General features: G+C 66.9%; 49 protein-coding genes. 29 read left to right on the plus strand and 20 right to left on the minus strand.

Annotated features, from left to right (window positions below; translation table 11 throughout):
- Together ACH13J_RS12590 and ACH13J_RS12595 are read left to right on the plus strand one after the other, a co-directional pair.
- A partial coding sequence (locus tag ACH13J_RS12590; RefSeq protein ID WP_397543689.1) for an HvfC/BufC family peptide modification chaperone occupies nucleotides 1–795 on the plus strand: 795 nt, incomplete at its 5' end.
- On the plus strand, nucleotides 792–1,376 hold the full coding sequence (locus tag ACH13J_RS12595) for a DoxX family membrane protein (RefSeq protein WP_397543690.1): 585 nt from the start codon (nucleotides 792–794) through the stop codon (nucleotides 1,374–1,376). The genes ACH13J_RS12590 and ACH13J_RS12595, both read left to right, overlap by 4 nt.
- Here ACH13J_RS12595 and ACH13J_RS12600 read toward each other — a convergent pair.
- A complete protein-coding gene (locus ACH13J_RS12600) occupies nucleotides 1,365–1,733 on the minus strand; it encodes a hypothetical protein (RefSeq protein ID WP_397543691.1) in 369 nt (122 codons plus the stop codon). The genes ACH13J_RS12595 and ACH13J_RS12600 overlap by 12 nt on opposite strands.
- A 45-nt stretch (nucleotides 1,734–1,778) precedes the next feature.
- Complete coding sequence (locus ACH13J_RS12605; protein ID WP_397543734.1) at nucleotides 1,779–2,093, minus strand: arsenate reductase family protein; 315 nt, start codon at nucleotides 2,091–2,093, stop codon at nucleotides 1,779–1,781.
- Between the two features lie 211 nt (nucleotides 2,094–2,304).
- Here ACH13J_RS12605 and ACH13J_RS12610 point away from each other — a divergent pair, with 211 nt between their 5' ends.
- On the plus strand, nucleotides 2,305–2,511 hold the full coding sequence (locus tag ACH13J_RS12610) for a cold-shock protein (RefSeq protein WP_300894002.1): 207 nt from the start codon (nucleotides 2,305–2,307) through the stop codon (nucleotides 2,509–2,511).
- A gap of 31 nt (nucleotides 2,512–2,542) precedes the next feature.
- Here the strand turns inward: ACH13J_RS12610 and ACH13J_RS12615 are convergent, their stop codons facing one another.
- The 4 genes from ACH13J_RS12615 to ACH13J_RS12630 form a co-directional block, all read right to left on the minus strand.
- Nucleotides 2,543–2,833, minus strand: a complete 291-nt coding sequence (locus ACH13J_RS12615) for a hypothetical protein (protein ID WP_397543692.1) — start codon at nucleotides 2,831–2,833, stop codon at nucleotides 2,543–2,545.
- 126 nt (nucleotides 2,834–2,959) lie between these two features.
- Complete coding sequence (locus tag ACH13J_RS12620) at nucleotides 2,960–3,223, minus strand: hypothetical protein (protein ID WP_397543693.1); 264 nt, start codon at nucleotides 3,221–3,223, stop codon at nucleotides 2,960–2,962.
- 136 nt (nucleotides 3,224–3,359) lie between these two features.
- A complete protein-coding gene (locus tag ACH13J_RS12625) occupies nucleotides 3,360–3,839 on the minus strand; it encodes a dihydrofolate reductase (protein WP_397543694.1) in 480 nt (159 codons plus the stop codon).
- Entirely contained in the window at nucleotides 3,839–4,633 is a 795-nt protein-coding gene (locus ACH13J_RS12630) for a thymidylate synthase (protein ID WP_397543695.1), read from the minus strand. The genes ACH13J_RS12625 and ACH13J_RS12630 overlap by 1 nt, the downstream gene beginning before the upstream one ends.
- A gap of 191 nt (nucleotides 4,634–4,824) precedes the next feature.
- On the opposite strand from ACH13J_RS12630, the gene ACH13J_RS12635 reads away from it, so the two are divergent.
- The 5 genes from ACH13J_RS12635 to ACH13J_RS12655 all read left to right on the plus strand — a co-directional run bounded on the left by ACH13J_RS12635 (nucleotide 4,825) and on the right by ACH13J_RS12655 (nucleotide 8,914).
- Nucleotides 4,825–5,253 (plus strand): VOC family protein, encoded by a 429-nt coding sequence (locus tag ACH13J_RS12635; protein WP_397543696.1) that lies wholly within the window; start codon nucleotides 4,825–4,827, stop codon nucleotides 5,251–5,253.
- Entirely contained in the window at nucleotides 5,220–6,293 is a 1,074-nt protein-coding gene (locus ACH13J_RS12640; protein ID WP_397543697.1) for a DUF1194 domain-containing protein, read from the plus strand. Before ACH13J_RS12635 ends, ACH13J_RS12640 begins: the two co-directional genes overlap by 34 nt.
- A gap of 33 nt (nucleotides 6,294–6,326) precedes the next feature.
- On the plus strand, nucleotides 6,327–6,977 hold the full coding sequence (locus tag ACH13J_RS12645) for an FCD domain-containing protein (protein WP_397543698.1): 651 nt from the start codon (nucleotides 6,327–6,329) through the stop codon (nucleotides 6,975–6,977).
- On the plus strand, nucleotides 6,977–8,176 hold the full coding sequence (locus tag ACH13J_RS12650; RefSeq protein ID WP_397543699.1) for a cation:proton antiporter domain-containing protein: 1,200 nt from the start codon (nucleotides 6,977–6,979) through the stop codon (nucleotides 8,174–8,176). Before ACH13J_RS12645 ends, ACH13J_RS12650 begins: the two co-directional genes overlap by 1 nt.
- A 72-nt stretch (nucleotides 8,177–8,248) precedes the next feature.
- Nucleotides 8,249–8,914 (plus strand): DUF4396 domain-containing protein, encoded by a 666-nt coding sequence (locus ACH13J_RS12655; RefSeq protein ID WP_397543700.1) that lies wholly within the window; start codon nucleotides 8,249–8,251, stop codon nucleotides 8,912–8,914.
- Nucleotides 8,915–8,931: 17 nt separating this feature from the next.
- Here ACH13J_RS12655 and ACH13J_RS12660 read toward each other — a convergent pair whose 3' ends face one another.
- Both ACH13J_RS12660 and ACH13J_RS12665 read right to left on the minus strand, forming a co-directional pair.
- Nucleotides 8,932–9,894, minus strand: coding sequence for an acetyl-CoA carboxylase carboxyltransferase subunit alpha (locus ACH13J_RS12660; protein ID WP_397543701.1), 963 nt, complete (start codon nucleotides 9,892–9,894; stop codon nucleotides 8,932–8,934).
- A 212-nt stretch (nucleotides 9,895–10,106) separates the two neighbouring features.
- On the minus strand, nucleotides 10,107–10,709 hold the full coding sequence (locus ACH13J_RS12665; RefSeq protein ID WP_397543702.1) for a LysE family transporter: 603 nt from the start codon (nucleotides 10,707–10,709) through the stop codon (nucleotides 10,107–10,109).
- A gap of 82 nt (nucleotides 10,710–10,791) precedes the next feature.
- Here ACH13J_RS12665 and ACH13J_RS12670 point away from each other — a divergent pair, with 82 nt between their 5' ends.
- Entirely contained in the window at nucleotides 10,792–11,235 is a 444-nt protein-coding gene (locus ACH13J_RS12670) for an Lrp/AsnC ligand binding domain-containing protein (protein ID WP_397543703.1), read from the plus strand.
- Nucleotides 11,236–11,604: 369 nt separating this feature from the next.
- Nucleotides 11,605–12,993, plus strand: coding sequence for an aminotransferase class III-fold pyridoxal phosphate-dependent enzyme (locus ACH13J_RS12675; protein WP_397543704.1), 1,389 nt, complete (start codon nucleotides 11,605–11,607; stop codon nucleotides 12,991–12,993).
- Between the two features lie 87 nt (nucleotides 12,994–13,080).
- On the opposite strand, the gene ACH13J_RS12680 is transcribed toward ACH13J_RS12675, so the two are convergent.
- Nucleotides 13,081–13,743 (minus strand): OmpA family protein, encoded by a 663-nt coding sequence (locus tag ACH13J_RS12680; RefSeq protein ID WP_397543705.1) that lies wholly within the window; start codon nucleotides 13,741–13,743, stop codon nucleotides 13,081–13,083.
- Nucleotides 13,744–13,879: 136 nt separating this feature from the next.
- Nucleotides 13,880–14,728 carry a methylated-DNA--[protein]-cysteine S-methyltransferase gene (locus ACH13J_RS12685; protein ID WP_397543706.1) on the minus strand — a complete coding sequence of 283 codons (849 nt, stop codon included), beginning with the start codon at nucleotides 14,726–14,728 and terminating at the stop codon, nucleotides 13,880–13,882.
- Between the two features lie 96 nt (nucleotides 14,729–14,824).
- Between ACH13J_RS12685 and nth the strand changes: the two genes are divergently transcribed.
- Nucleotides 14,825–15,469 carry an endonuclease III gene (gene nth / locus ACH13J_RS12690; RefSeq protein ID WP_397543707.1) on the plus strand — a complete coding sequence of 215 codons (645 nt, stop codon included), beginning with the start codon at nucleotides 14,825–14,827 and terminating at the stop codon, nucleotides 15,467–15,469.
- Nucleotides 15,466–16,452: an adenosine kinase gene (locus tag ACH13J_RS12695; RefSeq protein ID WP_397543708.1), complete on the plus strand. Its 987-nt coding sequence runs from the start codon at nucleotides 15,466–15,468 to the stop codon at nucleotides 16,450–16,452. Before nth ends, ACH13J_RS12695 begins: the two co-directional genes overlap by 4 nt.
- A gap of 289 nt (nucleotides 16,453–16,741) precedes the next feature.
- On the opposite strand, the gene ACH13J_RS12700 is transcribed toward ACH13J_RS12695, so the two are convergent.
- Nucleotides 16,742–17,560 (minus strand): sulfotransferase family 2 domain-containing protein, encoded by an 819-nt coding sequence (locus ACH13J_RS12700; protein WP_397543709.1) that lies wholly within the window; start codon nucleotides 17,558–17,560, stop codon nucleotides 16,742–16,744.
- A 145-nt stretch (nucleotides 17,561–17,705) separates the two neighbouring features.
- On the opposite strand from ACH13J_RS12700, the gene ACH13J_RS12705 reads away from it, so the two are divergent.
- The 3 genes from ACH13J_RS12705 (at nucleotide 17,706) to ACH13J_RS12715 (ending at nucleotide 20,559) form a co-directional block, all read left to right on the plus strand.
- Complete coding sequence (locus ACH13J_RS12705; protein ID WP_397543710.1) at nucleotides 17,706–19,283, plus strand: DUF5928 domain-containing protein; 1,578 nt, start codon at nucleotides 17,706–17,708, stop codon at nucleotides 19,281–19,283.
- A gap of 11 nt (nucleotides 19,284–19,294) precedes the next feature.
- On the plus strand, nucleotides 19,295–19,675 hold the full coding sequence (locus ACH13J_RS12710; protein ID WP_397543711.1) for an HIT domain-containing protein: 381 nt from the start codon (nucleotides 19,295–19,297) through the stop codon (nucleotides 19,673–19,675).
- Nucleotides 19,676–19,782: 107 nt separating this feature from the next.
- Nucleotides 19,783–20,559, plus strand: a complete 777-nt coding sequence (locus ACH13J_RS12715; protein ID WP_397543712.1) for an ion transporter — start codon at nucleotides 19,783–19,785, stop codon at nucleotides 20,557–20,559.
- A 22-nt stretch (nucleotides 20,560–20,581) separates the two neighbouring features.
- Here the strand turns inward: ACH13J_RS12715 and ACH13J_RS12720 are convergent, their stop codons facing one another.
- Complete coding sequence (locus ACH13J_RS12720) at nucleotides 20,582–21,511, minus strand: ATP-binding cassette domain-containing protein (protein WP_397543735.1); 930 nt, start codon at nucleotides 21,509–21,511, stop codon at nucleotides 20,582–20,584.
- 75 nt (nucleotides 21,512–21,586) lie between these two features.
- On the opposite strand from ACH13J_RS12720, the gene ACH13J_RS12725 reads away from it, so the two are divergent.
- The 3 genes from ACH13J_RS12725 (at nucleotide 21,587) to polA (ending at nucleotide 25,208) form a co-directional block, all read left to right on the plus strand.
- Complete coding sequence (locus ACH13J_RS12725) at nucleotides 21,587–21,766, plus strand: zinc-finger domain-containing protein (protein WP_397543713.1); 180 nt, start codon at nucleotides 21,587–21,589, stop codon at nucleotides 21,764–21,766.
- Between the two features lie 189 nt (nucleotides 21,767–21,955).
- The gene (locus ACH13J_RS12730) at nucleotides 21,956–22,330 is read left to right on the plus strand and encodes a diacylglycerol kinase (RefSeq protein WP_397543714.1); all 375 of its coding nucleotides are present in this window, start codon (nucleotides 21,956–21,958) and stop codon (nucleotides 22,328–22,330) included.
- Between the two features lie 82 nt (nucleotides 22,331–22,412).
- The gene (polA, locus tag ACH13J_RS12735; protein ID WP_397543715.1) at nucleotides 22,413–25,208 is read left to right on the plus strand and encodes a DNA polymerase I; all 2,796 of its coding nucleotides are present in this window, start codon (nucleotides 22,413–22,415) and stop codon (nucleotides 25,206–25,208) included.
- 67 nt (nucleotides 25,209–25,275) lie between these two features.
- Here polA and ACH13J_RS12740 read toward each other — a convergent pair whose 3' ends face one another.
- The gene (locus ACH13J_RS12740; RefSeq protein ID WP_397543716.1) at nucleotides 25,276–25,857 is read right to left on the minus strand and encodes an EF-hand domain-containing protein; all 582 of its coding nucleotides are present in this window, start codon (nucleotides 25,855–25,857) and stop codon (nucleotides 25,276–25,278) included.
- Nucleotides 25,858–26,130: 273 nt separating this feature from the next.
- Here ACH13J_RS12740 and ACH13J_RS12745 point away from each other — a divergent pair, with 273 nt between their 5' ends.
- Nucleotides 26,131–26,544, plus strand: a complete 414-nt coding sequence (locus ACH13J_RS12745; protein ID WP_397543717.1) for a universal stress protein — start codon at nucleotides 26,131–26,133, stop codon at nucleotides 26,542–26,544.
- A 33-nt stretch (nucleotides 26,545–26,577) separates the two neighbouring features.
- Here the strand turns inward: ACH13J_RS12745 and ACH13J_RS12750 are convergent, their stop codons facing one another.
- Both ACH13J_RS12750 and ACH13J_RS12755 read right to left on the minus strand, forming a co-directional pair.
- Entirely contained in the window at nucleotides 26,578–27,273 is a 696-nt protein-coding gene (locus tag ACH13J_RS12750) for an SDR family NAD(P)-dependent oxidoreductase (RefSeq protein WP_397543718.1), read from the minus strand.
- Between the two features lie 3 nt (nucleotides 27,274–27,276).
- Nucleotides 27,277–27,858 carry a DUF1285 domain-containing protein gene (locus tag ACH13J_RS12755; protein WP_397543719.1) on the minus strand — a complete coding sequence of 194 codons (582 nt, stop codon included), beginning with the start codon at nucleotides 27,856–27,858 and terminating at the stop codon, nucleotides 27,277–27,279.
- A 67-nt stretch (nucleotides 27,859–27,925) separates the two neighbouring features.
- On the opposite strand from ACH13J_RS12755, the gene ACH13J_RS12760 reads away from it, so the two are divergent.
- The 4 genes from ACH13J_RS12760 to ACH13J_RS12775 are packed head-to-tail and all read left to right on the plus strand — an operon-like array spanning nucleotide 27,926 to nucleotide 34,600.
- Nucleotides 27,926–28,933, plus strand: coding sequence for an AAA family ATPase (locus ACH13J_RS12760; protein ID WP_397543720.1), 1,008 nt, complete (start codon nucleotides 27,926–27,928; stop codon nucleotides 28,931–28,933).
- Nucleotides 28,930–29,808 (plus strand): DUF58 domain-containing protein, encoded by an 879-nt coding sequence (locus tag ACH13J_RS12765; RefSeq protein WP_397543721.1) that lies wholly within the window; start codon nucleotides 28,930–28,932, stop codon nucleotides 29,806–29,808. The genes ACH13J_RS12760 and ACH13J_RS12765 overlap by 4 nt, the downstream gene beginning before the upstream one ends.
- Complete coding sequence (locus tag ACH13J_RS12770; RefSeq protein ID WP_397543722.1) at nucleotides 29,805–32,555, plus strand: DUF4159 domain-containing protein; 2,751 nt, start codon at nucleotides 29,805–29,807, stop codon at nucleotides 32,553–32,555. Before ACH13J_RS12765 ends, ACH13J_RS12770 begins: the two co-directional genes overlap by 4 nt.
- Nucleotides 32,552–34,600, plus strand: coding sequence for a hypothetical protein (locus tag ACH13J_RS12775; protein WP_397543723.1), 2,049 nt, complete (start codon nucleotides 32,552–32,554; stop codon nucleotides 34,598–34,600). The genes ACH13J_RS12770 and ACH13J_RS12775 overlap by 4 nt, the downstream gene beginning before the upstream one ends.
- Here ACH13J_RS12775 and ACH13J_RS12780 read toward each other — a convergent pair.
- Nucleotides 34,597–34,959, minus strand: coding sequence for a hypothetical protein (locus ACH13J_RS12780; RefSeq protein WP_397543724.1), 363 nt, complete (start codon nucleotides 34,957–34,959; stop codon nucleotides 34,597–34,599). The genes ACH13J_RS12775 and ACH13J_RS12780 overlap by 4 nt on opposite strands.
- A 35-nt stretch (nucleotides 34,960–34,994) precedes the next feature.
- Nucleotides 34,995–35,702 carry a DUF599 domain-containing protein gene (locus tag ACH13J_RS12785; protein ID WP_397543725.1) on the minus strand — a complete coding sequence of 236 codons (708 nt, stop codon included), beginning with the start codon at nucleotides 35,700–35,702 and terminating at the stop codon, nucleotides 34,995–34,997.
- A gap of 83 nt (nucleotides 35,703–35,785) precedes the next feature.
- Between ACH13J_RS12785 and ACH13J_RS12790 the strand changes: the two genes are divergently transcribed.
- The 5 genes from ACH13J_RS12790 (at nucleotide 35,786) to ACH13J_RS12810 (ending at nucleotide 41,212) form a co-directional block, all read left to right on the plus strand.
- Complete coding sequence (locus ACH13J_RS12790) at nucleotides 35,786–37,225, plus strand: FAD-linked oxidase C-terminal domain-containing protein (protein WP_397543726.1); 1,440 nt, start codon at nucleotides 35,786–35,788, stop codon at nucleotides 37,223–37,225.
- A gap of 52 nt (nucleotides 37,226–37,277) precedes the next feature.
- Entirely contained in the window at nucleotides 37,278–38,432 is a 1,155-nt protein-coding gene (gene glcE / locus ACH13J_RS12795; RefSeq protein WP_397543727.1) for a glycolate oxidase subunit GlcE, read from the plus strand.
- Nucleotides 38,429–39,751, plus strand: coding sequence for a glycolate oxidase subunit GlcF (glcF, locus tag ACH13J_RS12800; RefSeq protein WP_397543728.1), 1,323 nt, complete (start codon nucleotides 38,429–38,431; stop codon nucleotides 39,749–39,751). Before glcE ends, glcF begins: the two co-directional genes overlap by 4 nt.
- Nucleotides 39,752–39,822: 71 nt before the next feature.
- The gene (locus tag ACH13J_RS12805; protein WP_397543736.1) at nucleotides 39,823–40,614 is read left to right on the plus strand and encodes a trypsin-like peptidase domain-containing protein; all 792 of its coding nucleotides are present in this window, start codon (nucleotides 39,823–39,825) and stop codon (nucleotides 40,612–40,614) included.
- A 118-nt stretch (nucleotides 40,615–40,732) separates the two neighbouring features.
- Entirely contained in the window at nucleotides 40,733–41,212 is a 480-nt protein-coding gene (locus ACH13J_RS12810; protein WP_397543729.1) for an Hsp20 family protein, read from the plus strand.
- Nucleotides 41,213–41,420: 208 nt separating this feature from the next.
- Here the strand turns inward: ACH13J_RS12810 and ACH13J_RS12815 are convergent, their stop codons facing one another.
- The 3 genes from ACH13J_RS12815 to ACH13J_RS12825 form a co-directional block, all read right to left on the minus strand.
- Entirely contained in the window at nucleotides 41,421–42,899 is a 1,479-nt protein-coding gene (locus ACH13J_RS12815; RefSeq protein WP_397543730.1) for an NAD-dependent succinate-semialdehyde dehydrogenase, read from the minus strand.
- A 130-nt stretch (nucleotides 42,900–43,029) separates the two neighbouring features.
- Nucleotides 43,030–43,731, minus strand: a complete 702-nt coding sequence (locus tag ACH13J_RS12820; protein WP_397543731.1) for a response regulator — start codon at nucleotides 43,729–43,731, stop codon at nucleotides 43,030–43,032.
- Nucleotides 43,728–44,225, minus strand: coding sequence for a MarR family transcriptional regulator (locus ACH13J_RS12825; RefSeq protein ID WP_397543732.1), 498 nt, complete (start codon nucleotides 44,223–44,225; stop codon nucleotides 43,728–43,730). Before ACH13J_RS12825 ends, ACH13J_RS12820 begins: the two co-directional genes overlap by 4 nt.
- 170 nt (nucleotides 44,226–44,395) lie before the next feature.
- On the opposite strand from ACH13J_RS12825, the gene ACH13J_RS12830 reads away from it, so the two are divergent.
- On the plus strand, nucleotides 44,396–45,262 hold the full coding sequence (locus ACH13J_RS12830) for a branched-chain amino acid aminotransferase (protein WP_397543733.1): 867 nt from the start codon (nucleotides 44,396–44,398) through the stop codon (nucleotides 45,260–45,262).
- Nucleotides 45,263–45,328 lie beyond the last annotated feature (66 nt).

A 45,328-nucleotide genomic window follows, 5' to 3' on the forward strand; every position in this document is an offset into this window, starting at 1 on the left:
GGCGGCGCTGGCCGGCTGCGCGCAGGTGGCCGCATGACCGTGACGCAGGGGCAGTTCCACGACGCGCTGCTCGACAGCGCGCGCGACGCGCCCGAGGGTCTGACCGACGGGCAGGGCCGGCCGGCGGGACGCCGTTTCGACATCTACCGCAACAACGTCGCCACCGGCCTGACCGAGGCGCTTGAGGTCAGCTTTCCGGCCATCGTCAAGCTGATCGGGACCGGGAATTTCCGCAAGGTGGCCGGTCTCTTTTTGCGGCAAAGCCCTCCCGACATTCCGATGATGATGGCCTATGGGGCCGCCTTCCCGGGTTTCCTCGCCGGCTTCGCGCCGCTGGCGCAGTATGGCTACCTGCCCGACGTCGCCCGGCTGGAACAGGCCCTGCGCGAGGCCTACCACGCCGCCGACGCCGAGCCTGCCGATGCGGCCGTACTCGAAACGCTGCCGCCCGACATGTTGGCGGACACGCGCCTGCAGCTTGCCCCGGCGCCGCGGCTGGTGCGGTCCGAATGGCCGGTGCACGCCATCTGGGCCTACAACATGGAGGACGGCCCCAAGCCCCGCGGCGGCGCGCAGACGGTGCTGATCACCCGGCCCGGCTATGACCCGCAAATGACCGTCGTGGACACCGGCACCGCCGCATTCGTGGATGCGCTGGCCGGGGGTGCGACGCTCGGCATCGCCCATGACCACGCGGCGCAAGCGGCGGAAACCTTCGATCTTTCCGCGGCGCTCGGGCTGCTGCTGCGGGAGCGTGCCATTTCACGAATAACGACCGGAGACACACACCCATGACACCGCTGGTTTCCCTCCACACCGCGCTGTTCGCCCGCCTCGAGCGCGCGGACTGGATCCTGCCCACGCTCGCCCGGTTTCTCTTCGCCGCGATTCTGCTGTCGTATTACTGGGCGTCGGGACTGACCAAGCTGGGCGACGGCCTGCTTGGGGTATTCCGGCCCTCGATGGGCGCCTACGCCCAGATATTCCCCCGCGCGATGGAGGCGGCAGGATACGACACCAGCCAGCTGACGGTCTTTCACTGGGCGGTGGTGACCGCCGGGACGTGGGCGGAATTCCTGTTGCCGTTGCTCATCGTCACGGGGCTGCTGACACGGCTGGCCGCGCTCGGCATGACCGGCTTCGTCGTCGTGCAGTCGCTGACCGATCTCTACGGCCACGGCGCAATCGAGGAGGCCGCAACGCTGGGGTCGTGGTTCGACAAGGCCCCCGACGCGGCGATCCTCGACCAGCGCGCGCTGTGGGTTTTCCTGTTGCTGGTGCTCGTGGTCAAGGGCGCGGGGCCGCTCTCGCTCGACCGGCTGCTGGCGGCGCGGCGCCCCGCGTTTCTGGCACGGGCGCGGGCCTCAGAAATGTGACTTGGGCTCGTCGGGCTTGCCCGCGGCGATGGCCAGCAATCCGCCAAGCGCCGTCATCCCGATGGGGAACATGGTGAACACGCCGAAGTCGAAGGCATAGAGCATCATCCCCGCCGAGGCGAGCATCAGGATACCGCCCCAAAGCGCGCGGATGCGGGCCATACCGCCCCCCGCGATGGCCAGTAGCGGCGCGAGAAAGCTGACCGTGCGTATCAGGCCCACCCGGTCCACCTGGTGGGCCAGCCCGTCGATCTCGCCGAACTCGGCAATGAACTCGGTATAGCCATAGCTGAAGAACCCGACGATCAGGGCCAGGATGCCGCCGATCACGCCGAGGATAAGGGCCGCGTTACGCATGGTGTCCTCCGTTGCCGTACCGCCCCAGATAAGCAGCCCGCGCGCTCATCCAAGGAGCGCGGCCTGCACGTCCCGGCCCCAGCCGAGATGCATCTGCGCCCCGTCCACGATCAGCGGCCGCTTCATCAACGCGGGGTTCTCGACCAACAGCTCGCGCGCCGGGCGGGCGCGCGTCGCCGCATCCAGGCCACGCCATGTTGCGGACCGGACATTGACCAGCTCCGCGCCGAATCTGTCAAGGGCCGTATCCAGCACGGTATCGGGCACACCGTCGGCGCGAACGTCCCTGAATTCCGCATCTGGAAGCGATTTGCGTGCCTTGCGGCAGGTATCACAGGTTTTCAGACCGTAGATCACCATGGTGTGCATGCCTCATTTTTCTCCGCGTTCCCTGTCGCCCTGCCCCGTCCATGCCGGTTTTGCTTGCTTTTTACATTCCCGGTGCAATCATCGGGGCGTGACGTCGAAAGCTCGCTCCGTCTTCGGTTCCCGTCGCACGATCAGCCGAGTCTCGGGCGTGACATGGCCCGGCATCTAACCGGGGAAGTGACGACATGGAAGGAGATACGGCATGCCGACCGGCACCGTAAAATGGTTCAATACCACCAAGGGCTATGGATTCATCGCGCCGGACGAGGGCGGCAAGGACGTGTTCGTGCACATCTCGGCCGTCGAACGCTCCGGCCTGACCGGGCTCGCCGACAACCAGAAGGTGGGCTACGAGCTGCAGGACGGGCGCGACGGGCGCCAGATGGCTGGCGACCTGAAACTGCTCTGACACCACCGCATCCCCGACATCACGGACGATGTCAGGCCGGACTCTGCGGGCGATGGCTTGACCAGTTTTCGCCCATGGCCACGATGCAGGACGTGCCGCTCGCGTAGGACACGACGAGCGTCCAGTCGCCAGACCGGTCGGCCCAGACCTGCATGACCTGTTCGGGACCGCGCGTGCCCCATGCGCGCGGCGCACTGCCGAATTGCCGCGACAGCTTTTCGGTCATGGCGCTGGTCGGCTCGCAAACCACCTCGGCAATTGGCGTGGTGGCGGATGCCGGCCCGCCGGCAGCGATCAGCATGGCAAGCGCAATGGGGCGCATCAGGGCTTCCTCTACTTGGCTGTTCTGCGCCCCATTGTAACAGATTCATGACAGACTTGTATATACCCTGAATATACAAGAGGCGCGGGACGGCGCCCGCGCCTCTTTCATGCCGGGCCGCGTGGGTCAGCAGCCCTTCTGCCCCGCCACGCAGTTGTCGCGCGCCGTATACCGCGCGCGCTGCACCGGGTGGCGCTTGACCTCGTGCCAGGTCATGCTCGTGGTGGGCTGACCGCAACAGATCACCCCGCCCATCACGACCGGCTGCAAGCCGGAGGGGCAGTAGTTTTCCTTGGCCGGATAGCTGTAGAGCGTCGGACCACCCGCGCTGGCGGGCAACGCCACGAAACCGGCGAGGGCGACGGCGGCGAGAGAGGGAAGACTACGCATGAAAAACCTCTTGAGCATTGTGAAACGGACTTGGAGGGTCTGCTGCAAAGCCTACCCGTTGCGCCACGGCTGTCAAAGATTTTCAGGGCAAGGATGCGTTTCGGCCCGCCTGCCAGACGGGGTGACGGGCCGCCCGCTAACGCCGCAACAACTCCCGCAGCACGCAGCGCGGTGCCCCATCGCGCAGGATTATGCGCGAGATTTCTTCCCACCCTGTCTCCGCGAAGGGGGGCAGGAAAGTATCGGCATCCGGCACGTCCACCTCAACCTCGGTCACCAGCAGGCGGTGCGCGAGGGGCATCATCTCGGCATAGAGCTGCGCGCCACCGATGCCGTAAACCCGTGTCTGCCCGGCCTCCGCACAGGTCGCCAGCGCCTCTGCAACGCTCCCGCGGACAAGGTCCGCCCCCTCGGCCGCGCCGCGCGTCACCACGCAGTTCAGCCGCCGCGGCAGGGGCTTGCGGGGCAGGCTCTCCCATGTCCGCCGCCCCATAACCAGCGCCCCGCCCAGCGTCTCGCGCTGGAAAAAGCGCAAATCCTCGGGCGCGGTCCACGGTATACCCCCCGCCCGGCCGATGGCGCCGTCGCGGGCGCGCGCCACAACCAGCGACAGCATCAGACCGCCACCGGCGCCTTGATCGCGGGGTGCGGATCATACCCCTCGAAGGCGAAGTCGTCGAAGACAAAGTCGAAGATCGACGGCACCTGCCGCGCGATACGCAGGGTGGGCAGCGGGCGCGGCGTGCGCGAAAGCTGGGTTTTCACCTGTTCCATGTGGTTGGAATAGATGTGTGCATCCCCGATGGAATGGACGAACTCGCCGGGTTCGTAGCCGGTCACATGCGCCAGCATCGCCAGAAGCAGCGCATAGGAGGCGATGTTGAATGGCACGCCCAGGAACATGTCGGCCGAGCGTTGGTAGAGCTGCAGGTGCATCGTGCCGTCGAGGATGCGCACCTGCCACAGCGTGTGGCACGGCGGCAGGGCCATCTCCTCCACCTCGGCGGGGTTCCATGCCGACACCACCAGCCGCCGGCTGTCGGGCGTTGCGCGGATGGCGCGGACAAGCTCGGCGATCTGGTCCACCTCGCCCCCGCCCGGCCGCGGGAAGTGACGCCACTGGTGGCCGTAGACGGGACCGAGCTCGCCCGACCCGTCGGCCCATTCGTCCCAGATGCTCACGCCGTTCTTGTTGAGGTAGCCGATATTGGTGTCCCCAGACAGGAACCACAGCAACTCGTGGATAATGGAGCGCAGATGAAGTTTCTTGGTCGTCACCAGCGGAAACCCCTCGCGCAGGTCGTAGCGGCATTGCAGGCCGAAATAGGACAGCGTGCCGGTGCCGGTCCGGTCGCTCGACGGCGTCCCGTGCTCCAGCACCGTCCTCAGCGCATCGTGATACTGTTTCACAGCGGGCTCCTTGCTGACCGTTGCCCGCGAATCGCGCCGCAATCCGGCCGGGCACCACAAGATGTAGCGTGATCGCGCGGGGCGGGCAAAACGGTTTGCCATGCCCGTCCACGCCCCGCCGCGCGCAGCCCCTCGACACCGGCGCCAAGGCGTCTATCCTTGTTCCGGATGATCAATCAAAGGAGGCGAGCATGCGCGTGCGCTACCTGCACACCATGGTCCGGGTCAAGGACCTGGAGGTATCGAAACGGTTTTACGAATTGCTGGGGCTCAGGGAAACGCGGCGCATGGACGTCGAGGCGGGGCGTTTCACGCTGGTTTTCATGGCGCCCGAGGGACAAGAGGAATGCCCCGTCGAACTGACCTACAACTGGGACGGCGACGATGCCCTGCCCGACGACAGCCGTCATTTCGGCCACCTCGCCTACTCGGTGGAGAATATCTACGACATGTGCCAGCACCTCATGGATAACGGCGTGACCATCAACCGTCCGCCGCGCGATGGCCGCATGGCCTTTGTCCGCAGCCCCGACAACATCTCGGTCGAGCTGCTGCAGGAGGGCGACGCGCTGGAGCCCACGGAACCGTGGGCCAGCATGGAGAACACCGGCCATTGGTAGGACGCGCCGCGATATGCGCCGCCGCCCTGCTGTGGGCGGCGGCGGCCGCGGCGCAGGATACCGCCCCCTGCCGGCTCGCGCTCGTCCTTGCGCTCGATGTGTCCTCGTCCGTCGACACCGCGGAATACGACCTCCAGCGCAAGGGGCTGGCGGCGGCGCTGGATGCGCCGGATGTCCGGCACGCCATACTCAACGGGGCCCCGGGGCCCGTCGCGCTGGCGGTCTACGAATGGAGCGGGGCCGACAAGCAGAAGCTGCAACTGGACTGGACCATGCTGCGGGACGGCGCGGCGATCGACGCGGCGGTTGCCACGCTCGGCGCGATGGCCCGCAGCAACGCTGAATTCCCCACCTCGCTCGGGCCCGCGCTCGGCTATGGCGCGCAACTCTTGCAACGCGGTCCGCGCTGTGCGCGGCGGGTGATCGATGTCTCCGGCGACGGCGTCAACAACTACCGTTTCGGCCCGCGCGAAGCGTACCGGCACTTCCCGCTGGACGGTGTGACGGTGAACGGCCTCGTGGTTCTGGGCGGCGATGCCAGCGTGCTGGCCTATTACGGCGACGAGGTACTTCACGGCGCCGGCGCGTTTCTCGTCGTGGCCAACGGGTTCGAGGAATTCCGCGAGGCCATGACCCGCAAGCTCTACCGCGAGATAAATGACATCGTGCTGGGCCGCGCCGCGCCGGCGCGGCTGCGGGCTTGGCTGAGAACACGGGCGCGCGAGCGCCTGGCAGATGCGTCCGACCGCCACGCCGCGCGGCTTGGCATGCCCTACCGGCGGCTGACACTGCGCGACACGCGCTCGCGCTGGGGGTCGTGCTCGGCGCAGGGGGGACTGATGTACTCTTGGCGGCTCGTCATGGCACCCGGCGACGTGCTCGACTACGTCGCCGCGCACGAGGTCGCCCACCTGGCCGAGATGAACCATTCGCCGGCCTTCTGGAACACCGTCGCGCGGCTCAAGCCGGGCTACGAGACGCCACGGCGCTGGCTGCGAGAGAACGGGGCGGCGCTGCACCGCTACCGCTTCGGCGATTGACCTGCACGGCGCCATGTGATCACAAGTAGCCTCATGTTGATCACATCCCGCCCGGAACCCGGCCCCAGCTCTGCCCACGACCGCGTATATCGTGGGCTCCGGGGCCGGATCATGCACGGCGAACTGACGCCGGGACAGCCGCTGACCTTGCGGGGCCTCGCGGGCGAATACGACGTGTCGATGACCCCCGCGCGCGAGGCAATCCGCCGGCTTTCGGCCGAGGGGGCGCTGACGGTGTCCAGCTCGGGCCGCGTCACCACGCCGGAACTGGGCAACGAGCGCATCGAGGAGCTGGCCGCGCTGCGCGCCCTGCTCGAGGTCGAGCTGGCCAGCCGCGCCCTGCCGCGCGCGCACATCGCGCTGATCGACAGGCTGCAGTCCATCAACGGCAAGATCGCCGAGGACATCGCCCGGCACGACGCGGTCGGCTATATCCGCCGCAACCTGGAGTTCCACCGCACGCTCTACCTGCGGGCGCAGGCGCCCGCGATGCTGGCCATGGCCGAGACCGTCTGGCTCCAGCTCGGGCCGACAATGCGCGCGCTCTACGGCCGTCTCGCGCGCAAGGAGCCGCCGCATTACCACAGGCTGATCATCGCCGCGCTCAAGGCGGGCGATGAACCTGGCCTGCGCCTTGCCGTCCGGTCGGACGTGACGCAAGGCCTCAAGATGCTGCTGGCGTGATGGCCGGGCTGCCCGAACTCCTGATCGCGCTAGGGCTGCTGTTCCTCGCGGGGTTGGCGGCGGATTGGATCGGGGCGCGCACCCGCCTGCCCCGCGTGACCCTGCTCTTGGCATGCGGGCTGGTCGTGGGGGCGCCGGGGCTTGACCTGCTGCCGCCGGCCGCGACGGTCCTTTACGAATTCCTTTCTGTCACGGCGCTTACGATGGTGGCCTTCATCCTCGGCAGCGCGCTGACACGCGAAAACCTGCGCAAGCATGGCCGCGCCATCCTGTCGGTCTCCGCGATGATCGTGCTGGCAACGGTCGGGCTGGTCGCGCTTGGGCTCTGGCTGATCGGCGTGCCCGCGCCGGCGGCGCTGCTTCTGGGCGCCATCGCCACCGCCACGGACCCGGCCGCCACGCAGGACGCGATCCGCCAATCCGGGCATGAGGGGCCGTTTGCCGACCTGATCCGCGGTATCGTGGCCATCGACGACGCGTGGGGCCTGCTGACCTTTTCGCTCGTGGCGGTGGCCGCGCACGGCATGAACGGCGGGCTCGAACTGGCGCATCTGGCAAGGGCAGGGTGGGAAATCGGCGGCGCGCTGGTGCTCGGCGGGGCCATCGGCCTGCCGGCATCCTACCTGACCGGGCGGCTGACACCGGGCGAACCACTCCTGACCGAGGCGCTTGGCATCGTTTTCCTGACCGCCGGGCTGGCCATCTGGGCCGAGGTTTCTTTCCTGCTTGCGGGCATGGCTTCGGGCGTGGTGGTGGCGAACCTTGCCCGCCACCATGACCGCGCCTTTCACGAGGTGGAATACATCCAGTGGCCGTTTCTGCTGCTGTTCTTCATCCTTGCCGGCGCGTCGCTTGACACCGGCCAGCTGGCGGGGGCCGGCCTTGTGGGGCTGGTCTACATCATCCTGCGCATCGGCGCCCGCTGCGCCGGGGGCTGGCTGGGCGGCCGCATGGCAGCCACGCCCCAGGCCCACCGCCGGTGGTACGGGATCGCGCTGATGCCTCAGGCGGGTGTCGCGGTGGGCATGGCGCTGGTCGCGTCGCAGGCATTTCCCGAACATGCGGGGCTGCTACTGACGGTGACGGTGGGCACGACCATCATCTTCGAACTGCTGGGCCCGGCGGGCACGCTTCTGGCTGTCCGAAAGGCTGGGCAGGGGGACGACCCCGATGACCGGCCCCCGTCGCCGGAGCGATGAACACGGCGGAGTATCCGGCGCCTGGTCCCCCGGGTATTGTCATGACGCGGCATCAAGGCCACGTGAGGGGTCATGGAAACCGTCGTGACAATGCTCTCGTCTCCTGCCGCGCTCGTGATCTGGGGTGCCGTCGTTGCCGCCTGTGAAATCGTTCTGCTGCGGGATCTGCGCCGCAACAACGCGCATCTGATGGGACTGATGAAGGTGGTCTGGGCGCTGACCGTCCTCTATTCCGGTCCGCTCGGCCTGCTGATCTACTGGACCAGCGGGCGCAAGGAAATACGCCGGGACAACCTGCCGCGGCGCGCGTTCCGCTCGGTGGCGCATTGCTACTCCGGCTGCGGCATGGGCGAGGCCGCGGGTCTTCTCATCGCCGTTGGGGTGTTCCAGCTCTCGACCCCCTTTGTCGCGGGCATCACCTTCGCGTTGGCCTACCTGTCGGGATTTGCCCTGACGGTGGGGCCGCTGATGCAGGAGGGCGTGGCGCCGCGCGCGGCGGTGTGGGATGCCGTTCTGTCCGAAACCCCCAGCATCACCGTGATGGAGGTCGTGGCGATCACGGTCGATCTCTATCTTGCCGGCGGCGCCGGTCCGGGGCAGCCGCTGTTCTGGTCATCGCTGGCCGTGTCGCTGACCTGCGGCCTCGTCGCCGCGTGGCCGGTCAACCTCCTGCTGATCCGGTATGGCGTCAAGGAGGGCATGATGGACCCCCGCCAGACCCACCATCACGCAGCCTGACGCGGGCGCGGCCCGGTTCACGCCGCCAGCCCCTTCCGGCCCATCTCGAGGAACTTGTCGCGCCGGGCCTTGACCAGCGCCTTGCGGTCCTTCTTGGAAAGCTCCTCCAGCATCTGCGCAACGGCCTCACCGACCGAATCGATCGTGCCGGCCCGATCGCGATGTGCGCCGCCCAGCGGCTCGGGAATGACCCGGTCGGTCACGCCGAGCTTCAGCAGGTCCTGCGCCGTCAGCCGCAGCGCCTCGGCCGCCTCGCGCATCTTCTCGGCGTCCTTCCACAGGATCGAGGCACAGCCCTCGGGGCTGATCACCGAGTAGACGGAATGCTCCAGCATCGCCACGCGGTTGGCGCTGGCAAAGGCCACCGCGCCCCCGGACCCGCCCTCGCCGATGATCACGCTCACCAGCGGCACGCTGATCGTCAGGCAGGCCTCCGTCGCCCGTGCGATAGCCTCTGACTGTCCGCGCTCCTCGGCCCCCTTGCCGGGATAGGCGCCGGGCGTGTCCACCAGCGTGACCACCGGCAGGTTGAACCGGTCGGCCATCTGCATCAACCGTATGGCCTTGCGATAGCCCTCGGGACGGGCCATGCCGAAATTGCGTTCGATCCGGCTCTTGGTGTCGTTTCCCTTCTCGTGGCCGATCACCATAACCGGCCGGTCCCTCAGACGTGCAAGCCCGCCCATCACCGCCTGGTCGTCGGCAAAGTTCCGGTCGCCCGCAAGCGGCGTGTATTCGGTGAAAAGGGTCTCGATGTAATCCTTGCAATGGGGCCGCTCGGGATGGCGCGCGACCTGGCATTTGCGCCAAGGGCTGAGGTCCTTGTAAAGATCCTGCAGCATCGCCGCCGCCTTCTTGTCGAGCGCGCCGGCCTCCTCTTCCACGTCCATTTCCTGATTGGCGCGGGCCATGGCCCGCAGCTCCTCGGCCTTGCCTTCGATCTCGGCAAGCGGCTTTTCGAAATCGAGGTAGTTGGTCATGCGCGCTCCTGCCACTGGCGCCGCGATATATGCCCCTCAGCGGCGCGATTTGCAATCGGAACCGGGCGCGATCCGATTAGACGGCGTGCGCCGGCGCCAGGCCGTCACCGTCCATAACACGGGTCCCGCGCCGCCGCCATCGCCGGCCTGTTTCCTTCATCTTGCCCGAAATACTCTCGCCGAAGGCATCCGGCGGCCGCGCCAAGGCCGACCTAGGCCGCGCCGTTCCACAGCACGGGGAGGAGCGTGGCCACCAGAAGACCGGCCATCACCCAGTTGAAGGCCCGCAGCCGCGCACGGCTCTTGAGCAGGCGGCTGAGCTGCTGGCCCAGCACCGTCCAGCTGGTCGTGCTGACGGCCGACACGGCGACGTAGACGCCCGCGACCCACAGCACCGCGGCCATGTCGCGGCTGGCGGCATAAAGCGTGATTGCCGACAGCGCCATGCTCCATGCCTTGGGGTTGACCCACTGGAATGCCGCTGATTGCAGGAAGGTGAGCGGCCGTCCGCCCGCGGCGGTCTGTTCCGGCGGGGCGGCATTGGCGATCTTCCACGCGAGGTAGAGCAGGTAGGCCACGCTGACCACCTTCAGCAGCATGTAACTGGCGGGCCACATGTCGAACAACTGCATCACCCCCACGCCGACGAGAAAGACCATCGAGGGAAATCCCAACCCGATCCCCATCATGTGCGGCACCGTCCGGCGAAAGCCGAAATTGGCGCCCGATGCCATGAGCATCAGGTTGTTGGGCCCCGGCGTGATGACCGTCACGAAGGCAAAGGTGACAAGCGCGGTGAACAGATCGAGCGTCATGATCGCAACCCTATTCCACGCAGGACGCATTTGAATTGCTTTGTTTTGCGAATTGGCGTGCAATTTGCAATTATCCGGCTCAATGGACAGGATCAACGACCATATATTGCAAGAACTTGGCCGCGACGGCCGGATCAGCAACCTCGACCTGGCCGAGCGGGTCGGCCTGTCACCCTCTGCCTGCCTGCGCCGGGTGCAGGATCTCGAACGGCGTGGCGTCATCCGCGGCTATCGCGCGATGCTCGACCGGGCGCAGATGGGCGTCGGCTTTGTGGCCTATGCCGCGGTGGGCCTCAATTCCCATACCAAGGCCAGCCAGGAGGCGTTCGAGCGCGCGATGGACATTGCCCCCGAGGTGGTGGAATGCCACAACGTCACCGGCTCCGTGGAGTACCTGCTGCGCATCGAGGTGGCCGACCTGCCCGCCTACAAGGCCTTCCATACCGACGTAATGGGCACCCTGCCGCAGGTGAACGCGATCACCACCTTCGTCGTCATGGGCTCGCCCAAGGATGAACGGGCCTGATCCGGCCCGCGGACCGGTGCGACCAGCGTGATGCGGTGCTTCCGCGTTCCACCACCGGGCCGCGTGCCGGGCGCGATGCGCGACCAGAGGCTCGCCTTCACCGAAGCGCCTCTTTCCGTGGCCGAGGTCGCTGCTGCAACCCGCTTCGGCTCTCGCATGGGGGTCAGCCACGGCGCCCGCGCGGCCCTCGGGCACACACCGTTCCGCCTCCGCGCGGCGGCACGGTGTGGTGCGGCCGGCAATCTGGCCCCATAACGTTTGACTCACTGGCCCTAACAGAGTCATGCAGGTTCGGGCTCAAATATCCTTGAACGGGCTGTTGGCCCGCCCCCGGCGTCAGCGCCGGGCCCAACGTGATGGAGGCACGCAATGGACGGCAAACCACTGGACAACGATCTGACCGGCGTGATCGAGGCCGACCGCGCCCATGTCTGGCACCATCTTGTGCAGCACAAGCCGTTCGAAACGGTCGCTCCCAAGATCATCGTCGAGGGCAAGGGGATGCGGGTCTGGGACCAGGACGGCAAGGAACACATCGACGCCGTGTCGGGCGGCGTCTGGACGGTCAATGTCGGTTATGGCCGCGAGCGTATCGCCAACGCCGTGCGCGACCAGCTGATCAAGCTGAACTACTTCGCGGGCTCGGCAGGCTCCATCCCCGGCGCGATGTTCGCCGAGAAGCTCACCTCGAAGATGCCCGGCATGACCCGCGTCTACCAGACCAACTCGGGCACCGAGGCCAACGAGAAGGCGTTCAAGATGGTCCGCCAGATCGCGCACAAGCGTTACGGCGGGAAAAAGCACAAGATCCTTTACCGCGACCGCGACTATCACGGCTCGTCGATCGGGGCGATGTCGGCGGGCGGCCAGGAGGAGCGCAACGCCCAGTACGGCCCGTTTGCCCCCGGTTTCGTCAGGGTTCCGCACTGTCTCGAATACCGCGCGCAATGGGATTTGGAGGGCGAGGAATACGGCCAGCGGGCCGCCGACGCGATCGAGGAGGTGATCCTCGCCGAGGGGCCGGACACCGTCGGGGCGCTGTGCCTCGAACCGGTCACGGCGGGGGGCGGCGTCATCCCGCCGCCGGCCGGGTACTGGCAGCGGGTACAGGAAATCTGCCGCAAGTACGACATACTGCTGCACATCGACGAGGTCGTCTGCGGCGTGGGGCGCACGGGCACCGAATGGTTCGGCTACCAGCACTACGGGGTCGAGCCGGATTTCGTGACCATGGCCAAGGGCGTTGCGTCGGGCTATGCCGCGATTGCCTGCTGCGTGACCAACGAGAAGGTGTTCGAGCTTTTCAAGGACGACGATACCGATCCGCTGAACTACTTCCGCGATATCTCGACCTTCGGCGGCTGCACCGCCGGGCCGGCCGCCGCGCTGGAGAACATGGCGATCATCGAGGAGGAGGGCCTGCTGGAAAACACCACCGCCATGGGCGACTACATGCTTGACCAGCTGCACGCGCTCAAGGACCGGCACGCGGTGGTCGGCGACGTGCGCGGCAAGGGCCTGTTCCTCGGGGCGGAGCTGGTGGCCGATCGCGACAGCAAGGAACCGGTGCCCGAGAAGCAGGCGCAGGCCGTCGTCAAGGACTGCATGGCGCAAGGGGTCATCATCGGGGTCACCAACCGCTCGATCCCCGGCTACAACAACACGCTGTGCTATTCGCCCGCGCTGATCGCGACCAAGGATGATATCGACCAGATCATCGCGGCCACGGATTCCGCCCTGACGCGCATATTCGGCTGAACGCGGCTGGTTCCGCGGGATCGGCAACGCATCACCCGGCGCATCACCTGCGCCGGGTGATGCGCTGGCCCATGCGGCCGGCATCGCTTACGCGGTCGGCAGGATCACGATCTCGACACGGCGGTTCTGCGCCCGGCCTTCCTCGGTCAGGTTCGACGCCACCGGCTCGTCCTCGCCGCGGCCGAAGGTGTCGATCCGGTCAAAGGCGACGCCGCCCTCCATCAGAACATCGGCAACAGCGTTCGCCCGGCGCTCCGACAGGCGCTGGTTATACTCGGCACTGCCGGTATTGTCGGTGTGACCCTCCACCTGTACGCGCGACTGCGGATAGTCCTTCAGGCTGTCGGCCACGGTCAGCAGATCGCGGCGAAGTGCGGAATTCACGGTCGAGCTGTCGACATCGAACAGGATGTCCTGCGGCATGGTCACGATCAGCCGGTCGCCGGTGTTGCGGATGCCGATGCGGTCGTTCTGCAGATCGCGGCGCAGCTCGGCCTCCTGCTTGTCGAGGAAGCTGCCCGCCACGGCCCCGGTGGCCGCCCCGGCGACGCCACCCACAACGGCGCCCTTGGCCTTGTCATCCGACACGATGGCGCCCAGCCCGGCGCCGAGGATACCGCCCAGCAACGCCCCCTGCTTGGTGTTCCTGTTGGGGTCCTCGCCGCTCAGCTGTGCCGGATCGGTACAGGCCGTCACCGCCAGAAGCGAGGTGCCGGCAAGGAGAAGAATTGAATCGCGCGCTCGGGTCATGTCTTGGCCTCGTGTTGTTTGCTTGTTCGCCCAGTGCAGCTGGCGTTCACCGATAATAGGCAAGATGCCGCCGGACCCCAAGGGCGCACCGCCGTCCCGTCGGCACCGATCCGCGCATCGGCACCGTTAAGGCGCCTCATGCCCCGCTGCGCGCCGCCTCCCGTGCCAGCATGGCGCGCTTGAGTGGCAGCCCCCAGTGATACCCGCCCAGCCCGCCGGATTTGCGCAACGCACGGTGACACGGGATCAGCAGGCCCACCGGGTTGCGTCCCACGGCACTGCCCACGGCACGCACGGCGCGCGGCTGCCCGATGGCGCGGGCGATCTCGGAATAGGTGGTCACGTGGCCCGGCGGCACGGCCAGCAGCGCCTCCCAGACCTTGATCTGGAACGGCGCGCCGATCAGGTGCAGCGGAACCGAACGGCAATCCGTCGCCGCCATGCCCAGCGCCTCCGTGGCCCACGGCCGCAGCCGCTCGGGATCCTCGGTGAACGCCGCTTCGGGCCAGCGCGCGGTCATGTCGTCCAGCGCCGCCGCCCCGCCCAGCTCGTCGGCAAACGCAACGCCGCAGATGCCCCTGTCCGTGCCCATCACCAGCGCCCGCCCGAACGGGCTGTCGAACCAGCCGAAGGAGATGGCAAGCCCCGCGCCCCGGCGGGCATAGTCGCCGGGGCGCATCGCCTCCCACCGCAGGAAAAGGTCATGCAGCCGCCCCGACCCGGACAGGCCCAGCTCATGCGCGGCCTCCAGCGTGGTGAACCGTTCCGCCAGCAGCCGGCGTGCATGACCGATCACGAGGTATTGCTGGTACCGCTTGGGCGAAACACCCGCCCACTGCGTGAAGATCCGCTGGAAATGCGCCGGGCTCATCCGCATCCGCGCGGCCAGCTCCGCCAGTGTAAGCTTGCCCTCCGCCGCGTCGATCACCTCGATCGCCCGGCGGATCACGTGGTAATGATAGCCCTGCTGCGTCGCGGCGGTCATCACGGTCTCCCTGCTGCCACGCACGACCCTATAGCCCGGCCGGCGGCCCCGCGACCCGAATGTTGCGCATTGCCGGGATTGCGGGCATGAGGGGGCATGGCCAAGCAGCTCGACTATCACACTATCCGCGAGATATTCACCCGCTTCCGCGCAGCCGAGCCGGAACCGCGCGGTGAACTCGACCACGTGAACGCGTTCACCCTGCTCGTGGCCGTGGCCCTGTCGGCGCAGGCCACCGACACCGGCGTCAACAAGGCCACGAAAGAGCTCTTCAAGGTCGCCGATACGCCCGCGAAGATGCTTGAGCTGGGCGAGGAGGGGCTTATCGGCCATATCCGCACGATCGGCCTCTACCGCAACAAGGCGCGCAACGTGATGAAGCTCAGCCGCATGCTGGTCGATGAATATGGCGGCGAGGTGCCCTGCTCCCGCGCGGCGCTGCAATCCCTGCCCGGCGTGGGGCGCAAGACGGCCAACGTGGTGCTGAACATGTGGTGGCGCCACCCCGCGCAGGCGGTCGATACCCATATCTACCGCGTCGGCAACCGAACCGGGATCTGCCCCGGCAAGGACGTGGCCGCCGTCGAGCGCGCGATCGAGGACAACGTGCCGGTCGATTTCCAGCTGCACGCCCATCACTGGCTGATCCTGCATGGCCGCTATGTCTGCACCGCGCGCAGGCCGAAATGCGCCGCGTGCCTTATCCGTGATCTCTGCCAATTCGAGGACAAGACCCCATGACCAAATACCAGGCCATCGGCATCGGCAATGCCGTCGTCGATGTCATTTCGCAGTGCGACGACCGCTTCCTGACCCGCATGGGCATCGACAAGGGCGTCATGCAGCTCGTCGAGGCCGAGCGAGGTGAATTCCTCTACACGCAGATGGAGGACCGCTGGCGCATGCCCGGCGGCTCCGTCGCCAACACGATCGCCGGCATGGGCGCGCTTGGGCTGTCCACCGGCTTCGTCGGGCGTGTGCGCGATGACGAACTCGGCCACTTCTACGCCCGGGAAATGACCCGCGTCGGCACGGATTTCATCAATGCCCCCGTGACGGGGGGCGAGCTGCCCACCTCGCGCTCGATGATCTTCGTCACCCCAGACGGCGAACGCTCGATGAATACCTATCTGGGCATCTCGACCGAGCTCGGCCCCGACGACGTGGACGATGCCGTGGCCAGCGGCGCCGGGCTGCTTCTGCTCGAGGGTTACCTGTTCGACAAGGACAAGGGCAAGGCGGCGTTCCTTGCAGCGGCACAGGCCTGCCGCGCCGGCGGCGGGCGCGCGGGCATCGCCCTGTCCGACCCGTTCTGCGTCGACCGTCACCGCGACGATTTCCGCAAGCTGGTGCAGGAACTCGACTACGTCATCGGCAACGAGCACGAGTGGAAATCCCTCTACGAGACCGACGACCTCGGCGCCGCGCTGGAACGGGCCGCGGCGGACAGCGGGTTGATCGTCTGCACCCGGTCGGGCCACGACGTGGTGCTGGTCGAGGGGGAGGAGACGGTCACCGTCCCGGTGCGCCCCGTCACCCCCGTGGACGCCACCGGCGCGGGCGACCAGTTCGCCGCCGGGTTTCTCTACGGGCTGGCCACCGGCAGGCCGCTGGCGATCTCCGGCCGGATGGGCTGCATCGCCGCGGCCGAGGTGATCGGCCACTACGGCGCCCGGCCCGAAGCGGACGTGATGGAGTTGTTCCGCGCCGAGGGTCTCGTCTGAGCGGGCGCAACTGCCCGGCCCCGGCGCCGGACAGGGTATTTGGACCAAGAAGAAGCAACGGGTGCGCGCCCGGACCCGGCGTCGGTCGGCGCCTCGCCGATGCGGACCGGCCCGGGCGCGGCTTCTCCTTGGGCGGTCATCGGCTCCCCAGCCTGTACCGCGGGTCGAGGTCACCACACCGTGGTTAACATCCCGTTACCCGCTTCTTCTTGGTGGAAATACCCGGGGTGAATTGGCCGCAGGCCAAGAGGGTCGGCGCCCCTCCACCGCGTGACCCGATTTCTGCCCGTCATTCGCCCAGCTTGACATGCACTTCCTCGAGGTCGATCTCGCCTACCGGCATCTTGTTCGAGGGATCCTCGAAGTCGTATTTGAACAACTCGAAGTCCTGCTTGTAGATCTCGTAGACGAGGTGCATCGACAGGTCGTCGAAGTAGTCCTCGACGGGATGCGCCCGGCCCGGCCCGTGGCCCTGGCTCTCGTTGAAGCGCGGGATGGCGGCCATGTCCACCGGCTGCGGCGTCTCGATCGCGCCAAAGACATCGGCCATGCCCTCGTTGAAACGCTCGGTCCAGATGATCCGGTCATAGGTGCCGCCGTTGGCGATGAAGGTCGACACATGGCCGGACACGGCAGACCAGTGGATATCCGGGTCCATCGGGCGGCGCCACCTGATCGTGTCCCGCGCGAACAGCAGGAACCGGCGAAAGCTGCGTATCTGGTCGAACGGTTCGCTGCCGTCCTCGCCGCCCACCTCGACGCCGTATTTCTGGACCAGCATCGGCACCAGCTTGCCGCGGTAGCGCCGGCCGTTTCGCTGGATGCCGCAGATCTTGTCGAAGAAGCTGGACAGGATGCGCGTGTAGGGATTGCGCACGCAGGTGAAAGCGAAGGAGCGGTGCGTGGTGACGTTGTCGCGGATCAGCGGCTGGCTGTCCTCGCGCGCCCATTTGTGCAGGCCCGTCGTGGCATCGTGGATATCTCCGTCGAAGAATTCCCCGTGGTCGGAATAGTACATGATCTGCCCGATGGTCGAACAGGCGCATTTCGGCACCACGCGATAGACGACGCTCTCGCTCTCGGTCATCCACGTGCCCGGAAATCCCATCGCACTGCCTCCACCTCGTTTCTGCGCCCGGCCTCGGGGTCTCTTTAGATAACCGCATAAATGCCGCGAAGAAAGAATGTTTATTCACGGCGGCTTAGGGACTATCATGCCGACCATAAGGGCAGCGGGGCAGATCGGTCGGGCAATGGCGAGAATCGCGTTCATCTTGTTGTGCCACAAGAACCCGGAGGCGATCATCCGGCAGGCGGAAATGCTCACCGCCATGGGCGACTACATGGCAATCCATTTCGATGCCCGCTCCAGCCACGTCCATTACCGGATGATCCGCGCGGCGCTGGCGGACAACCCCAACGTCACCTTCGCGCGCCGGCGGGTCAAGTGCGGGTGGGGCGAGTGGTCGCTTGTGCAGGCCACGCTCAACGCCACCGAGGCGGCAATGGTCGCCTTTCCGCGCGCCACGCATTTCTACATGCTCTCGGGCGACTGCATGGCGATCAAGTCGGCCGCCTACGCGCACGACTTCCTCGACAGCGACGACGCGGATTACATCGAAAGCTTCGATTTTTTCGAAAGCGACTGGATCAAGACCGGGATCAAGCGCGACCGGCTGATCTATCGCCACTACTTCAACGAGCGCACACAGAAACGGCTGTTCTACGCTTCCTACAACCTTCAGAAACGTCTGCGGCTGTCGCGCCGCATCCCGGACGACCTGCAGATCCAGATCGGCAGCCAGTGGTGGTGCCTGCGCCGGCGGACGGTCGAGTGGATTCTCGACTTCACCCGCAAGCGGCGCGACGTGATGCGCTTTTTCACGACCACATGGATCCCGGACGAGACGTTTTTCCAGACGCTGGTGCGCCATCTCGTGCCCGAAAGGGAAATCCGCACCCGCACGCTCACATTCCTGATGTTCACCGATTACGGCATGCCGGTGACCTTCTACAACGACCACTATGACCTGCTGCTGTCGCAGGACGCGCTCTTTGCCCGCAAGATCAGCCCGGAGGCGACCGAGCTGAAGCAGCGGCTCGGCTCGCTCTATGCCGATGACAGCGCGACGTTCCAGATCTCCGACGAGGGGCGCAACCTCTACAGGTTCCTCAGCGGCCGCGGGCGGATCGGGCGGCGCTTTACCAGCCGTTTCTGGGAAACCGAGAGCACGCTCGGGCGCCAGCGCGAACTGATGATCGTTGTCTGCAAGAAGTGGCACGTGGCCAAGCGGTTCCTGGCCTTCACCCGCCAGGCGGTGAACGTGCCGGCGATCGAGTACCTATTCAACGAAGAGCACACGCCCCTGCCCGATCTCGGCGGGATCGAGACGACGCTGGACAAGCGCACGCGTCACCGCCGCGCGCTGGTGCGGATGCTGTTCGACTATTTCGACACCGACCGGCTGATATTCTGCGTCGATCCGTCGGCGCTCGACCTGATGCAGGATTTCGCCGGCGACCGCTCCACCACGCGGCTGCTTGAGATCCAGTGCACCTTCACCGACGACTACCTCATCGGCCACGCCAAGCGCGTCGGTCTCGCCGGCGAGCAGACCCCGCCGGAGACACTGGAACGGCTCCTGCCCACCATCCGGGGCGAGATCACCTTCGAAAGCGACCGCATCCGTGACGCTGAATTCGAGCATCACGACGTCGTCCACGAATGGAATTCCCCGGAGGAGAACGCGCCCCGCATCGCCAGCTTCCTTGATATCCCGCGCGAGAAGGCGCTAGACATCGCCCGGACACCCCGGCTTTTCGCAGATTAGGGCCCGATCAAATGCCATACGAATACGACGACCAGAACATTTTCGCCAAGATCCTGCGCGGCGAGATCCCCAACGACACCGTGCTGGAAACGGAACACACGCTGGCCTTCAACGACATCCAGCCGCAGGCGCCCGTGCACGTGCTGGTGATCCCCAAGGGCCGGTACGTGAGCCACGACCATTTCGCGGCCGAGGCCTCGGATGCGGAGATCCTCGATTTCACGCGCACCACGGCCGCGGTATGCCGCCAGACCGGCGTTTCCCCCGGCGAGGGCGGCGGCGGTTTCCGCACCATCTCCAACGCCGGCGGGAACGGCGTGCAGGAGGTGCCGCACTACCACGTTCACATCCTCGGGGGCCGCCCCCTCGGCCGGATGCTGGACAAGGGCTGAGCGATGGCAGTCGCGCCCACCGCCGCCGGGGAACGCGCGGGCCTTGCCGCCCGGCCGGCCGCCCCCCATATCCCCCCAAGCCTTGAAGCATCGCGGAATTCCACCCCATGACCTTGCGCGCCCGCGCCGGCGATATCGTTGACCGGACGCTGTTCCAGAACTTCATCCTCGGCGTGATCCTGTTCAACGCCGTCATACTGGGGCTGGAAACCTCGGGCACGGCGATGGAGCGCGCCGGTCCGCTCATCATCGCGCTGGACACCGCGTGCCTGTCGGTCTTCGTTGTCGAGATCGCGCTCAAGCTCTTTGCCCGGGGCCCCGCCTTCTTTCGCTCGGGCTGGAACATCTTCGACTTCGTGATCGTGGGGATTTCGCTGGTACCCGCCGGGCAGGGCGTGTCGGTGCTGCGGGCGCTGCGTATCCTGCGCCTGCTGCGCGTGCTGTCGGTCACGCCGTCGCTGCGCCGGGTGGTCGAGGGGCTGATGAACGCGCTGCCGGGGATGGGCTCCGTCTTCCTTTTGATGGGGATCATTTTCTACATCGGCTCGGTCATGGCGACCAAGCTGTTCGGCGCGGCCTTTCCCGACTGGTTCGGCACCATCGGGCGGTCGGCCTATTCGCTGTTCCAGATCATGACGCTTGAGTCCTGGTCGATGGGGATCGTCCGGCCGGTGATGGAAACCTACCCTCATGCCTGGGCGTTCTTTGTGCCCTTCATACTGGTGACGACCTTCGCGGTGGTAAACCTCGTCGTCGGCCTCATCGTCAACTCGATGCAGGACGCCCACCACGAGGAGGACGCCGAGAAAACCGATACTTACCGGGATGACGTGCTGACCCGGCTCGACCGGATCGAGGCGCTCCTGAACAGGCGCGACCCGTAGGCCCCGCAGAGGGCGGCGCGACCTACCGCGCCTGCGTGAGTTCCAGGAAGACGTCCTCCAGATCCGCCTGCTCGGTCCGCACGTCGAGGATGCGGATGCCCGCCGCGCGCACCGCCTCCAGCACGCGCTCGGCCGGGGTGCGCCCGGCCTGGTAGGTGATGGCAATCGTGCCGTCGGCGCGCGCCTCCACCTCCAGCCCCTCGCCGGAGGGCAGCACGGACACCGGCGCGTCGGGCCTGATCACCATCGTCTTGGCGTCCAGCCGGTCCAGCAGCGCGGCGGTGGTGTCGCGGGCGACCAGCTCGCCGTGGTTGATGATCCCGATCTCGTCGCACATCTCCTCGGCCTCTTCCAGGTAATGCGTGGTCAGGATGATGGTCATCCCCTCGTCGTTGAGCCGGCGCACGTTGTCCCACAGCATCTTGCGCAGCTCGATGTCCACGCCGGCGGTGGGCTCGTCCAGCACGAGGATATGCGGATGATGCACCAGCGCCTTGGCCAGCAGCAGCCGCCGCCGCATCCCCCCGCTGAGCGTGCGCGCATAGGCGTTGGCCTTGTCCTCCAGCCCGACAAGGCGCAGGATCTCGTCGGTGCGGCGCTGCGATTTCGGCACACCGTAGAGCCCTGCCTGCACCTCCAGCGCGGCGCGCGGCGCGAAGAACGCGTCGAGGTTCAGCTCCTGCGGCATCACGCCGATTGCCGCGCGGCTCTGCCGCGGGTTCACGTCCTGGTCGAACCCCCAGATCGTCACCTTGCCCGATGTCTTGACCACCAGCCCGGCAAGAATGTTGATCAGCGTCGACTTGCCCGCGCCATTGGGCCCCAGCAGCCCGAAGACGCAGCCGGCGGGAATGTCCAGGTCGATGCCCCGCAGCGCGTGCTTCTCGGGGGCGCCCTTGCGCCCCTTGTAGGTTTTCGTCAGCCCCCGGATCTCTACCGCGTTTCCGCCCATGGACGCCCTTGCCCCCGCTTCAGTCATGGCACATATTCGGTCCTATTAGACCCATGCGGAAAAGGAAACGCCCAGATGGTGACACAGGCCCCCGAAACCCGGATCGTCGACAGCTACCGTGTCGCGTGCGACGGTGGCGAGGGCGCGCTCGGCCATCCCCGCGTCTGGCTCCAGATCCCGCACGAGACCGGCTGGGTCGAATGCCCGTATTGCGATGCCAAGCTCATCCACCGCGATTTCGAGGGCAAGGTCTGATCCAGCGGTGCGCCCTTGCGGGCGCGCATTTCTCCTCGCCGTCGCCCGCCGGGCGCCGTCTCGGGCAGGGAGATAGCTGCATGGCCTGGTGCGCTGCACCGGCGGGACGCCCGGCAGAGCCGCCGGCCACCGGGTATTTGGACCAAGAAGAAGCGATGACGACGGCGCGCTGGCGAGCGGGGGCGCGGAATGGGTAACGGCGACCTGACAGGGCTGGCGCGGCTCGCGGCGGCCTTTCGCAACTCCATGGCCGGGCTGCGCGCCATCTGGCGCGGGGAAGAGGCGTTTCGCCTCGAATGCGGCGTGTTCGTGCTGTGCGTTCCGGCGGCGCTGTGGCTGGGCGGGGACATGTTCACCACGGCGCTCTTGATCGGCTCGGTGCTGCTGGTGCTGGTGGTGGAGGTGCTCAACAGCGCGATCGAGGCGGCGATCGACCGCATCGGGAAGGAGCGTCACGAGCTGTCGCGGCTGGCCAAGGATCTCGGCTCGCTTGCCGTGCTGCTCGCGGCAATGGTGCCCGCGCTTTTGTGGCTGGCCGCGCTCTACCGCAAACTCGCCGGCTGACGCGGACAACTGGGCACTGGCCCCGCGATGCGGGCCGTGGCATATCGGTGCCGGCACATCACATCATCGCGGGAGCGCGCGCATGACATTCGGCAAAGGCTGTCACCTGCATCTCATCGACGGCTCGTCTTTCATATTCCGCGCCTACCATGCGCTGCCGCCGCTCACCCGCAAGTCCGACGGGCTGCCGATCGGGGCGGTGGCGGGTTTCTGCAACATGCTGTTCCGCTACGTCTCGGACGATCACGGGCCGGACGCGCCAACCCATGTCGCCGTGATCTTCGACAAGGGCAGCCACACCTTCCGCAACGATCTCTACGCGGAGTACAAGGCCAACCGCGAGGAGATGCCGCAGGATCTGCGCCCGCAGATCCCGCTGACGCGCGAGGCCACGCGCGCCTTCAACATCGCCTGCCACGAGATCGAGGGGTTCGAGGCCGACGACATCATCGCCACCCTCAGCCGCCAGGCGCGCGAGGCCGGAGGGCGGGTGACGATCATAAGCTCGGACAAGGACTTGATGCAGCTGGTCGGCGGCGGGGTCGAGATGCTGGACGCGATGAAGAACCGCCGCATCGACGTGGATGGCGTGCGCGAGAAATTCGGCGTCGACCCCGAGCGCGTGGTCGACGTGCAGGCGCTGGCGGGTGACAGCATCGACAACATTCCCGGCGCGCCGGGAATCGGGATCAAGACCGCGGCGCTGCTCATAAACGAGTACGGCGATCTTGAAACCCTGCTCGAGCAGGCCGAGCACATCAAGCAGCCCAAGCGCCGCCAGACCCTGATGGACAAGCGCGAACAGATCGAGATGTCCAAGCGGCTGGTGCAGCTGGACACCCACATGCCGCTCGATTTCACGCTGGACGAGCTGGAGATCCGCGACCCCGAGCCGGGGCCGCTCCTGGACTTCCTGGCACAGATGGAGTTCCGCACGCTGAGCAGGCGCATCGCCCAGGCGCTCGGGGTGGAGCCGCCCGTGATACCCGAACCTCAGGCCGATGCGGCCCCCGAGGCAGGCGCGCCGGGCTGGCCCGCCATCGACCCGGACCGCTACGAGCGGGTTTCGGACATGGCCGCGCTGAGGGGCTGGATCGACGCGATCAACGCGCGCGGCCATGTCGCGATCGATACCGAGACGACCTCGCTCGACGAGATGCGGGCGGAGCTGGTGGGGTTGTGCCTGTCGGTGGCGCCCGGCGCGGCATGCTACATCCCGCTGAGGCACCGCGGCGGCTCGGGCGACCTGTTCGGCGCCGACACGCTGGTCGAGGGGCAGCTCGACCGGGACACCGTTTTGGCGGAACTCAAGCCCGTGCTGGAGGACGACGCGATCCTCAAGATCGGGCAGAACATGAAATACGACGCAAAGATCCTTGCCGGCCACGGCATCCGCGTGGCGCCGATCGACGACACGATGCTGATGTCCTACGCGCTGCATGCCGGCCTGCACGGCCATGCCATGGACACGCTGAGCGAACGCTACCTGGGGCATGAACCGATCCCGATCAAGACATTGCTGGGAAGCGGCAAGCAGGCGATCACTTTCGACCGGGTGGATATCGACGAGGCGGTGAAATACGCCGCCGAGGACGCCGACATCACCCTGCGGCTTTGGCACCTGTTCAAGCCCCGCCTGCCGGCCGAGCGTGTCACGACCGTCTACGAGACGCTGGAGCGCCCGCTCGCCCCCGTGCTGGCGGAGATGGAGCGGACCGGCGTCAAGGTGGACCGCGACACGCTCTCGCGCATGTCCGCGGCCTTCGCGCAGAAGATGGCGGCGCTGGAGTCCGAGATCCACGAGATGGCGGGCGAGGAATTCAATGTCGGCAGCCCCAAGCAGCTTGGCGAAATCCTGTTCGACAAGCTGGGATACGAGGGAGGCAAGAAGGGCAAGACCGGCGCCTACGCCACCGGCGCCGACGTGCTGGAGGATCTGGCCACCATGCACGATCTGCCCGCCCGGGTGCTCGACTGGCGGCAGGTGAGCAAGCTCAAATCCACCTATACCGACGCGCTGCAGGACCACATCCACCCCGGTACGGGGCGCGTGCACACCTCCTATGTCCAGACCGGGGCGGCGACGGGGCGGCTCTCGTCCACCGACCCGAACCTGCAGAATATCCCCATCCGCACCGAGGAAGGGCGGCGCATCCGCGAGGCCTTCGTGGCCGAGGAGGGCAACGTGCTGCTGTCGCTCGACTATTCCCAGATCGAGTTGCGCATCCTTGCCCACGTCGCCGATATCCCCGCGCTCAAGACTGCGTTTGCCGACGGGCTCGACATCCACGCCATGACCGCCAGCGAGATGTTCGACGTGCCGCTGGAGGAGATGACGCCCGAAACCCGCCGGCGCGCCAAGGCGATCAATTTCGGGGTGATCTACGGCATTTCGGGCTATGGCCTGTCGCGCCAGCTCAGGATACCGCGGTCAGAAGCGCAGGGCTTTATCGACCGCTATTTCGAGCGGTTCCCCGGCATCAAGACCTACATGGATGACACCGTCGCCTTCGCCAAGGAGCACGGGCATGTTCGGACGCTCTTTGGACGCAAGATCCACACCCCCGAGATCTCGGCCAAGGGGCCGCGGGCCGGCTTCGCCCGCCGTGCGGCCATCAACGCCCCGATCCAGGGGACGGCGGCCGACGTCATCCGCCGCGCCATGATCCGCATGCCCGATGCGATCGCGGACCTGCCCGCGAAAATGTTGCTGCAGGTGCACGACGAACTGCTGTTCGAGGTCGCGGACGGCGCGGCCGGAGAGGTGACGGACGCCGCCCGCGCGGTGATGGAGGCCGCGGCGAAACCGGCCGTCCAGCTTGACGTGCCTCTCGTGGTCGAGGCCGGACAGGGCGCCAACTGGGCCGAGGCGCATTGACGCCAACTGTAAGGGATACGTGCCAGCCCACGAGGCAATCGCCCGGCGCAAGGCCGGGCGATCTGGGTTAGTCAGAGTCGGTTTCGTCGCCCCAGTCATTTGCGGGGCCCATGCGATGACCGCTCCCCGGCCGATGCTGCATCCTGCCCATTCCGGACCGCATATTCCGCATGCGCTCCATCCGCTCGGCCGGCGCGGCCATTTCCTCGCTGGTGATGGTGCCGTCGCCATCCGCGTCCAGATGCTGGAACCGGTCCACCATCGTCTCGCGAATCATGGCGCTGTGCAGGGCCTCGAACTCGGAAATGGACAGGGTGCCATCCCCGTCCTGATCGTATTCGGCCAGTTTGGCCTGCATCTGCTCGCGCATCTCCGGCGGTGTCACGCGGCCATCGCCGTCGGAATCGAGCATCCGCATCATGGCGCCACCCATCATGCCTCGGCCCATGCTGTCACCGTGCATTTGGTGCATCATCTGCATCATTCCTGACATGTCGTGCATCATGTCCGGCCCCATCTCTTGCCGCATCATGCCCCAGCTGTCGGACTTCGCATGCATGCCGTGGCCCTGATGGCTGCCGGCGTGGGCGGTCCCTCCCAGCGCGGTCGCAACGACGAGCGGGAAAACGAATGCGAGTCGTTCTGACATGGTCATCTCCTTTCCTTGTGTGACGAATCCCAATGTAGGAATTTCAGGATGATCTCGCATGATGGTGCGCGGATTTCCTCTTGATATCGCGCACCTGTCGGCCCAGCCCCATGCGCAACCGTGTCCGCAGGACATGGTTGATCCGCGGCAGACAGCGCTTGCCCATTGCCCGGCGGCGCATTGCGCATTCCGCCCGCAGCGGTCGCAGACGGACTCCCCCCGCTCCGCGAATCCGTTAGGGTGGCCCGACCCAACCCCAAGCGCGGACATTCAATGCCCCGACAAACCAAGATCATCCTCTGCCCGATCAACCTCCGCCACGTGCAGGTGGAATACAATGCCTACACCGAGGCCGTGGAAATGGCCCGGAAGCGGGATGCGAAGCTCATCGTCGCCACCGTCGCGCCCGAGTTCGAGCGCAACCTGAACATCAGGGACTCGGAGACTTACTGGCGCGAGCAGCTACAAAATTTCCTCAAGGCGCACCCCGCGGATGGCGTCGAGGTGGAGACCATCGTGCGAAAGGGCGCGGTCCACCGCCAGATCGTCAAGCTGGCCGACGAGCGCAACATCGACCTCATCGTGATGGAGGCCGCCAACCCCCGCGTGCAGGACTATCTGCTGGGAACCACGGCCAGCCACGTTGTCACGCATGCCGAATGTTCGGTCTACGTGGTGCGCAACTGAGCCGAACGCCGGCCCCGCAACCGGCACCGAGAGTCAGAACCGCTCCACCCACGGCCTGAGCGTCAGCTCGTGCGACCACGCCGAGCGGTCCTGCCGGACGAGGTCGAGATAGGCCCGCGCGATGGCATCGGGGTCGAGCATGCTGTCGGGTTTGTCGGCGGGCTCCTCCCGGCCGGGGTTGCGGATCGCACCGTCGATGTTGATCCACGCCACGTGGATGCCCTGGGGGTGCAGCTCGCGGGCCATGCTCTCGGCCAGCCCGCGTTGCGCGAACTTGCCCATGGCGAAGGGCGCGGAAAGCGGGAAGCCCTTTACCCCGGCCGAGGCGCCCGTGAACAGGATCGTGCCCCGCACCCCGTCCGCGGGGCCGTCGGCCAGCATCCGCTTCGCCGCCGCCTGCCCGGTCAGGAACGCGCCGTGGGCCGTGACTTCCACCGCCCGCCGCACCTCTTCGGGATCCAGATCCGCCAGAGGGCCGCGCACCCGCGCGGACGGGTTGTAGATTGCCACGGCCGGGGCGCGGTCCAGCCCGTCGAACAACGCGGCGACGCCGCCGGGGTCGGTCGCGTCAAGCGTCTCGGTCCGTGCACCGGTTTCCGATTCCAGGGGGGCGAGCTTGGCACGATCACGCGCCGCCAGCACGAGGTCGTGGCCCTCTGACGCGAAACGCCGCGCCAGCGCAGCCGACAGCCCGGACCCGACGCCAACGATCACGGCAAGTGGTTTCATGGCCTAGGCCTCCGTCATCTCTTCGGACGGGATGATGGCGAAGAATTCTCCGTCAGACCACAGCCCGAACCAGCCGTCGTGATGACTGCCGTGGTCCACCAGACGGTAGAAGCTCTTGCGGTCGATCAGGGCCTCGAGCCCGGCGCGGATATGGACATACGGCGACGGCTCGCCCGTCGTTTCGTCGCGCTCAACGCGAATCGGGTTGTCCGGCCCGGCCACCACGCGGTCGCCCACATTGGTATCAAAGATCAGCATCTGCTCGCGCCCCTCGCCCTCGACCTCGACGTCGACGGCGACGAACGGGGCGTCTTCGACCGTGATCCCGACCTTCTCGGCGGGTGTCACGAGGTAATACCGGTCGCCTTCCTTGCGCAGGATCGTCGAGAAAAGCCCGACAAGACCCGGCCGCTCGATCCGGGAGCCCTGATAATACCACGTCCCGTCGCGGGCGATGTGCATGTCGATGTCGCCGGTGAAATCCGGCGTCCACTCCTGCACGGGTGGCAGCCCCTTTCCCTGCGCCTTCTTGGCTGCCTCGGCGAGGCTCCGGGCTGACGGTGTCGTGACCATTTCCTTGCTCATTGCTTTTGCCATTTGCGCGCTGCGCGATACACTCTTGCGAGGATATAGTTTGCACGGGAGTTTTGCCATGGCCGACGACGCCGATCTGCTAGCCGGGATCGAGGCGCTGGAGGACAAGCTGGCGCAGGCGCGCAGCTCGATCACCCGCCGCTTCATCGGGCAGGAGCGGGTCGTCGACCTGTCCCTGTCCGCGTTGTTGTGCGGGGGGCACGGCCTGCTGATCGGGCTGCCCGGCCTTGGCAAGACGCGCCTTGTCGAGACGCTGGCCACGGTGATGGGCCTCGACAGCAACCGCATCCAGTTCACGCCGGACCTGATGCCCGCCGACATCCTCGGCTCGGAGGTGCTGGAGACCGGCGCCGACGGGTCCCGCGCGTTCAAGTTCATTCCCGGCCCGATCTTCTGCCAGCTGCTGATGGCGGACGAGATCAACCGCGCCAGCCCCCGCACGCAATCGGCGCTTCTGCAGGCCATGCAGGAACGGCAGGTAACGGTCGCCGGGCAGGACCGACCGCTCACCCCGCCCTTCCACGTCCTCGCCACCCAGAACCCGATCGAGCAGGAGGGCACCTACCCCCTACCCGAGGCACAGCTCGACCGTTTCCTCGTGCAGATCGACGTCCAGTATCCCGACCGCGACACCGAACGCGACATCCTTCTGGCCACGACCGGCGCGGCAGAGGAAACCGCGCACAGGGTCTTCACGCCCGACGAGCTGATCGAGGCGCAGACGCTGCTGCGCCGCATGCCGGTGGGGGAAAGCGTGATGGAGATGATCCTCGATCTGGTCCGCGCCTTTCGGCCCGGCGACGATAGCGCCCCGCAAGCCGTGCGCAACGCGGTGGCCTGGGGCCCGGGGCCGCGCGCGGCGCAGGCGCTGATGCTGACGGTGCGGGCACGCGCGATGCTGCAAGGCCGCCTTGCGCCGGATGCCGATGACGTCGCCGCGGTGGCGCAGCCGGTGCTGACGCACCGGATGGCCCTGACATTTGCCGCCCGCGCGAGCGGCGAGAGCCTTGAGGGCATCATTGCCGATACCGTGACCGACATCACGCGGACCGAGGCCGCCGCGTGACCGCCGGCGCCCCCCTTCGCGCACGCGCCGAGCGGGAGGCGGCCCGCCTGCCTCCGCTGCTGGCACGGGCCGAGCATCTGGCCGGCACCGTCCTGCTGGGCGAACACGGCCGTCGGCGCGCGGGGCTGGGCGACGATTTCTGGCAATACAGGCCGGTACAGGCTGGCGATGAACGGCGTTTCATCGACTGGCGGCGATCCGCAAGGTCGGATACCGAGTTCGTGCGCCAGCGCGAATGGCAGATCGCGCAAAGCGTGGCGATCTGGGTCGACAACTCGGCATCCATGCGCTTTGCTTCTGACGCGGGATTGCCGGACAAGGCCGACCGCGCGCGGCTGCTGGCGCTGTCGGTGGCCGTGCTGCTCAACCGCGCGGGTGAACGTGTCGGGCTGGCCGGGGATCATCTTCCGCCGCGGCGCGGCGAGGCCCAGATGATGCGGCTCGCCGAGGCGCTGAACCGCAATGGCGACGAAGATTACGGCCGCCCCGAGAGCACCGGTATCCTGCCGCAGGGGCGTGCCCTGTTCGTGTCCGATTTCATGGGCGACATCACCGAGGCGCGCACCGCGCTGACCGCCGCGGCGGACCGTGGCGTTCAGGGCGTGCTGCTGCAGGTGCTCGATCCGGCCGAGGAAGCATTCCCCTATCGCGGACGCACGATTTTCGAAAGTGTCGGTGGCACGCTCGCGCACGAAACTCTAAAAGCGTCCGAATTGCGCGAGCGGTACCTTGCACGGCTGGCGGAACGCAAGGCAGAGATTGCCGCGCTCTGCGCCATGACCGGCTGGCGGTACGGGCTGCACCATACCTCCGACAGCCCGCAGTCGGCGCTGCTCTGGCTTTACCGGGCGTTCGACGAAGGGGGCGCGCGATGATCCTTGGCTCCATCGGCTTCACCGCGCCGTGGCTGCTGCTGGCGCTGGCGGCGCTGCCGGTCCTTTGGCTATTGCTGCGCGCGGTGCCCCCGGCGCCCGTCCGGCGGCGGTTCCCCGGCGTGGCCCTGCTGTTGGGGCTGTCGGATGACGATGCCGTGACGGACCGGACGCCGTGGTGGTTGCTGCTGCTGCGGATGCTGGCGGTGGCCGCCGTGATCGTGGGGCTGGCCGGTCCCGTGCTGAACCCCGAGCAGCAGGGGGAAAAGACAGCGACCGGCCCGTTGTTGATCGTGCTTGACGGGTCATGGAGCTCGGCAAGGGACTGGCCGGCACGGTCGGCCCTGCTCGACACCATGCTGGCCAAGGCCGGGCGCAACGCACGTCCCGTCGCCGTCATGCGGCTCAGCGCGCCCGAGCCGCCGGTGTTCCGTTCCGCCGAGGCATGGCGCACGCGCCTGTCCGGTCTCGTCCCGTCGCCATGGACCCCCGGACAGGACGCGATGACAGCGGCGGCCGGAATGCTCGGGTCGGAGGAGTTCGAGACGCGCTGGTTCTCCGACGGGCTGGCACGACCGGGCCGCGAGGCCCTGCTATCCGCGCTCCGCGCCCGCGGCCCCGTCACCATTCATGAAAGCCAGGCCCCGGTCATCGCGCTGCTGCCCGCCGAGGTCAGCGATGGCAACATTCAGCTTTCGGCGATCCGCGCGCGCCCCGGCGCCGCACGCGAGGTCGTGATCGAGGCGCATGGCCGCGATCCCTCGGGCACGCCGCGGGTCCTCGCCACGGTGCCGCTGAGATTCGAGGACGGCGCGGCGGCTGCGGACGGGCAGCTTTCACTGCCCGCCGAACTGCGCGGCCGTCTCACCCGGTTCGAGATCGCCGGGCAGGACCATGCCGGTGCCGTGACGCTGACCGATGACAGCTTGCGCCGCCGCGAGGTCGCCTTGATCGCCGGGCGCGAGGACCGCGAAGGCCTCGAACTTCTCTCGCCGCTGCACTACCTCGAACAGGCGCTCGTGCCCACGGCCGACATCCTCGACGGGGCGCTGACGGACGTGCTGCCGGCCAACCCGGACGTGATCGTGCTGGCGGACGTGGCCACCCTCTCGGGGGCGGAGCAATCCAAGCTGCTGGAATGGACCGATCAGGGCGGACTGCTCCTGCGCTTCGCGGGGCCTCGGCTCGCCGCCAGCGACGTCTCGCGCAGCGAGGAGGCGCCGCTCATGCCCGTCCGGCTCCGCGCGGGCGGCCGCACGGTCGGCGGCGCAATGAGCTGGGGAGAGCCCAAATCCCTCGCGCCCTTTCCCGAGAACAGCCCGTTCTTTGGACTCGAAATCCCCGGTGATGTCACCGTCTCGGCACAGGTCATGGCCCAGCCGGACCCGACGCTGGCCTCGCGCGTCATCGCACAGCTGAGCGACGGCACGCCGCTCGTCACCCGTAAACGCATCGGCGAGGGCCAAGTGGTGCTGTTCCACGTGACGGCCAATGCCGAGTGGTCCTCGCTCCCGCTCTCGGGGCTTTTCGTGCAGATGCTCGAACGGCTCGCGGTTTCCTCTGCCGTCGCCCTCCCCGACCTGACGGAGATGCAGGGCACCACGTGGCAGCCGGTGCAGGTTCTCGACGCGTTCGGCGACCTGCAGGATGCCGGCACGCTGCCCGGCGTCGGTGGCGAACGGCTGGTGACGGACCCTATCGGCCCGGAATTGCAGCCGGGGCTTTACGACGGGCCTGACCGGCGCCTTGCGCTCAACGTCATGGACGGCGATGCGACACTGACGCCCGTTACATGGCCCGGCTCCGTGCCGGTGGACGGGCTCGCACCGCCCGAGGAGGCGCCGCTTGGCGGCTGGCTGCTCGGACTTGCCCTCGTTCTGCTGACCGCCGACATCGTCGCGGCGCTGGCCCTGTCCGGGCGGCTGCTGCCGGTGCGCGCCGCGGCGGTTGTCATCGCGGCGCTCACGATCCCGGGGCAGGCCGACGCGCAGGAAATCGACAAGGCCATGCAGGCAACCAAGGAGGTGACGCTGGCCCATGTCATCACCGGCAACACCGAGATCGACCGCATGGCACGCGCCGGGCTCCGCGGGCTGGGCGAAACGCTCTACTTCCGCACCTCCGTCGAACCGGCGGAACCGATCGGCGTGAACCTCGAACAGGACGAACTGGCCGTCTATCCCCTGCTCTACTGGCCGGTGACACCCGACCAGCCCATTCCGACCGCCGAGGCCTACGTCAAGCTCAACGCGTATCTGCGCACCGGCGGCATGATCCTTTTCGATACCCGCGATGCCAACGTTGCGGGTTTCGGCGCGTCGTCGCCCAACGGCAGGAAACTTCAACGCCTCGCGGAACCGCTCGACATCCCGCCGCTGGAGCCCGTGCCCGACGACCATGTTCTGACCCGCACCTTCTATCTCCTGCAGGATTTCCCGGGCCGCCATGTCGGCCGCCCGGTCTGGGTCGAGGCCGCGCCCCCCGATGCCGAGGAAGTCGAGGGCATGCCGTTCCGCGACCTCAACGACAACGTCACGCCGGTGGTCATCGGCGGCAATGACTGGGCCGCGGCGTGGGCAATGGATGATCGCGGCAACCCGATATACCCGGTCGGTCGCGGGTTTTCGGGCGAGCGGCAGAGAGAGCTCGCCTACCGCTTCGGCGTCAACCTCGTGATGCACGTGCTCACGGGCAACTACAAATCCGACCAGGTGCACGTGCCCGCCCTTCTGGACAGGCTAGGCCAATGACCGCATCCATCGTCTTCGACCCGCTTTTGCCATGGTGGCTGATCGCCGCGCTCGGCGCGATGATGGCCGCGGGTATCGCGCTGGCGCTGCTGCGCGGCCTGTCCGGCTGGGCGCTGCGCGGGCTGGCCGGGCTGGTGGTGCTCGCCGCGCTGGCCGGCCCGGATTACCAGCAGGAACAGCGCGACCCGCTCTCGGACATCGTGCTGATGATCGAGGACGAAACCGCCAGCCAGAAACTGGGCGACCGCGCCGCGACGACCAGCGAGGCGGCCGAGACGCTTGCCGCGCGCCTCGAGGCCCGCGACAACACCGAGCTGCGCCGCATCACCGTGCAGGACGGGCCGGAGAACAGCGGCACACGGCTGATGACGGCCCTGTCCGAGGCCATGGCCGAGGAACCCAGCGGCCGGATCGCCGGGGCAATCCTGCTGTCGGACGGGCGGCTGCACGATGCCGACCGCGCGCCTGACCTGCCGGCCCCGCTGCACCTGCTCCACACCGGGCGGGAACAAGACTGGGACCGCAAGCTGCAGGTCGAGAACGCCCCGGCCTTCGGCATACTGGGCGAAGAGATCACCATGACCCTCAGGATCACGGATGCCGGCGCCGCGCCCGAGGACGTAGCCACCGTGCCGGTCGATGTTTCCATCGACGGGGAGGAGCCGCAGCGTTTCCAGTTGCCGGTGGGGCGCGACATCGAGCTGCCGCTCAAGCTGCCGCATGGCGGGCGCAACGTGCTGCAGTTCAGCACGCCCGCCGCCGACGGGGAACTCACCGACCGCAACAATACCGCGATCGTGCAGATCAACGGCGTGCGCGACCGGCTGTCGGTGCTGCTGGTCTCGGGCGAGCCGCATCCGGGCGGGCGCACCTGGCGCAACCTGCTGAAATCCGACAGCTCGGTGGACCTCGTGCATTTCACCATCCTGCGCCCACCGGAAAAGCAGGACGGCGTGCCGGTGCGCGAGCTGTCTCTGATCGCCTTCCCGACGCGCGAACTTTTCCTCGAAAAGATCGACGACTTCGATCTCATCATCTTCGACCGCTACAAGCGACGTGGCATCCTGCCCTCCATCTATCTCGACAACGTCCGGGAATACATCGAGAAGGGCGGTGCCGTCCTGATCGCCGCCGGGCCGGATTTCGCCAGCGCCCAGAGCCTCTACCGAACCCCGCTGGAGTCCGTGCTGCCCGCCCGCCCGACCGCGCGGGTCATCGAGCGCCGCTATCGCCCCGACATCAGCGAACTCGGCCAGCGACACCCGGTGACAGCCGGTCTAGAGCCGGAATCCGAGGATGGCTGGGGGCGCTGGATGCGCCAGATCGAACTGGGCGACCCGACCGGCGATGTCGTCATGACCGGGGCGGATGCCGGCCCGCTTCTGGTGCTCGACCGCGTGGGCGAGGGCCGCGTCGCCCTGCTCGGCTCGGATCACGCGTGGCTTTGGCATCGCGGCTTCGAGGGGGGCGGCCCGCAGCTGGAACTGCTGCGCCGTCTCGCGCACTGGATGATGAAGGAACCCGAACTCGAGGAGGAGGCGCTCCGCGCCGAGGCAACGGGCCAGAGGATGCGCATCATCCGCCGGACATTGTCCGAGCAGGTGGGTCCCGTCACGATCGAAACGCCGTCGGGCGAAATCATCGAGCGGGAGCTGGAACAGGTCGCCCCGGGCCGGTTCGAAACGCTTTTCGACGGGCCGCAGATCGGGCTCTACCGGCTCCGGAACGGTGACGAATCCACCGTTATCGGCCTTGGCCCGTCGTCGCCCGTGGAGTTCGAGGAAACCATCGCCACCGCCGAGGGGTTGCGCCCGATGATCGAGGCCACCGGCGGTGGCGCAAAGGCGCTCGAGGACGGGCTGCCGCGACTGCGCGAGGTGCGCCCGGGCCGGCCCGCCGCCGGCCGTGGCTGGATCGGTATCACCCCGCGCGGCGCCTACGAGACACAGGCGGTCATGCAGGTTTCCCTGCTGCCGCCGTGGCTGGTCCTGCTGCTGGCGGCGGGCCTGATCCTCGGGGGCTGGTTGCGCGAAGGTCGCCGCTAGGGCCTGAGTTCGATCTCGACGGCCTCCTCGGACCATCCATCCCGTGAACATCGCGGCCTGATGAATATCCGGCGGGCCCCGTCCGGAAGCATGACACCGCTCAAGGATCTGGTGAACGGCTGTTCATGCACGTGTGGATGCATCAACTCGCGGAACCCGATACGGTTACCATCCGGGCCGAGCACCTCCCAGCCGTCGGCGTAATGGTCCCACCCGCTGTCGGGATGGGCCAGCGTGACCCGGACGTTCCAGACCATGCCGGCCTTTTCGACCGCGACACCGAGCACACGGGGCGCATCAGCCAGCCCGGGTGTTGCCGTGACAAAGGCAAGGATCAGAGCGAGTCGAACGTGTTTCATGGCGCCAGCCTAACGACAAGACGGCGGGCATGCAGTCACGACTTCGTGTCGAATTCCTTCAACAGAACCGCGCGTGAATGCGACGCGAACTCCCGACGCAACAAAACGACCCACGTGATGGCGACCGCCGCCATCAGGGCCACGGGGCCGATCATGAATACGGCCGAAGCCAGCGCGAAATAGACCGACCGCAGCCCCCGGTTGAAACTTCGCGCGGCCGTGTTGATGATCTCGCCCGCCTGCGACGCCCGCGCCGCGCATTGCGGATCCTCAGGATCGTTGGGCACCGCCGCCATCAGGACGCTGCCGTAGCCGAACAGACGGTGCGCCCAGACGAACTTGAGAAACGCGTTTGCAAGGAAAACCAGCAGGATCAGCACCTTGACCTCCCACACGATCGCCGGATCCTTCTCCAGCGTCAGGTCGCTGGCAACGCCGATGAACCGCTCCATGTTCCCAAGCAGCGCCAGCGCACCGCCGATGGCAATCATGGTGGTCGACGCGAAAAAGGTGGTGCCCTGCCGCAGCGTCAGCATGATCTGGCCGTCGAAAACGCGCGGCTGGCGGTCTATCATCTGCGTCATCCATTCGCGCCTGTAGCGGGCCATGAGCCGCGAGACGGAGGCGCGGCCAATCAGCGGATGCTCGATCAGCAAACCCGTGATGACCCAGCTGGCGAACAGCACGGCAACCGCCCAGAAATCGAGCGGCGTGAAGAGGCTCAGGCGGTCCGACCAGTTCATGCCGTCAGGGTATCGCGCTATACTGGAACTTGCCAGACGGACGAATTGGTTATATTTTCTGACCAATACAGGAGGAGCCAACGATGGACATGCCCGCCCCAAGTGCCGAAATCCTGTCACGCAAGGCGGAGCTCGTCGCCCGGTTGCAAAAGGTCCTGTCAGCCGACGCCGTGATTTCGGACCCGTTCGAGACGCGCGCCTACGAATGCGACGCGCTGACAGCCTACAAGTGCCCGCCGCTGGCCGTCATCCTCCCGGCCTCCACGCAAGAAGTGTCCGAGGCGCTGGCCATTTGCCACGAGATGAACGTGCCCGTTGTGCCGCGCGGGGCGGGAACCTCGCTCGCTGGCGGGGCACTCCCGACCGAGGACAGTGTCATCCTCGGCGTCGCGCGGATGACCGAGGTGCTCGAAACGGACTATGAGAACCGTTTCATCCGCGTGCAGTCGGGCCGCACCAACCTGTCGGTCACCGGCGCGGTGGAAGAAGAGGGGTTCTTCTACGCCCCGGATCCCTCCAGCCAGCTGGCCTGCGCGATCGCCGGTAACATCGCGATGAACTCCGGCGGCGCGCATTGTCTCAAATACGGCGTGACCACGAACAACCTTCTGGGCGTGACCATCGTTCTCATGGACGGCACGGTGCTGGAACTGGGCGGCGCGCATCTGGACGCCGAGGGTTACGACCTGCTCGGGGTGATCTGCGGCTCCGAAGGGCAGCTCGGCGTGGTGACCGAAGCCACCCTTCGCATTCTGCACAAGCCCGAGGGCGCCCGCCCCGTGCTGGTCGGTTTCGACAGCAACGAGGTGGCCGGCGCCTGCGTGTCCGACATCATCAAGGCCGGTGTCCTGCCCGTGGCGATCGAGTTCATGGATCGTCCCTGCATCCGCGCCACCGAGGATTTCGCCAAGGCGGGTTATCCCGATTGCGAGGCGCTTTTGATTGTCGAGGTGGAAGGCAGCGATGCCGAGATCGACGAGCAGCTTGAAACCATCACCGAAATAGCGCGCTCCCACGCTCCCGTGGCACTGCGCCAGAGCACATCGGCCGACGAAAGCGCGCGCATCTGGCTGGGCCGCAAATCCGCCTTCGGGGCGATGGGCAACATCAACGACTACATGTGCCTCGACGGCACGATCCCGGTCAGCCAGTTGCCCTGCGTGCTCAAGCGCATCGGCGAGATGTCGGGGGAATTCGGCCTCGACGTCGCCAACGTTTTCCATGCCGGCGACGGCAACATGCACCCCTTGATCCTGTTCGACGCCAACAAGCCCGGCGATCTGGAAACCTGCGAGGCGTTCGGCGCGGAAATCCTGAAGCTCTGCGTCGAGGTGGGCGGCTGCCTGACCGGCGAGCACGGCGTCGGCATCGAGAAACGCGACCTGATGGCCCACCAGTACGCGCAGGGCGATCTTGCCATCCAGATGGCGGTGAAGGACGTGTTCGACCCGAAATGGCTGCTGAACCCGGCCAAGGTTTTTCCGCTGGATGCAAGCGCGCCGCACCGCGTCGCCGCGGAATGACCCGGCTGCTGTCCCGCCGCCGCAATCATCGCCACTGGAGTAGCCCCCGCCAATGAGCACGTTCAGACCGGAGACCGAGGCAGATCTGGCCGAAATCGTGCGCACGGCCGGCGAACCGCTGAGCATCCGCGGCGGCGGCACGCGCCCGCTCGGGCGTCCCGTCAACGGTGCGCCGCTTATCACCGACCGGCTGTCGGGGATCGAGCTCTACGAGCCGGGGGCGCTGACCATGGTGGCCAAGGCTGGCACCCCGCTGGCCGAGGTCGAGGCGGCGCTGGCGCGGGAGGGGCAAAGGCTGGCCTTCGAGCCGATGGACCATCGCGGCCTGCTGGGCACCGAGGGCAGCCCAACCATCGGCGGGGTGTTCGCGGCCAACGTTTCCGGCCCGCGGCGCATCCAGTGCGGCGCGGCGCGGGATTTCCTGCTCGGTGTGCGCTTTGTCGACGGACGCGGCGACGTCATCCGCAATGGCGGGCGCGTCATGAAAAACGTGACCGGCTACGATATCGTCAAGCTGATGGCCGGCAGCTACGGCACGCTCGGGGTCTTGACCGAGGTTTCTTTCAAGGTTCTACCGGATACTGCCGTCACCGTAACCCTGCGCTGCGAGGGGCTTGCCGACCGGGTCGCCGTCGCCGCGATGTGCAGGGCCCTCGGCTCCCCCTACGAAGTAACGGGTGCCGCGCATCTGCAACAGGACGCGGACGGCACCCCGCTGACGCTGCTCCGGCTTGAGGGCTCGAAGCGTTCGGTCGCCTACCGGGTCGAAGAGCTGGGCAAAAGGCTGGAGGAATTTGGCGCGTTCACGGCCGAGGACACCACCGATGGCAAGCTGTGGCGCGACATCCGGGACGTGGCCGCATTCCGGGGCCGCAAGGGCGATATCTGGCGCCTCTCGGTCAAGCCCACCGACGCGCCCGGTATCGTTGACCGCGTGGAGGGCGCAGAGGCGATGTATGACTGGGGCGGTGGCCTCGTCTGGCTGCTCGTGCCCGAAGGGACAGGGGCCGCCAGCATCCGGCAGGCCGTTGCCGAGACGGGTGGTCACGCGACGCTGATCCGCGGCAACCGCGCCGCCGGGGCATTCCAGCCGCTCTCTCCGGCGGTGGCCACCCTGCAGGACGGCCTGCGTCAGCGGTTCGACCCCCGGGGCATTCTCAACCCGGGGCTGATGGGGCAGGCAGCGGATACAGGGACAAGCGGATGAGAACAGAGTTCACCGACCAACAATTGCAGGATCCCGCCTTCGCCCGCTCGAACGAGATCCTGCGCTCCTGTGTCCATTGCGGTTTCTGCACCGCCACCTGTCCGACCTACCAGGTTCTGGGCGACGAACTCGACAGCCCGCGCGGGCGCATTTACCTCATCAAGGACATGCTGGAGAACGAGCGGGAACCGGATGAGAAAACGGTCAAGCACATCGACCGGTGCCTGTCCTGCCTCGCCTGCATGACAACCTGCCCCTCCGGCGTGCATTACATGCATCTTGTCGATCACGCGCGCGAGTATATCGAGGGCAATTACCGCCGACCGCTCTTCGAGCGGGCGCTGCGCTGGACGCTGGCGCGCCTCCTGCCCTATCCGGGCCGCTTCCGGCTGGCCCTGCTCGGGGCCAAGATCGGGCGACCCTTCGCCTTCCTCATGCCCGACGCGCGGCTCAGGGCGATGCTTGAAATGGCGCCCAAGCGCATCCCGCCCGTCAGCCGCAATGACGACCCCCAGACCTTCCCGGCGCAAGGCGAGCGCCGCAAGCGCGTGGCGCTGATGACGGGCTGCGCGCAGCGGGCGCTGAACACCGATATCAACGACGCCACGATTCGCCTGCTCACCCGGCTGGGATGCGAGGTGGTGGTGGCAGAGGGCGCGGGCTGCTGCGGGGCGCTGACCCATCACATGGGCAAGACAACGGAAAGTCATGCCACCGCGGCCAAGAACATCCGCGCCTGGGCGGCCGAGATGGACGGCGACGGGCTGGACGCCATCGTGATCAACACCTCCGGCTGCGGCACCACGGTCAAGGATTACGGCCACATGTTCCGGCAGGAGGCGCTGGCCGACGACGCGGCGCGCATCTCGGACATCGCCGTGGATATCTCGGAGCTGCTGATGACGCTCGACCTGCCCGAGGGCTGCGAGAACGACATGCGCGTGGCGTATCATGCCGCCTGCTCGCTCCAGCACGGCCAGCAGATCAAGACGTATCCCAAGGAGTTGCTCAAGCGCGCCGGCTTCACCGTCACGGAACCGGCCGACAGCCACCTGTGCTGCGGCAGTGCGGGCACCTACAACCTCATGCAGCCAGCGATCTCGAAACAACTGAAGGACCGGAAGGTGCGCACGCTCGAGGCGAAATCGCCCGACGTGATCGCCGCCGGCAATATCGGGTGCATGATGCAGATCGGCGGGGGCACGGATATTCCGGTGGTGCACACGGTCGAACTGCTTGACTGGGCCACGGGCGGGCCGGTGCCCCCGGCGCTGTGCACGGACGGGGCGCCGCCGCCGGAGCTCAGGGGCGCGCCGTAATTTGGCCCAACTTCGCTGCTAGCCCGTCGCCGTGGTCCGGCGGAGGGAAAATATTGCGAATTTTCGCGGCGATGATCTGTGGTTTTCTGCTGGCAGGGGCCGCCGCGGCCGAGACGGGTCTCAAGCGGCTCGATACCGGCGATGCGGGCCGCGGATGGGAGGCGGTCGGCCGGCTGGACCTTGACGGGCGCGGCTTCTGCACCGGGGCGCTCATCGCGCCCGACCTCGTGCTCACGGCGGCACACTGCCTTTTCGACAAGCACACCGGTCAACGCCTCGACCCCGCGCGCATGGAATTCCGCGCCGGGTGGCGCAACGGGCGCGCGGCCGCCTATCGCGACATAAGCCGCGCGGTCACGCACCCGGACTACACGTTCCGGGCAGAGGTATCGGCCCAACGCGTGCGCAACGACGTGGCCTTGCTCGAACTGCACCATCCCGTCCGCAATACGCAGGTCACGCCCTTTCCCACCGATGACCGCCCGCGAAAGGGACAAAGGATCGGTATCGTCTCCTACGCGCGCGATCGTGCCGATGCCCCCTCGCTGCAGCAGGTGTGCGACGTGTTGGCCCGCCAGCAGGGGATCCTGATCATGTCCTGCGATGTCGATTTCGGCGCCTCCGGTGCCCCGGTCTTTTCCTTCGAGGACGGGTTGCCGAGGGTGGTTTCCGTCGTCTCCGCGATGGCCGAGGTGGAGGGGCGCAAGGTATCGCTCGGGACGGGGCTGCAAGACACGCTGGCCGACTTGCGTGCGGCGCTCGACGCCGGCCAAGGGGTCTTTCAGGCGGACCCGCCGCGCATGTCCACGGTGGGTGAACGCCGCGATACCGGCGCCCGGTTTGCCCGCCCCGGCGGGTCTTGAACCCGGGACGGCGCGCTCCCAAATTCCAGATGTCGGCGCCGCGTTGCGGGCCGGCGCGCTTTGGGCCTGTCCCGACGGGAAGGCCGCACAGGAGGTATCGCTCAAAGGAGGATGACCAATGCGTAACTTCGATCTTGCACCGCTATACCGGGCAACCGTCGGTTTCGACCAGATCGCCGACATGATGGACCGGGTGCTGGCCGCCGATGTGAACCAGTCAACCTATCCCCCCTACAACATCGAGAAAACCGCCGACGATTCGTACCGCATCTCCATCGCGGTCGCCGGTTTCTCTGCCGATGACCTTTCGGTCGAGGTGAAGGAGGGGCAGCTTGTCGTGTCGGCACGCAAGTCCGAGGATGACAGCAACCGCAAATTCCTGCATCGCGGTATCGCGACCCGCGCCTTCGAGCGCAAGTTCCAGCTGGCCGATTACGTGCGGGTGACGGGTGCCACGCATGCCGACGGTATGCTGCACATCGACCTTGTCCGCGAGGTGCCCGAGGCACTGAAGCCTCGCCGGATCGAAATCGCCAGCGGCAGCGATGGCGAAGCCGAAGTTGAAAAGGACGTGGTCGACGCCAAGGCCGTCAACTGACGGGCCGGCGCCGATGCGGTCCAATGGCCCGGCCGGGCGATCCGGCCGGGTTTGTCGTTTTGCAGCCCCTTGCGCGCAATCCGGCACGCGCCGCAATGCGTTCCGTCTTGCCCCAAGGGGCGATGACCGTGGCGGGTGGCGGTGTCACGAGAACGGGCTGACACAGTGACCAACCCGAACGCGCAGACCCGTTCAGACCACCGAGAAGTCAGACCGCGGTGCAGATGTATTTCATTTCAAGGAACTCGTCGATCCCGTGGTGGCTCCCCTCGCGGCCAAGGCCCGATTGCTTGACCCCGCCGAAGGGGGCGACCTCGGTCGAGATGATCCCCGTGTTGACCCCGACGATCCCGTATTCAAGGGCTTCGGCCACCTTGGTCACGCGGCTGAGATCCTTGGCGTAGAAATAACTCGCAAGGCCAAAGATCGTGTCGTTCGCCATGGCGATCACGTCATCGACGTCCTCGAACTTGAACAGGGGGGCAAGCGGCCCGAAGGTTTCGTCCGTCGCCACCTGCATGTCCTGCGTGACGCCGGTCATGATCGTTGGCTCAAGAAAATACCCCGGCCCCTGCAGGGCATCGCCACCGCCCGTCAACACGCTGGCGCCCTTGGATGTGGCATCGGCCACGTGTTGCTGCACTTTCTCGATCGCATCGGCGTTGATAAGGGGGCCGAGGGACGTCCCCTCTTCCAGCCCGTCGCCGATCTTGAGCTTGGCAACGGCCGCTTGCAGCTTTTCTGCGAAGGCGTCGTAGACTCCCGCCTGAACGTAGATGCGGTTGGCGCACACGCAGGTCTGCCCGTTGTTGCGGAACTTGCACATGATCGCCCCGTCGACGGCGGCATCAAGGTCCGCGTCATCGAAGACGATGAAGGGCGCGTTGCCGCCCAGCTCCATCGAGCATTTCTTGACCTGGTCGGCCGCCTGCCGCAGCAGGATGCGGCCCACCTCGGTGGAACCGGTGAAGGTCAGTTTGCGCACAGCGGGGTTCTCGCAGAATTCCTTGCCGATCTCGCTGGCGCGGGACGACGTGACGATGCTGAACACGCCCTTGGGGATTCCCGCGCGCTCCGCCAGAACAGCCAGAACCGTGGCCGAAAGCGGCGTCTCGGCGGCCGGGCGCCCCACGAATGCGCATCCCGCCGCCAGGGCAGGGCCCGCCTTTCGCGTGATCATGGCGTTGGGAAAATTCCACGGCGTGATCGACGCCGCCACCCCGATGGGTTGCTTGATGACCGTGATGCGCTTGTCGCGCTGATGGCCCGGAATGGTCTCGCCGTAGATGCGCTTGGCCTCTTCGGCGAAGAATTCCACGAAGCTGGCGCCATAGGCGATCTCGCCCTTTCCCTCGGCCAGTGGCTTGCCCTGCTCGGCCGTCAGGATCGTGCCAAGATCATCCTGGTTTTCCATCATCAGGTCGAACCAGCGGCGCAGCACCGCCGCCCGTTCCTTGCCGGTCCATTTCGCCCATTCCTTCTGGGCCTTTTCGGCGGCCGCGATCGCGTCGGCGACCTGCGCACGGCTCATGTCGGCGACATTGGCGATAACGTCGCCGCGCGCGGGGTTGGTCACCTCGAAGGTGCCGGCATCGCCGGTCACCCACTCGCCGCCGGAAAAGGCCTGCTCGGCCAGAAGGCTGGGATCCTTCAGTAGAGATTTCAGATCGGTCTGCGTATCAGGCATGTCGGCTCCTCCCGGGTGTTCTTCGGTGTCGGCAAAGCATGTGCGGGGCAGATTGTCTAGGTCCAGACGGTCTGGGCGTCTCGGCCCACGGCGCAGTGGCCGCGTTCATGACGGCCATGCGCACGCCTCCTCAGTCGGGCGCCAGCATGTAGCCCTCGCCCCGCACCGTCTGAAGATAGCGTGGCTGTTTCGGATCGGCCTCGATCTTGCGGCGGAGACGGGTGATCTGCACGTCGACCGCGCGTTCCTGCGCCTGCCCCCTGTCACGACCGAGGTCCTCGACCAGCTTTGCCCGGCTGACCGGTTCGCGCAGGTGCTCGGCGAATATACGCATGAGCTGCACCTCGGTCGCCGTGAGCCGCACCGGTTCCTCGCCCCGCAGCAATTCTGCACGCTCGATGTCATATCGCACCGCCCCCATCTGAAGAACCTTGGGGGCCATCGCGTCCGGCTCGGACGACGGAACGCGCCGCAGGATCGCGTTGATCCGCAGCAGGAGCTCCTTGGGCTCGAAAGGCTTTGACAGGTAATCATCCGCCCCCGCCTCGAGGCCGCGGATGCGGTCCTCTGCCTCGCCCTTGGCGGTCAGCAGGAGGATGGGAGTCGCGTTATGGTCGCGGATCGCACGGGTGAGGGAGACGCCGTCCTCGCCGGGCATCATGACGTCAAGAACGATGAGGTCGAAATCCAGTCCCGACAGGATGCGCCTTGCATGGGCGGCCTCGCGTGCCACGGAAACCAGGAACCCGTTGCGCGCAAGGAACTTGCGCAGCAGGTCGCGGATGCGTTCGTCATCGTCCACGATCAGCAGGTGGGGGGGCGGCTCACTCATGCCCCTTCCTCCCGGATGGCGTAGTATTTCCGTCGCAGCTCGGGCTCCATCATCGCTTCCAGGACCTGCCGGAAACCGGCCACGGCCTCGGGGCCGGCGGCGCGGTAGGCGGCGCGCATCCGGGCACGCTGCGCGTCACTGAGCCGGCGCTCCAGCGCCGCGCCGTCCTCGGTGAGGTAAAGGTTGCGCTCGCGCTTGTCCGTTTCGCCGATCCGGCTTTCAACGAGCCCGTCCTCGACCAGCGTGCGCAGCACCCGGTTCAGGGACTGCTTGGTAACACCCAGAATGCCGAGCAGGTTATTGACCGTCGTGCCGGGGCTGCGCGCGATGAAGTGCAGGGCCCGGTGATGGGCACGGCCATACGCCATGGTCGCGAGGATCCGGTCAGGATCCGCGGTGAAACCACGGTAGGCAAAGAACATCGCCTCGATCCCCTGACGGAGTTGTTCGTCGGTCAGGAAAAGCAGGCTCTCTCCGCCTTGTACGTCCGGCATGGCACCTCCTGGTCGCGGGGTTTTGCGCGTCCCCGATATTATGTCAGCTTTATTGACATTCCAAGATCAAACTGGTAGCGAATCGCAGTTTCTGCGCAACTTTATGTCCGATACGGACGTTTTTGGCGCAAGAAATGGTAATGCAGCGGGCACTTGAGGAGATACGAGGAATGGCTGGCTACGACGACCGCGACGGCAAGATCTGGATGGACGGCAAGCTCATCGACTGGCGGGAGGCCAACGTTCATGTCCTGACGCACGCCCTGCACTATGCCAGCTCGGTATTCGAGGGCGAACGGGCCTATGGCGGCCGGATTTTCAAGAGCCGCGAACACTCCGAACGGCTGCGCGCATCCGCCAACATGATCGACTTTGACATTCCCTACAGCGTGGACGAGATCGAGGCAGCCAAGGCCGAGGTGCTCCGGGTCAACGGCCACTCCGATGCGTATGTGCGTGCGGTTGCATGGCGCGGCGCGGGCGAGGACATGGGTGTGGCCAGCGCCCGCAACCCCGTAAGGCTGGCCATCGCGGCGTGGGAGTGGGGCGCCTACTACGGCGATGCCAAGACCAACGGCGCCAAGCTGGACATTTCCAAGTGGAAGCGCCCCAGCCCCGAGACGATCCCGAGCCATGCCAAGGCAGCCGGTCTCTACATGATCTGCACGATGTCGAAACATGCGGCCGAGGCAAAGGGCTGTTCCGACGCAATGATGTTCGACTATCGCGGCTACGTCGCCGAGGCGACCGGCGCCAACATCTTTTTCGTCAAGGACGGCGAGGTGCACACGCCCACGCCCGACTGCTTTCTCAACGGGCTGACGCGGCAGACCGTGATCGGGATGCTGGAAGATCGTCAGATCCGGGTGCACGAGCGGCATATCATGCCGGAGGAGCTCGAGAGCTTCGAACAGTGCTGGCTCACCGGGACGGCGGCAGAGGTCACGCCGGTCGGTCAGATCGGGGACTATAACTTCGAGGTTGGGGCGCTGACGCGCGATATCTCGGACGCCTACGAGAAACTGGTGCGCACCTGACCCCCAAGGCGCGCGACTGCGGCGTGTCCTCGGCGGGCGCGCCGCGACGGCAGCGCGGGGGGCCGC

Source organism: Roseovarius salis (assembly GCF_044472985.1).
Classification (GTDB): domain Bacteria; phylum Pseudomonadota; class Alphaproteobacteria; order Rhodobacterales; family Rhodobacteraceae; genus Roseovarius; species Roseovarius salis.

Coding starts and splice junctions, on each gene's coding strand:
- ACH13J_RS12730 (WP_397543714.1), top strand. CDS start 21,956: ATGGGTAACGGCGACCTGACAGGGCTGGCGCGGCTCGCGGCGGCCTTT.
- glcF (WP_397543728.1), top strand. CDS start 38,429: ATGAGAACAGAGTTCACCGACCAACAATTGCAGGATCCCGCCTTCGCC.
- ACH13J_RS12715 (WP_397543712.1), top strand. CDS start 19,783: ATGACCTTGCGCGCCCGCGCCGGCGATATCGTTGACCGGACGCTGTTC.
- ACH13J_RS12605 (WP_397543734.1), bottom strand. CDS start 2,093: ATGGTGATCTACGGTCTGAAAACCTGTGATACCTGCCGCAAGGCACGC.
- ACH13J_RS12650 (WP_397543699.1), top strand. CDS start 6,977: ATGGCCGGGCTGCCCGAACTCCTGATCGCGCTAGGGCTGCTGTTCCTC.
- ACH13J_RS12805 (WP_397543736.1), top strand. CDS start 39,823: ATGATCTGTGGTTTTCTGCTGGCAGGGGCCGCCGCGGCCGAGACGGGT.
- ACH13J_RS12675 (WP_397543704.1), top strand. CDS start 11,605: ATGGACGGCAAACCACTGGACAACGATCTGACCGGCGTGATCGAGGCC.
- ACH13J_RS12725 (WP_397543713.1), top strand. CDS start 21,587: ATGGTGACACAGGCCCCCGAAACCCGGATCGTCGACAGCTACCGTGTC.
- ACH13J_RS12710 (WP_397543711.1), top strand. CDS start 19,295: ATGCCATACGAATACGACGACCAGAACATTTTCGCCAAGATCCTGCGC.
- ACH13J_RS12740 (WP_397543716.1), bottom strand. CDS start 25,857: ATGTCAGAACGACTCGCATTCGTTTTCCCGCTCGTCGTTGCGACCGCG.
- ACH13J_RS12595 (WP_397543690.1), top strand. CDS start 792: ATGACACCGCTGGTTTCCCTCCACACCGCGCTGTTCGCCCGCCTCGAG.
- ACH13J_RS12655 (WP_397543700.1), top strand. CDS start 8,249: ATGGAAACCGTCGTGACAATGCTCTCGTCTCCTGCCGCGCTCGTGATC.
- ACH13J_RS12685 (WP_397543706.1), bottom strand. CDS start 14,728: ATGACCGCCGCGACGCAGCAGGGCTATCATTACCACGTGATCCGCCGG.
- ACH13J_RS12600 (WP_397543691.1), bottom strand. CDS start 1,733: ATGCGTAACGCGGCCCTTATCCTCGGCGTGATCGGCGGCATCCTGGCC.
- nth (WP_397543707.1), top strand. CDS start 14,825: ATGGCCAAGCAGCTCGACTATCACACTATCCGCGAGATATTCACCCGC.
- ACH13J_RS12830 (WP_397543733.1), top strand. CDS start 44,396: ATGGCTGGCTACGACGACCGCGACGGCAAGATCTGGATGGACGGCAAG.
- ACH13J_RS12635 (WP_397543696.1), top strand. CDS start 4,825: ATGCGCGTGCGCTACCTGCACACCATGGTCCGGGTCAAGGACCTGGAG.
- ACH13J_RS12790 (WP_397543726.1), top strand. CDS start 35,786: ATGGACATGCCCGCCCCAAGTGCCGAAATCCTGTCACGCAAGGCGGAG.
- ACH13J_RS12770 (WP_397543722.1), top strand. CDS start 29,805: ATGATCCTTGGCTCCATCGGCTTCACCGCGCCGTGGCTGCTGCTGGCG.
- ACH13J_RS12620 (WP_397543693.1), bottom strand. CDS start 3,223: ATGCGTAGTCTTCCCTCTCTCGCCGCCGTCGCCCTCGCCGGTTTCGTG.
- ACH13J_RS12815 (WP_397543730.1), bottom strand. CDS start 42,899: ATGCCTGATACGCAGACCGATCTGAAATCTCTACTGAAGGATCCCAGC.
- ACH13J_RS12750 (WP_397543718.1), bottom strand. CDS start 27,273: ATGAAACCACTTGCCGTGATCGTTGGCGTCGGGTCCGGGCTGTCGGCT.
- ACH13J_RS12755 (WP_397543719.1), bottom strand. CDS start 27,858: ATGAGCAAGGAAATGGTCACGACACCGTCAGCCCGGAGCCTCGCCGAG.
- ACH13J_RS12780 (WP_397543724.1), bottom strand. CDS start 34,959: ATGAAACACGTTCGACTCGCTCTGATCCTTGCCTTTGTCACGGCAACA.
- ACH13J_RS12615 (WP_397543692.1), bottom strand. CDS start 2,833: ATGCGCCCCATTGCGCTTGCCATGCTGATCGCTGCCGGCGGGCCGGCA.
- ACH13J_RS12720 (WP_397543735.1), bottom strand. CDS start 21,511: ATGGGCGGAAACGCGGTAGAGATCCGGGGGCTGACGAAAACCTACAAG.
- ACH13J_RS12820 (WP_397543731.1), bottom strand. CDS start 43,731: ATGAGTGAGCCGCCCCCCCACCTGCTGATCGTGGACGATGACGAACGC.
- ACH13J_RS12825 (WP_397543732.1), bottom strand. CDS start 44,225: ATGCCGGACGTACAAGGCGGAGAGAGCCTGCTTTTCCTGACCGACGAA.
- polA (WP_397543715.1), top strand. CDS start 22,413: ATGACATTCGGCAAAGGCTGTCACCTGCATCTCATCGACGGCTCGTCT.
- ACH13J_RS12625 (WP_397543694.1), bottom strand. CDS start 3,839: ATGCTGTCGCTGGTTGTGGCGCGCGCCCGCGACGGCGCCATCGGCCGG.
- ACH13J_RS12775 (WP_397543723.1), top strand. CDS start 32,552: ATGACCGCATCCATCGTCTTCGACCCGCTTTTGCCATGGTGGCTGATC.
- ACH13J_RS12785 (WP_397543725.1), bottom strand. CDS start 35,702: ATGAACTGGTCGGACCGCCTGAGCCTCTTCACGCCGCTCGATTTCTGG.
- ACH13J_RS12810 (WP_397543729.1), top strand. CDS start 40,733: ATGCGTAACTTCGATCTTGCACCGCTATACCGGGCAACCGTCGGTTTC.
- ACH13J_RS12660 (WP_397543701.1), bottom strand. CDS start 9,894: ATGACCAACTACCTCGATTTCGAAAAGCCGCTTGCCGAGATCGAAGGC.
- ACH13J_RS12645 (WP_397543698.1), top strand. CDS start 6,327: ATGTTGATCACATCCCGCCCGGAACCCGGCCCCAGCTCTGCCCACGAC.
- ACH13J_RS12610 (WP_300894002.1), top strand. CDS start 2,305: ATGCCGACCGGCACCGTAAAATGGTTCAATACCACCAAGGGCTATGGA.
- glcE (WP_397543727.1), top strand. CDS start 37,278: ATGAGCACGTTCAGACCGGAGACCGAGGCAGATCTGGCCGAAATCGTG.
- ACH13J_RS12760 (WP_397543720.1), top strand. CDS start 27,926: ATGGCCGACGACGCCGATCTGCTAGCCGGGATCGAGGCGCTGGAGGAC.
- ACH13J_RS12665 (WP_397543702.1), bottom strand. CDS start 10,709: ATGACGCTCGATCTGTTCACCGCGCTTGTCACCTTTGCCTTCGTGACG.
- ACH13J_RS12670 (WP_397543703.1), top strand. CDS start 10,792: ATGGACAGGATCAACGACCATATATTGCAAGAACTTGGCCGCGACGGC.
- ACH13J_RS12705 (WP_397543710.1), top strand. CDS start 17,706: ATGGCGAGAATCGCGTTCATCTTGTTGTGCCACAAGAACCCGGAGGCG.
- ACH13J_RS12695 (WP_397543708.1), top strand. CDS start 15,466: ATGACCAAATACCAGGCCATCGGCATCGGCAATGCCGTCGTCGATGTC.
- ACH13J_RS12680 (WP_397543705.1), bottom strand. CDS start 13,743: ATGACCCGAGCGCGCGATTCAATTCTTCTCCTTGCCGGCACCTCGCTT.
- ACH13J_RS12745 (WP_397543717.1), top strand. CDS start 26,131: ATGCCCCGACAAACCAAGATCATCCTCTGCCCGATCAACCTCCGCCAC.
- ACH13J_RS12700 (WP_397543709.1), bottom strand. CDS start 17,560: ATGGGATTTCCGGGCACGTGGATGACCGAGAGCGAGAGCGTCGTCTAT.